We start from the raw sequence: 46,676 nt of genomic DNA on the forward strand, positions 1-46,676 counted from the left end.
GCGGGGATGGGGAGGCTGTGTGGTCCCCGCGGTGGTCGCGTGGCGTTTCTTGGGTCCTGGAGATGATCGTTGGGTGCGGTTAGGGAGTGGCGGTTCGGGTTAGAACCCGAATCGCCACTCACGACCACCGCGGACCCCGAGCCGCCGAACCGCTGCCGCAAGTCACACTTCAGCGGCTTCCCCGAAGCGTTCTTGGTGAGGCTGCTCAGCTCCGCGTCCGCGAGACCGGGGTGATTCGCGAGTCCCACCCAGACGGTCGGCGGGAAGAACAGGGAAGTGACGCCCTGGCGGGGGATTCGGGCGAAGGTGTCGCCGAGATCGGAAGACGCGACGAGGTGATTCGTCGCGCCGACGGCGAGGCCCGGCATGAGGAACACGTGCAGCTGCGCCAAGTGGTACAGCGACGGCACGTGCAGTGGCACGTCGCGGTCGCTCAAGTCGAGCGCGGCGATGCAGAAGGAGTGCTCGTGCACCAGCGCGCGGTGGGTGAGCATCCCGCCCTTCGGTCGGGAGGTCGTCCCGGAGGTGTAGAGCAACTGCACGAGATCTTCGTCGGCGACCCCGGATTCCTCATGCGGGACAACGGTTTCGTCGAATACCCAAGCGGATGCGTCCAGTGTGGACACATACTCGGTTCCGACCTGCTCCGCCAGCGCCGGATCGACGAAGGCGACGGCGGGATCGGACTGGGTGCACAGATATTCGAGTTCCGCGCCGCGCGCTGCGCTCCAGGACGCGGCCGACGGTGCTGGGGTAACCGGGAACGGTCATCGCGGCGGTCTCCTTCGTCCGGGCGTGGCATTCCCAGACTACTTTCCAGGCGGTCGCCGGTAACCTCGTCCGCATGGCCAATCCCACCGGAGAGCAGTTCGAGATCACCCGCGGCAACGCCCGCGCCGTCGTCACCGAGATCGGTGCCGGGTTGCGCGCGTTCGAGGTCGGCGGGGTGCCGTACGTCGAGGCGTTCGCCGAGGACGAGAAGCCGCCGAAGGGCGCCGGACAGGTGCTGTTGCCCTGGCCGAACCGCACCAAGGGTGGCCAGTGGGTCCACCAGGGCGAGAAGCAGCAGCTGGCGATCACCGAAGCGGCGCGCGGCAACGCGATCCACGGCCTGACCCGGCATGAGGAGTGGGAGCTGCTCGAACACGCTGAATCGTCGATCACCCTGGCCATCGACGTCCCGGCGCAGGAGGGCTGGCCGGTGCCGCTGCGCGCGACGATCACCTACGAGATCTCGCCGCGCGAACTGGTCGTGACGCACGAGATCCGCAACGAGGGCGAAAGCCCGATCGGCGTCGGGCTCGGCACGCACCCCTACTTCCGCATCGGCGACGTGCCCACCGACGAGCTGACCCTGACGCTGCCCGCGAGCCGTGTCCGGCCGTACCTCGGCGACGAGCAGATGCCGTACGCCGACGAGCAGGACGTCGAGGGCACCGAGTACGACTTCCGGTCCGGCAAGGTGCTCGCCGGTGTCGACCTGGACACGGCGTTCGGCGGGCTGAGCGTCGCCGACGACGGCAACCACCACCACGTCCTCTCGCACGGAGACCAGGAACTGCTGGTCTGGACCGGGCCGGACTTCCACTGGGCGCAGGTGTTCACGCCGGACGACCTGGTCGGCCGCGGCCGCGCGGTGGCGATCGAGCCGATGACCTGCCCCGCCGACGCGCTCAACACCGGCACCGACCTGATCGAGCTGGAGCCCGCCACGTCGTGGAGCGGCAGCTGGGGAATCCGGGTCCGCTGATGACCTCGCCGCCGCTCCGGCTGGGGCCCGTGGACGCGGGTGAAGTGCTCACATTGCAGCGCGCGGCCTACGTGCCGGAGGCGAGGGCACACGGCAGCCTGGACCTCCCGCCGCTGCTGGAGACCTTCGAGCAGACCAAGGAGGCTCTGGGCGATCCCGCGTGTTTCGCCTGGGGCATCAGGGAAGCCGGACGGCTGGTGGCGAGCGTCCGGATCGTCCTGGACGGCGAAGCCGGTCTCGTCGGCAGGCTCATCGTGGCTCCGGACAGGCAGGGACACGGGCTCGGCGGCTCGTTGCTGCTCGCCGCCGAAGCGGCCACGCCGCCGACGGTGACCGTGTTCCGCCTGTTCACCGGGGACCGGAGCGTCGGCCCGCTGCGGATGTACGCGAAGCTCGGCTACGTCGAGACGCACCGGACACCCGAGGCGCACTACGAGCTGGTCCACTTTGAAAAGCCCCGCGTGCACGCGGCGGGGCCAGTTCGTTAGCGTGTCAAAGTATGTCGAACAAAGCACTGGTCAAGGCCATCGTCGGTGGTTACGTCGTCCCCGTCGACGGTGAACCGATAGACGGCGGCACGGTCCTCATCGAGAACGGGAAGATCGCCGCGGTCGGCACCGACGCCGACGTCGACGTCCCCGACGACGCCGAATTGATCGACGCCGCGGGCGCCTGGGTACTGCCCGGCTTCATCGACGCGCACGCCCACCTCGGCGTCCACGAGGACGGCGAAGGCTGGTCGGGCAACGACACCAACGAGATGACCGACCCCAACGGCGCTCGGTTCCGGGCGATCGACGGGATCGACCCGTACGAGCCCGGCTTCGACGACGCGCTCGCGGGCGGGGTCACCAGTGTCGTCATCAAGCCCGGCTCCGGGAACCCCATCGGTGGGCAGACGATCGGCCTCAAGACCTGGGGCCGGACCGTGCTCGACATGATCTTCGCCGAGGAAGTCAGCGTGAAGAGCGCGCTCGGCGAGAACCCGAAGCGGGTCTACGGCGAGAAGAAGCAGACGCCGTCTACCAGGCTCGGCGTCGCGTCGACCATCCGCGACGCGTTCACCGCCGCGCGCAACTACGCCGCCCAGCGCGACCACGCCGCCGGTGAGGGCAAGCCGTTCGACGTCGACCTGACCAAGGAGACCTTGACCAAGGTGCTCGACGGCGAGCTGTTCTGGGACCAGCACGTCCACCGCGCCGACGACATGGTCACCGCGATCCGGCTGGCCGACGAGTTCGGGTACAAACTGGTGATCAACCACGGCACCGAAGGGCACCTGATCGCGGATCTGCTCGCCGAACGGGACGTGCCGGTGATCCTCGGCCCGCTGTTCACCACCAAGTCCAAAGTGGAACTGCGCAACCGCACCCTGCGCGCGCCCGGCATCCTCGCCAGGGCGGGTGTCCGCATCGCGATCACCACGGACCACCCGGTCGTGCCGATCAACTTCCTGGTGTACCAGGCGGCGCTGTCGGTGAAGGACGGGCTGGACCCGGAGACCGCGCTGAAGGCGCTGACCGTGAACCCGGCCGCGATGCTGAACCTCGACGACCAGGTCGGCTCGCTGAAGCCGGGCCTCGATGCCGACGTGGTTATCTGGTCGGGAGATCCGCTGGACGTGATGAACCGCGCCATGCGGGTGTTCGTGCGTGGGCGCGATGTCTACCACTTCGACGAGGCGACCGGGGTGGGTGTCACCGAGGAGCGCCGGTACCGGGAAGGCTGATTTCGGGTCTTGCCAGGGATAAGCCACCTGTGCTGTCATGTGTTACACACGGGGGAGGATGTGTAACACATGAAGCGCTGGGTTCTTGTCCTGGTGATCGGTATCGGTTTCCTGGTCGTCACCTTGCTGTTCTCGCGCGAGGATCCGAACCTGATCAAATGCGGCGGCAGGATCATGTCGCCCGGTGACGTCTGCGAGACCACCAAGAACGGTCGCACCACCGGCGAGGACACCTACGCCGAGATGAAGGCCGCCGCGGAGTCTCGTGCCGAGACCTTCCGCAAGCACGGGCTCTGGATGGCCGGGGTCGGGGTCGCGCTGACCGGCTTGGGCGCGACGATGGTGATCCGCGCGAAACGGCGCAAGGCGCGTGCCGGTGTGACAGCACCGCAAGGTGCCCAGCCCCAGCCCCAGCCGCAATGGCAGGGGCAGGGGCAGTGGCAAGGTCGGCCTCAGCCCGGATTTCCGCCGCAGCAAGGAAATCCGCAGCCGTATGCGAACCAGACGGCCCAGCAGTACCCGCCACAGCAGCCCATTCAGCCCGGTCCGCCGGCACAGGCCGTTCAGCAGTATCCGCCGCAGGGCGGCTGGCCTCAGCAACCAGCGCAACAGCAACCACCGCAGCAATTCGGCCCGACAGGACACTGAGCGCGTCACCTGGGCGTCTGGCCTCGTGAGTGGTAATGACGGTTCTAACCGTCATTACCACTCACGAGGCCGTCAGCTCTTGCGTAGCTCGCGGGCGATCACCATGCGCTGGATCTGATTCGTGCCCTCGAAAATCTGTGGCACCTTCGCTTCCCGCATGTACCGCTCCACCGGGAAGTCCTTGGTGTAGCCCGCGCCGCCGAGTACCTGCACCGCGTCGGTGGTCACCTTCATCGCGCCGTCGGTCGCGACGAGCTTCGCGATCGACGCCTGGCGCTGGAACGGCAGTCCGCGGTCGCGGCGGCGCGCGGCGTCGAGGTACATCGCGCGCGACGTCTCGACGGTCGCGGCCATGTCGGCCAGCAGGAACTCCAGTCCCTGGAACTCGATGATCGGCCGCCCGAACTGGGTGCGGCCCTTCGCGTATTCGAGTGCCTCGTCCAGCGCGGCCTGCGCGAGCCCGACGGCGCACGCGGCGATGCCCAGCCGTCCGGAGCTGAGCGACGAGAGCGCGATCTTCAGGCCCTGGCCTTCTTCGCCGATCCGCCGTTCGACGTCGACGGTGGCGTCTTCGAACAGCAGCTGCGCGGTGGTCGACCCGGTGAGGCCCATTTTCCGCTCGGGCGGCGCGGCCGAGAGGCCGGTCGTCGACGCGTCGACGAGCAGGCATGAGATGCCCTGTCCGCCGTCGTCGCTCGTGCGCACCATGGTCGTGTAGAAGTCGGCCTCGCCCGCGTGGGTGATCCACGCCTTCGTGCCGTTCACGACGTACTGGTCGCCGTCGAGCCGCGCGCGGGTCGAGAGGGCGGCCGCGTCGGAGCCGGCGTGGGTTTCCGACAGCGCGTACGCGCCCAGGAGGTCACCCTCCAGCATGTCGGGCAGCCAGCGGTCGCGCTGCGCGTCGGTGCCGTGGTGTGCCAGCGCGAAGCAGGACATCGTGTGCACGGAAAGCCCGACACCGACCGACATCCACGCGGCCGCGATCTCCTCGAGCACCTGCAGGTAGACCTCGTACGGCAGGTCGCCGCCGCCCCAGCGCTCCGAGTACGGCAGGCCGAGCAGTCCGGCCTGTCCGAGCAGCCGGAACTGCTCGCGCGGGAACTGCGCGGTCTCCTCGTACTTGCTCGCGAGCGGCGCCAGTTCCTCCCGTGAGATCTCCTTGGCCAGGTCGACCAGATCCTGGGCCTCGGTGCTGGGCAGCAAACGGTCCGCCGGCATGGCTCCTCCGAGCTGAGCTGTACTCGAAACAGTACTGTGGGCTGATTCAGAGTACAGTAGAAGCCGCTGGGAGTACACCGTCCGCGTAAGGGATAGTGATCAGATGACCCCGCGCCGCCAGCCGACCGCGCGCCAGCGAGCACTGCTCGCGGAACTGGAGACGATCTTCCTCGCCGAGGGGTTCTCCCAGTTCACACTGGACGACCTCGCCGCCAGGCTGCGTTGTTCGAAGTCGACCCTCTACGCGCTCGCCCCCAGCAAGGAGCAGCTCGCGGTCAAGGTCGTCGGCCACTTCTTCAAGGGTGCCGCCGAACTGCTGGAGGAGCGGATCGCCGGTATCGACGACGCCCGCAAGATCCTCGGGGAGTACCTCGCGGGCATCTCCGAATACCTCAATCGCGCCTCGGCCGCCTTCATGACCGACATCGCGGAATTCGCGCCGGCGCGCGACGCGTATCAGCTCAACAGCCGCGCCGCGGCCCAGCGAATCCGGGCGTTCATCGATCGCGGCGTCACCGACGGTGTTTTTCGTGAGGTGCACGCGCGGTTGATCGCGGAAATGGCGGGATTGATCATCGAGGGAATCCAGACCGGGGTGGTCGGCCAGCGTGCCGGAGTGACCGACGCGGAAGCCTTCACCGCTTTGTCGGAACTCCTCCTCGGCGGCCTGGCGCCGAAAATGTCCTGAAATGACAATTCTGGTGGAATGAGTACCGCCTCGGCTAGCATCGCGCCCGTGATCGTCGTAGGTGGAGAGGCGCTGGTCGACCTCGTTCCCGGTGAACCGTTGGATTCCACTGTGGACGGTGGGCTGCGCGCGCTGCTGCCGCGGATGGGCGGTGGTCCGTACAACGTCGCGCTCGCCGCCGGGAGGCTCGGGGTACCGACTGGCTTCTTCTCACGGGTGTCGAACGACCGGTTCGGCGTCGCGCTGGTGGACCGGTTGCGCGCCTCCGGCGTCGACACCGCCTTGCTGCAGCGGGGAAACGAGCCGACGACGCTCGCCGTGGTCGCGCTCGACGAAAAGGGTTCCGCGCGGTACACCTTCTACACCGAGGGGACCGCGGACAGACTGGTCGGCGATCCCGGCCCGCTGCCGGAGAATGTGACGGCGCTCTCGCTCGGCACCCTGGGCATGGTCTTGGAACCGGGGGCGAGCACGTACGAAACGGTGTTGCGCCGTGAATCCGCGCGCGGCGTCCTGACCGTCCTCGACCCGAACATCCGTGAGGCGTTGATCACGGATCCGGCGGCGTACCGGGCGCGGTTCGAGTCCTGGCTGCCGCATATCCGGTTGCTCAAGATCTCCGACGATGACACGGAATGGCTCGCCGAGGGCGCCGATCCCGTCGACGCGGCAAAGGTCTGGACCTCTTGCGGGGTCGATGCCGTGGTGCTCACCCGGGGCGCGGAGGGGTTGTCCGTCATCACACAGGCGGGCGAAATCGCGCGAGTCCCGTCACGCCGAGTCGCCGTCGTGGACACGATCGGTGCGGGCGACACCGTGCAAGGCGCCTTGCTGGCATGGCTGTACTCGAATGAGGTGCGCGACCTGTCCACAGTCGACGCCGACGGCTGGCGTTCGGCGCTCGGATTCGCGGCCAAAGCGGCGTCGATCACGGTCTCGCGGAGTGGAGCGGAACCGCCGACGGCCGGAGATATGGCATCCGCCGTGTGAACCTGGTCCCAAACGGCCTGTTGTGAGCAACTCACCCGCTGCGCGCTGACCCCATTCTCGACTAGCGTAGAGGGGAATTCATACCCCAGCGGGGCGGTGTGCAGCGAGGCCGTGGGTCACGCGCGTGAAAGAGGGCGTACCTGTGGAACCTACAGGCGCCGCCGGCCCGTGCTGAACGTGAGAGGGACTTACATGTCCGACGCGACGACGGCTGCGGGGCAGTCCGGCGAAACCGCGACGCTGCGCCTGCCCAATGGCGAGCACGAGTTCAAGGTGATCCACCCGGTCGAGGGTGCGCCTGGGATCGAGCTGGGGAAGCTGCTGGCGACGACCGGGTACATCACCCACGACCCGGGGTTCGTGAACACCGGCGCCGCGTCCTCGGCGATCACCTACATCGACGGTGACGCCGGCATCCTGCGCTACCGCGGGTACCCGATCGAGCAGCTGGCCGAGAAGTCGACCTTCATCGAGGTCTCCTACCTGCTCATCTACGGCGAGCTGCCCACCGAGACGCAGCTGGCCGAGTTCACCGGGAAGATCCAGCGCCACACCCTGCTGCACGAAGACCTCAAGGCCTTCTTCAGCGGCTTCCCGCGCGACGCGCACCCGATGCCGGTGCTCTCGAGCGCGGTATCGGCGTTGTCGACCTTCTACCAGGACTCGCTCAACCCGTTCGACGAAGCGAACGTCGAGCTGTCCACCATCCGCCTGCTGGCCAAGGTCCCGACCCTGGCCGCGTACGCGTACAAGAAGTCCGTCGGGCAGCCGCTGCTGTACCCGGACAACTCGCTCGGCCTGGTCGAGAACTTCCTGCGGATGACCTTCGGCTTCCCGGCCGAGCCCTACGAGGTCGACCCGGACGTCGCCAAGGCGCTCGACCTGCTGTTCATCCTGCACGCCGATCACGAGCAGAACTGCTCGACCTCGACCGTGCGCCTCGTCGGCTCCTCCGAGGCGAACCTGTTCGCCTCCATCTCGGCCGGCATCAACGCGCTCTTCGGCCCGCTGCACGGTGGCGCCAACAGCGCGGTCCTGGACATGCTCGAGGGCATCCAGGCCGAGGGCGGCGACGTCGCGAACTTCGTCACCCGCGTGAAGAACAAGGAAAAGGGTGTCCGCCTGATGGGCTTCGGGCACCGGGTCTACAAGAACTACGACCCGCGCGCGAAGATCATCAAGAACACCGCGGACGACATCCTCTCCAAGCTCAAGGGCGGCGACCAGCTGCTCGACATCGCGAAGAAGCTGGAAGAGACCGCGCTCTCGGACGACTACTTCATCGAGCGGAAGCTGTACCCGAACGTCGACTTCTACACCGGTCTGATCTACCGGGCGCTCGGCTTCCCGACGAAGTATTTCACCGTGCTGTTCGCGCTCGGCCGCCTGCCGGGCTGGATCGCGCACTGGCGCGAGATGATCCAGGACCCGGCCACCAAGATCGGCCGCCCCCGGCAGATCTACACCGGCTACGCGTCGCGGGACTACGCGCCCATCTCGGAGCGCTGATTCCGCCTCTCGCAAGCGCCATGAAAGGTCCTTTCCTTGCAAAATTTGCGAGGAAAGGACCTTTCATGGCATCCGGAGGTGCGAGGACCGCAACCCGCGCCTAGGGTTTCCGGGGTGACCAGAGAAGCTCCCGTAGTGCTGTGGTTCCGCCGCGACCTCCGCCTCGGTGACCACGCGGCCCTGCTGGAAGCCTCGGAGCACAGCAAGCACGTCCTCGCGCTGTACGTCCTCGACGACGCGCTCCTCAAACCCTCCGGCGCCCCGCGCGTCGCGTTCCTGCACGGGTGCCTCAAAGCGCTCGACGACCAGCTCGGGGGACGGCTCATGCTCGTCAAGGGCGATCCGGTCAAGGAGGTCGTCAAGGCCGCGCGCGAGGTCGGCGCCTCCGCCGTGCACGTCAGCGCGGACACCGGACCGTACGGCCGTCGCCGGGACGCCGAAGTCGCGAAGGCGTTGGCAGAGCACGACATCGCGTGGACCGAGACGGGATCCTCCTACGCCATCACGCCCGGCCGGATCGTCAAACCCGACGGTGACCCCTATCGCGTGTTCACCCCGTTCTACCGGGCCTGGACGCGCCACGGCTGGCCACGGGCCGCGGACACCGGGAAGTCCATAGTGGACTGGGTGGAGCCGCCGCGGTCGGTGAGGCTCCCGAAATCGCCGTCCCTGACGGGGATGGAGTTGCCGGAGCCAGGCGAGGAGGCGGCGCTGGAGCGCTGGCACGAGTTCCTGGACGACGGCATCGAAACCTACGACGAGGACCGCGACCGCCCGGATCGTCCCGGCACGACAAGGCTTTCGCCGTACCTGCGCTGGGGATGCGTCCACCCGCGCACCCTGCTCGCCGACATCGCGGGGAACGAGGGAACCGGGGCGAAGTCGCTGCGCGGCGAGTTCGCCTGGCGCGAGTTCCACGCCGACGTACTGTGGCACCGCCCCGAAACCGCGCGGAAGAACTACGACTCCCGCTTCGACGCCATCGAATACGAGAACGACGACGACGCCTTCGAGCGGTGGTGCGCGGGGCGAACCGGGTTCCCGATCGTGGACGCCGGGATGCGGCAACTGCTCGCCGAGGGCTGGATGCACAACCGGGTCCGGATGATCGTGGCGAGTTTCCTGGTCAAGGACCTGCATCTGCCGTGGTGGCTCGGCGCCCGGCACTTCATGAAGCACTTGGTCGACGGCGATCTCGCGTCGAACCAGCTGAACTGGCAGTGGGTCGCCGGGAGCGGCACCGACGCGGCGCCGTACTTCCGGGTCTTCAACCCGACCACGCAGGGGGAGAAGTTCGACCCCTCCGGCGCTTACGTCCGCCGCTACGTCCCCGAACTGCGCTCCCTGCAAGGAAAAGCCGTGCACAAGCCGCAGGGCGTCCCGGACTATCCCGCGCCCATGGTCGACCACGCCCACGAACGTCAGGTCGCCCTGGAGCGCTACGGCGCCATCAAAGGTACGTGAAGGGCCCCCTTCCTGTACCTAGGCGCCGGAGGTTCGTGCGTCCAGCGGGAACCTGGATCAAATCCCGCACTCACGTGCTCTGAGCCGTATCTCACGTGCTCAAAGGCGGATCTCGCGTGTGTGGAGACCGCACACGCGAGATCCGCCTCCAAGCACGCGAGTCACGTCTCTGAGCACGCGAGTTCGGAGAACAGGGTCACCGCGCTTGCGCACGTACTTACGACACGAACTTCAGACGCACGACACTAGGCAAAAGGAAGGGGGCCTTCATGTACTTGAGTCAGCCCTTCAGGGCCTCGGTCAGCTTGATCCGGCTGCCGACCCGCAGGACGCTGTTCTGGTAGATCCGCGCACCCAGCCAGGTGAACAGGGCGATGGCGCCCACGGTCAGCCCCAGCGACAGCGCGACTTCCCACCCCTCGACGGTCCCGGCCGCGATCCGGGCGGGCATCAGCACCGGGGAAAGCAGTGGCACCAGGGAAAGGATCTTCGTCCCTGTCCCGTCCGGCGCCTGCGCCAGCAGGTTGAACCCGACGATGAAGCCGAGGATCAGCACGATGTTGACCGGGCCGATGACCGACTGCGTGTCCTCCTGGCGGGAGACCAGCGAACCCATCGCGCCGTACACCGTGGCGTACAGGAGGAATCCGAGCAGATACCAGACCACGCCCCACAGCAGTGCGCCCGTCGCCACGCCGGACAGCGTCAGGACGTTGGTCGCCGACGCGACGATCAACCCGGCGCCGCCGATGATCACCAGCTGGGCCAGTCCGACCAGGCCGAGCCCGATCACCTTGCCCAGCAACAGATGCCACGGCCGGACGGTGGACAGCAGGATCTCCACGACCCGGCTGGACTTCTCCTCGACCACACCCTGCGCGACCAGCGTCCCGTAGGTCACGATGCTCATGTACAGCAGCACGGCCACGATCAGCCCGATCACCATCCGCTGCGATCTCTCGGGGTCCGGCGGTTTGATCGAGTCGACCTCGACCTGGGTCTCGTGGACCGTTTGCATCACCTCCTCCGGCGTCCGCAGAGCCTCGGAAAGGATGCCGTTCAGTACTTCCTGCTGGGACACGCCGTTCAGCAGGGCACGCAGCTTGGTGTCCAATTCGGACTTGACGAGCACCTTGAGTTCGGTGGCGTTGCCCGAAAGCAGCGCGTCGAGGTCGCCGTTCTCGACCTGCGACCGGCCCTGCGCCGGATCGGCGACGGTGACGGTCTCGATCTTCTCTCTGAGTGCCGCCCCCGCGGTCTGGAGCTGTTGCGCGATCCCGGCGGTCTGGCCGGTGAGCCCGATCTTGCTCTTGTCCTCGTTGCTGATCAGCGTGGACTGCAGCAGGACGTAACCCATCAGCATGACCAGCAGCACGGCGGTGCCGATCACGAAGGACCTGGTACGCAGGCGGGTGTTCAGCTCACGTTTGGCGATGAGCCAGACAGCGCGCCACGAAGAGACGGTGTTCATGCGGAAACTCCCTGTGCCGCGGGCTTCTCGGCGACGGCGTCGCGGAACAGCTCGGTCAGCGAACGCCTGCGTTTGCTGAACTCGGTGACCGGGCCGGTCGCCAGTGCCGCGGCGAGCACGGCCTGGTCGTCGGCGTGGTCTTCGAGTTCGAGGACCGCCGTCGGCCCGTTCTGCTCGACGAGCCGGACACCGGGGACGGCCGACGCCCAGCCGGGTGCCGCGTTCGGCGCGGTGACGACGAGGCCGTTGCCCGCGCCGGCGGTCAGGTCCGCGACGGTGCCGGAAGCGACCATCCGTCCACTTCGGATGATGCCGACCCGGTCGCACAGCCGCTCGACCAGATCCAGCTGGTGACTGGAGAACACCACCGGCACGCCGGTCGCGGCCTTCTCCCGCAACACCCCGCTCATCACGTCCACGGCCAGCGGGTCGAGTCCGGAGAACGGCTCGTCGAGCACCAGCACCCTCGGGTCGTGCACGAGCGCGGCCGCCAGCTGCACGCGTTGCTGGTTGCCGAGGCTCAGTTTCTGGACCTCGTCCTTGCGGCGTTCGCCGAGACCGAGCCGGGAGATCCAGTTTTCCGCGCTGCGGTGGGCGTCGTTGGCCGACATCCCGTGCAGTTCCGCGAGATATACCAGCTGTTCCAGCACCTTCATCTTCGGGTACAGCCCGCGTTCTTCCGGCATGTACCCGATATGGGTGCGGGTCTCGTGCGTGATCGGCGTGCCACCGAACCGCACCTGCCCGGAATCGGCGGCCAGCACCCCCAGCACGATTCGCATCGTGGTGGTCTTGCCCGCCCCGTTGCTGCCGACGAACCCGAACAGTTCGCCGGGCTGGACCTCGAAGCTCACCTGATCCAGCGCGGCCTTCGCGCCGTAGTTCTTGGAGATCCGGTCGATCTCCAGTTTCCCCTCGCTCATTTCCACTTCCCCTCCTCGAAATACCGCACCAGCGCCGTGAAACCCCGATGGACGCCGGAGATCGTGCGGTTTCGCTGGATCACTCCATCCAGCTTGACGTTGCTCACCACCGAAGTGGCCCGGTACACCAGGACGGCCCGTCCCACGCCGGTGGCGATCCCGCCGGCCAGCAGCGCGACGGCGACCACCCCGATGGACACCTTGTAACGCTTCTTGTCCCCGGTCATCCCGGAGCCACCCCCTCGTCGAAGTCTTCGAACTCGGTGAAATCGTCTGGGTCGTCATCCGGCAGCGTCCAGCCAAGGATCGTCGCCGCGGACGTGGTCCCGGTGACCAGCAGGGCGGTCAGCATGATCGCGATGCGGAAGCCGGCGTCCTCGGTCTTGGAGATCAAGATCGCGTAGACCATCCCGACCATCATCAACGCGACGAGCACCTGGTAGCTCACGTAGGTGACCCCGTGGCGCATCTCGCGTTCCCGCTCATCGAGCCGCAGTGAGAAACCGCCGCTCATCTTCCCGGTGAGGATGCGCAGCAGGTAGTGGGCGACACCGGCGATCAGCGCGCCGCCGAACCAGAAGCCGAGGAAGAAGCCGCCTTGCTCGGTGACGAAGAACGTCGCGCCGGTGATCAGCATCAGATCGCCGAGGACCACCAGCGCGCTCAACGTCCGCCGCCGCTTGCGCGTGCGCCAGTTGGGCAGCCTCCGGGCACGTTTGCGTTCCACTTCCTCGAAGCGCTCCAGCTGGCGTTCCCAGTACGCCGCCAGCCTGCCTTTCTGCTCGCTCATGTTCCCCCCTCCCGGTAGACCTGAGTGGATAGTGGCGTGAACGGTTCGCGGCTGAACACGGCCTCGACCGGGAGGTCGAAGACCGCGCAGATGCGGAACGCCAGGTCCAGGCTCGGGTAGTGATCTCCCCGTTCGAGCGCGCCGATGGTCTGCGGGTTGACTTCGACCGCCGCCGCGAGGGTGGCCCTGCTCAACCCGCGCTCCGCCCGGAGTACCGGGAGCCGGTTGTAGATCGGCAGCTCTTTGCCGCGCCTGACCGGACTCATAGAACATACTGTTGCAAAAACCCAACGACCCGTCAAGCTGAGGGCATGACTAGCCGCATTTAGAGGACTAAACGCGGGTCAGGAAAGCCCGGCGAGCGACTTGTCGACGAGTTCCCGGACGAGCGGCCGGACGGCGTCGGCGTCGGCGGTGATCAGGCCGAGCCGGGTGCGGCGCTCCAGGACGTCCTCGGCGTCGAGCGCGCCCTCGTGCCGAACGGCCCAGACGACCTCGGCCGCGCTGATCTCGGTACCGCCGAACAGGGGCAGGCCGAGTTCCGGGTCGACTTCGCCCAGCGCAGCGATCCGGGGCGCTTCGGTGCCGTACTTCGCGACCAGCCGGGCAGGCGCATCCACAGTGGACAAACGGGTGCGTGGGGCCGCGCCGAGCAGGGGAAGCCGGGACGTGGTCGACGGTCCGGCATGGAGCCCGGACCGCTTCAAAGCGGCGTCGACGGCGTCCTCGGCCATCTTCCGGTACGTCGTCAGCTTGCCGCCGACGACGGTGAGCACGCCGTCGGCTCCGGTAACCACCGCGTGTTTGCGCGAGAGATCCGCACTGCGCCCACCGTCGCCTTCGACCAGCGGTCGCAGCCCGGCGAAGGAGCCGTCGACGTCGTCGCGGGTCAGCGGGCGGGTGAACGCCGTCGACGCCACTTCGAGCAGGAAGTCCACATCGGACTCCGGCACCGAGGGTATGCGCGGGATCGGGCCGTCGATCGGTTCGTCGGTGACGCCGACGAAGACGCGCCCGTCCGGTTGCGGCAGCAGGAAGACGAACCGGTTGTTCTCGCCGGGGACGGGCACGTTGACCGATGTCGCGCCGATCCGAGCGGCTCCCGAAGCCAGAATGAGGTGTGAACCACGAGACGGCCGCAGCCGCACCGACTCCGCCAGTTCGCCCGCCCAGACACCGGTCGCGTTGATCACCTGACCGGCGTGGATCTCCACTTCTCCGCCGGTGAGCCGGTCACGGGCCAGCACCGAATCAGCGTCGAGCCGGAGCGCCTCGAGCCTGGTCAGGATTTTCGCGCCGCGTGACGCCGCCGTGCGGGCCAAGCTCACCACGAGCCGGGCATCGTCGGTCAGCGCGCCGTCGTAGGCGAGCAGCGCGCCGCGCAGGCCCTGGGGTGACAGACCGGGGGCGAGTGCCAGCGCCTCCGCGGCCGGAATCGACCTCGGCCGGGGCAGCACGGACGCGGGGGTTCCGGCCGCGCGGCGGAGACCGTCACCGGCGACCAGGCCGGTCATGATGAACGCCTGCTGGCCGCGGGAGGTCTTGCGGTACATGGGGAACAGCTGCGGAATCGCCCTGGTGAGATGCGGCGCCGTGCGGGTCATCAGTATCCCGCGTTCGACGGCGCTTTCGTGCGCCAGCGCCAGGTCGCCCTTGGCGAGGTAGCGAAGCCCGCCGTGGACCAGCTTGCTCGACCAGCGCGACGTGCCGTAAGCCAGGTCGTACGCCTCGACGAGGGCCACCGAAAGCCCGCGCGCGGCCGCGTCCAGCGCGATTCCCGCGCCGGTGACGCCGCCGCCGATCACCGCGAGGTCGACCCGCTCACCACCGGCCAGTGCCGCGAGTTCCCGCTCGCGGCGGCGGGCGTTGAGCGAGCCCGGGGTCACGGCCGCAGCGCCGCGTCGAGCACCTGGGCGAACTCCGTCATCAGGTCGTTCTCGTTGACGTCCGCGGTCGCGGGGCGCAGCGAGAAGGCGAAGGACTGGATGAGCAGCAACAGGGTGCGCGCCTGCGCGGGCAGGTCGCCCTTGCGGATCGAGCCGTCCTCGTGGCCGGACTTGAGCAGATGCAGGATCACGCCCTCGGCGAAGCGCTGGGTCTTGCCGAGCCGCTCGACGATGTAGGGCAGGACGAGTTCGGGGTCGAGGTCCAGCAGCGTGCGGAACAGCGGGTCGCCCGACAGCGCGGCGACGGCGGCCGCCGAACTGTGCACCAGCCGTTCGCGGAAATTGGCCGGTTCGGCGCCCGGTTCGGCGGCGCCCTGCAGCAGACCGCCGAACTCCCGGGTCATGAGGGTGGCGAGCACGCTGCGCACGTCCGGGAACCGGCGGTAGACGGTCATCCGGCTGACCTTCGCGGTCCGCGCGATCTCGGCGAGCGTGGTCCGCCTCACACCGACGGCGAGCACGCACTTCTTCGCCGCGTCGAGCAGAACGTCGTCGGACACGCGTGTCGAGGCCTGGCGGGATCGGGTGTCCGCCAGCGCCGAAACGCCTGTTTCCGCAGGTGAGTGACGTTTTACGTCCATATGTAACACTGTAGTCGTGACGGAGCCTATTGACCACCGGTTAAGACGAGCGTGGACACCCGAGGCCGGTGACGCGGCCCACCTTCCGGCGAAGGCGCTCCGATGGCTCGTCCAGCGTATCGGCCCGCTGGGCTCGGCGGCGCCGTTCGCGGGGATTTCAGCCCTGTCCGTGCCGGATTCGGCGCTGGGCGAACAGCCGAAAAAGGACATCGAGGACGTCGTCGGCACCGAGCACGTGCTGCTGGCGCCGGGGGAACGGCTCGCGCGGGCGAGCGGCTTGTCCTATCTGGATCTGGTGCGGCGGCGAGGATTCGGTGATTTTCCGGTGCCGGACGCGGTCGTCCTGCCGGGAGATCCCGCCGAAGTCCAGTCGATACTGGAAATCTGCGCACGGCACGACGTCGGTGTCGTCCCCTTCGGCGGCGGGACCTCGGTGGTCGGCGGGGTTTCGGCACTGCGCGGGGACAAGAGCGCGGTGCTCGCGCTCGACCTCACCAGGCTCGACGAACTGGTCTCCGTCGACCCGGTTTCGCGGATCGCGGTCCTGCGGGCGGGTGTCACCGGCCCGGCGGCCGATCGGCTGCTCGCCGCGTACGGATTCACCCTCGGGCACGTGCCCCAGTCCTACGAACGCGCCACCATCGGCGGGTTCGCCGCGACCCGGTCCGCCGGGCAGGCGTCGTCGGGATACGGCCGGTTCGAGGACATGGTCGCGGGTGTCCGGCTCGCCACCCCGCGTGGCGAATGGAAACTCGGTGTCGCGCCGGCGTCGGCGGCCGGACCCGACCTGCGGCAGCTCGCGGTCGGCAGCGAAGGCGCGCTCGGCGTGATCACCGAGGTCGCCCTCCGCGTCCGCCCGGTGCCGGAAGTGCGCCGCTACGAGGGTTATGTCCTCGACGGCTGGGAGAACGGCACCGCCGCGGTACGCGAACTCGCCCAGCGGCACGCGCTGGCAGACGTCACCCGGCTGTCCGATGTGGACGAAAGCGAGGTATCGCTTGCCCTCAACGACGGCTGGAAGACCAAGGCGCTGCGCCGGTATCTCCGTCTGCGAGGGGTTTCAAATCCGTGCCTGCTGATCGTCGGCTGGGAAGGCGCGTCGAAACGCGAGGTCGCCCGGCGGCGTCAGGACACCATTCGGGTGCTGGAGCCGTTCGGCGCCGTCCGCATCGGCGCGACGCTCGGCGAATCCTGGCGCCGTGGCCGGTTCTCCGGTCCCCGGCAACGGGATGCCTTGCTGGACAACGGCGTCTGCGTGGAAACCCTGGAGACGGCCGGGTACTGGGCCGAACTGAGCGACCTGCGTGACGCCGTGCGCGCCGCGCTCACCGCCACACTCGGCCGGGCGATCATCATGTGCCACATCTCCCACGCCTACGAAACGGGCGCATCGCTGTATTTCACCGTGCTCACCGCCCGCGACGAGGCCGACCCGATCAGGCAGTGGCGGCGCGCCAAGGCGGCGGCGTCGGAGGCGATCACCGGGATCGGCACCATCTCGCATCATCACGCCGTCGGTGTCGACCACGCGCCCTATCTGGCGGCGGAAATCGGCGAGATCGGGGTCGAGGTGCTGCGAGCGGCGAAGAAGGCTGTCGACCCCTCCGGGATCCTCAATCCCGGGAAGCTTCTTTGACCAGCGTTCCGGCGTCCACCAGCGTGCAGTCCAGGCCGTGCGTCCGGGCGGGGATCCCCTGCAGCGCCGCGGCCCGGCGTTGTTCGAGGTCGGCGACGCGGATGTGCCTGCCGTCCACGAGGATCGGCAGGCGGATGTCCGCGGCGCCGACGTAGGCCACCACGTCGTCGAGCACGGTGCCGTCGTCGAGGGTGATGGCGGGCGCGGTGAGCCGCACCAGGTCGTAGCGCCGGCCGGTGCCCTCGCATCGGTCGAGGACCGCGAGCTGATCGGGCGTCGCGAACCACACGGAGTGCTCCTCGACGACGCCCGGTGCCGCGGCGAGGGTCGCCGGACGCTGCCCGTCACGGAACCGCAGCCCGGACGCCCAGACCGCGGCGAGGTCGCTGCAGCGCGCGTGGCAGACGACGACAGGGCCGGGCAGGCCCATGTTCTCCCGCAGCCAGGTGATCTTGGCCGGACACGCGTTCGAGCCGTAGGCGAGCACGGCTTGACGTTCGCGCCAGCCCTCCGGCGCGGTGTCGAGGCTGTGCCCCGCGCCGTCGAAGTGGACGAACGAATGCCCTGGCCGCGCTCCCGGGTACGGGTCGGCGGGGAAATCGGCGTCGGTGAAGAGTTTCACCACGTCACCACGCTGCGGAGGACGTCCCCGTGGTGCATGCGTTCGAAGGCCTTCTCGACGCCGTCGAGCGGGATCCGCTCGGTGACGAACTTGTCGAGCGGAAGCCTGCCCTGGAGGTAGAGGTCGATCAGCATCGGGAAATCGCGTGAGGGCAGGCAATCGCCGTACCACGACGATTTGAGCGAGCCGCCGCGCGAGAAGAAGTCGATCAGCGGCAGATCCAGGCGCATGTCCGGGGTCGGGACACCGACGAGCACGACGGTGCCCGCCAGATCGCGGCCGTAGAAGGCCTGCCGCCAGGTCTCCGGCCTGCCGACCGCGTCGATCACGACGTCCGCGCCGAAGCCGTCAGTGAAGCCCTGGAGCGCTTCGACGACCTGGTCTTCGTCGAGCCCCTTGCTGTTCAACGTGTGCGTGGCACCGAACTCCTTGGCCCAGGCCAGTTTCCGGTCGTCGGTGTCGACGGCGACGATGGTCTTCGCACCGGCCAGGTTCGCCCCGGCGATGGCCGCGTCGCCGACGCCGCCGCAGCCGATGACCGCGACGGAATCGCCGCGGCCCACCGCGCCGGTGTTCAGTGCCGCGCCGAGACCGGCCATCACCCCGCAGCCGAGCAGTCCGGCGACGGCGGGTTCGGCGGCGGGGTCGACCTTCGTGCATTGTCCACTGTGGACAAGTGTTTTCTCGAGGAAGGCACCGACACCGAGCGCGGGCGACAGGGCTGTGCCGTCGGCCAGCGTCATCGGCCGGGCGGCGTTGAACGTCGAGAAGCAGTACCAGGGCCTGCCCCGGCGGCAGGCCCGGCAGGTGCCGCAGACCGCGCGCCAGTTCAGGATCACGTAGTCACCGGGTTCGAGGTCCTGGACGCCCTCGCCGACCCGTTCCACGAAACCCGCGGCCTCGTGGCCGAGCAGGAACGGGAATCCGTCGTTGATCCCGCCCTCGCGATAGTGCAGGTCGGTATGACAGACACCGCACGCCTTGACCGAGACGACGGCCTCGCCGGGCCCGGGATCGGGCACGAGCACGGACTCCAGCGAGACCGGTTCACCCTTGGCGCGGGAAACGACGCCCTGGACCTCGTACGGCATGCCCACCTCCGAGTAGTCGACTTCGAAGCTTGCCACGTGACAGGCCCCGGTCGCGACATCCGCTCGGGTGGGGAACGATTCAGTGCGGCGTGATGATGTAAGCGACCCCGCCCGGCCCGCCGGAGACGCCGCCATTCGTGTTGTATCGCTTGGTACGCTGCCAGATCGTCTCGAACTGGTGTCGCTTGTAGACATGCCGGACCCGGTCGTTGCTGCTCGCGGCCGGATCGTTCGCGATCACGTCGCCGTCCTTCGTGAAGCCGACGACGACCATGATGTGCCCGGCGGTGCCGTAGCCCGCGCCGTCGAGTTCCTCGGCCTTGAACGACTGCGACGTGATCACCGGAATGCCGCGCGCGATGTAGTTTTCGAGTTCGGTCAAGGAGTGCAAACGGGTGATGTGCCCACGCAGTCCGAGTGAAGCGGCGTACGCGGTGTTGAACGGCCAGTTGCCGGTTCCGTCGTAGGCGTAATCGAAGGTGTAGCGGGCCGCGTACGCGACGGTGGGATCGACGTAACCCTCCGGGATCCACGCCATGTCCTCGCGCTTGGGCCGTTTGCCCCAGTACTCGGCGACCATTTCGGTGGACGTCGGGCTGCACCAGTTCTCCCCGCCGCCGCCGTATTCGGGGAAGTGTCCTTTGTGGAGGTTCTGGGCATACGCGGGCACCTTGAGCTCGATCCCGGTGGCGCGGCCCGGCTTCGTCGCCTCGACCTCGAAGCGGTCCGGGACCAGCGACGTCATCGCGCCCACCGAGGTCACCGACGGTGTGGCGCGTGACCCGGCCTCGCGGTACAGGCTGATCCGCAGCCGGTACGACCGGAGCGCGACGCCCGCCTTCATGACCAGCGTGTCCACGTCGACCGCCGCGTTGGCGTCGCTCTGGCCGTCGACACTGGTGCGCTTGATGTCGGTGTCGCCGCTCGCCCAACGGCCCATGACGTACCAGGTGGTCTCGGCGCCCGTCGCGGTGCGGCCCTTCGCCTCGATCTTGAGCCAGGTCTTGGCCGGTGTCTTCGCGTTCCACGAGGCGACCAGCTGCGAGGCGTCGAAGCCCTGCACGTGGCTCCTCGACGTCCATTGGCCGTACTCATAGGTCTTCGTGGTGCCGAGCTCGGGTTCGGTGTGCTCGATGGTGCCGATCGGGCGGCCGATGCGCAGCGCGCCGTGTTCGAGGTCGAGTCCTTCCAGTCTGCCGTCACGGAATCCTTGGTGACCGGACCATTCGTGGTAGTCGATCGACTCGTCGTCGTCCGGGCGGCCAGGGCCCGCGTCCGCCGTCTGCGCCGTCACCACGGTCATCGTCGCGATCGTCAGCAGTGTGAGCAGCCCTCGTACGCGCATCCCGGCTCCATCCTCGTGTCCACCCAGTAGGCAAGGGATTTTCGCCGGTCGCGCGAAGTATGTAAACACTCGTCCACCAGACGTCGGCATTTCGTCCTCTGAATGCGGTACTTGCGTGTGCAACTACCGCGTTCAGAGGACGAAATGCGTGGACGGCGAGGGTCAGGCGAGCGGGTTCGGCAGCAGGAGTTCCGTGTTCTGGTCCTGAACCGTGCCCACCGCGCCCAGTGAAGCGTGGATGTCGTTGTACGAGAACTCCCGGTACAACGACGCAAGCGCTTGCGTCGAAGTGTCGGAGTACTCTGCCTCATACGGCGCTTCGGCCTCGATCAAGGTGGTGAACAGCGACAACGTGCCGTCGGCGTTGTCGGCGACCTCGATGATCCGCGCGTGCTGCGGGAAGTCGATATGCGACGCGGTGTTGATCTCCCAGAAGCCCTGCTTCGGCGTCTTGCCGGGGTGCGGGGTAATCTTGTTGTGGTGCGTGTGCCCGTTGACCCACGCCAGCACGTTCGGGAACCGGTTCAGCAGCGAGACGAACGTGTCGCCGTTGAGCCGCGGCTCCAGCGGATGCCGCGCGTCCGGCAGCACGTTGCCCATCGTGTCGCTGGTGTGGTGGCTGAACAGGATGAACAGCTCGTCCGTGACGTTCTGCGTGACCTTGCGTCCGAAGAAGTCGTAGTACGTCGAGCTGTTGCGCTTGAGCGTGTTCTCCACCCAGGTGAACTGCCCGAGTCCGATGGACCCGTCGGCCAGCCCGGCCATCGTGGTGGTGTCGAGGCTGATGCCGACGACACCCGGCGCGATGCGGAAGGTGTAGTACACGTTCCGGCCGTCCGCGTTGTTGTCGCTGAACCCGTGACCCACCGGACCGGGGCCGGTGTTGGCGGTGTCGAGGTGGTGTCGCACGAACTCCGCGGTGCTGAACGGCCGCCGCCGCTCGTCCGGGGTGATCTCGCGGATCGTGCCCGAACCACCGAACAGCTCGGTGATCGGAACGCCGGAGCCGGAGTTGATCGCGTTGGCGAGTTTTCGCGACGTCGTTTCGTCCTTGCCGATCACCTTGAAGCGGCCGGTGTACCAGGCGTCCATCCCCGGCAGATCCGGCAGCGAGCCGACGATACTGTCGTCGTGGTTGCCGAAGGTGCAGAACCACGGGACGTCGAGACCGGGTGAGGTGAAGGTGTTCGACGCCGCGCCGAGCAGGCCGGGCAGCTGCGGGAAGCCTTTCTTCGTGTAGTCGTCGTCCAGTGCCTTGCCGGGGTTCCAGTAGTGCGCGGACCCGGACGTCTGGACGCCTTCGTGCCGGTCCGGGTCGCCCGAGGTCGGGTTCACCGTGCCGCCGTTGAGGACCTTGAGGAACCATTCGAGCTCGATCAGTTCGTGGTTGTCGGTGTTGTCACCGGTGGTCACCATGAAGTCGATCGGCTTGCCGGTGAACGGGCCCGCCTTCAGGCTGTTCACCCGTTCGACGAGCGCCGTCGTCGCGGCCGGGCCCAGCGTCTCCTGCGGCCGGTGCGCCGAACCGATGAACGGGTGCAGGTACTCGAACCGCGCCGGGCTCTCGGCGTCGGTGAAGTGCAGGTCGGTGAACTGCGCGAACGAGGCCACCGCACGGCGGCGGTCGTCGCGGCCGGACTTCGGGGCGACGAGATCGCCGCGGACCACGAGCGGCCAGCCGGGGCCCGCGGTCAGCCGGGTGTAGCCGGGGCCGCTTTTCACCGGTGCCGCGGCGGATTCGAGAGTGGTGCCCGCGGTGCGCACCGCGCGGCCGGTGGTGAGCGCCAAGGCCCGGTCGAGCGCGTTGGCGGTCGGCGTGCACAGCAGGAGGCCGACGCCGGCGGCGCCCGCCGCGGTGAAGGTGCGCCTGGAGATGTCGGACATGGCGGTGCCCCCAGTCGTCGAGGGTGGATGTCGTGGACGGACGATGCCGGAAGACGTTAGCCGTGGGGTGAACGCCAGAAAAGGGTAATGCGAAAATTTGTCACATTCGGCCGAATACCAAAGCATCCCCGGCCGGGCTCGTTACGCTGGTCGCTTGGCGAGTGAGGAGGTGGCCCGGTGGGAGCTTCGGCCTGGTCGGTCCGTGGCCGGTTCGACGGCGACCCGGAAGCGGCGCTGGACGCGATGAAGGCACGCGTCTTCGAGGAGGGTGACTACCTCTGGGAAGACGACGAACTCGGCCGCCCGGATTCGCTCGAAGAGCTGTACGAGGTCGAGAGCGTCCAGGAGGCCGGGACCCATTCCGTGCTCGACGTCCACGAGTTCATCAGCGCCACGGGTGAAGACGACTTCGGCACGATCCGGCCCTTGACCGACGCCGAACTTCTCGTCGCCTTCGGTACCGAGGAGCCGTCCGTCGCCACCTTCGACGAACTCGACAAGGCGGGACGACTGCCCTACGAACGCCGTCCGCGCTGGAGTGCCAACTGCGCGCTGCTCTACGAGAACGACGTCGCCGTCGAGCTGGCGATTTGGGGAGTTTCCGGAGACTGAAGGGTGCGGGTGTAACGCGTTTCGTCCTCTGAATGCGGTAGTTGCACGCGCAAGTACCGCAATCAGAGGACGAAACGCGGGATGTGGGTTCACTGCCGACGCTGGAGCCGGGCCTCCAGGCCGTCGAGGATCACCTCGACGCCGAGTTCGAACAGGTCCTCGCTGCTCTGCCTCGCGAAAGCCGGACCAAGCCTGCTCACGTAGGGGTAGGCGGCGAGCCGTTCGAGGAAGCCTTCGTCGGGCCTCCGGGCGGGGAAGGTCTCCACCGAGGCCAGCACGTGTGCCGTGAGCAGTCGCGAAATCCCCGCCGTGTCCTCCTCGGAGAAGCCGGCCTCCAGCAGGATGCGCGCGGTGGTTTCGAGGTGGCCCAGCCGATGCGGCCCGGTCGGCGGCCGTTCCCGCAGCAGCGTGGCGGCGTCGCGGTGGCTCAGCAGCAGGGCGCGGAACTGGCGGAGCCCGCTCGCGAGCTGTTCGCGCCATGGCAGCGTCCGGTCGATCTCGAAGGCGTCGGCGCAGATCGCTTCGGCGACGAGGTCCAGCAGCTCGGCCTTGTCCTTCACGTGCCAGTACAGCGTCGGTGAGCTGACGCCGAGTTTCGCGGCGAGCCTCCGGGTGCTCAAGTCCGCGAGACCGGCTTCGTCGAGCAGCTCGACGGCGGCTTCGGTGATCTTGCTCTTTTCCAGCGAGTCTTTACGTGCCACCCACCGACTCTATCAGTGATAGATTTGTCTCTATCACTGATAGAGATTGGGGGAAGTGATGCGCTGGACACCGAAAATTCGCCTGGTCACCGTGCTTTTGTCGATCGTGTTCGTGGTCGGGACGGCGCTACAGAATTACGTCGTCATCGATCTGGACCTGATTGAGCGGAGCATGCGGCTCAAGGGCGCGCCGACCGAGGACGCGCCCACCTATCTGAGCGCGTTGCGGCTGGTGGGCAACGTCTTCATCGTCGGCAACGTGCTCGGTCTGCTCGTCTGGTTCCGCCGCCGGTGGCTGTTCTGGCCGGTGCTCGCGATCAACGTCGGCCAGGCGTGCGGCGTGTTCGTCGTACCGTTCGAGGTGCACCGCGCGGCGATCGAGGAGTACGGCTGGCCGGGTGTCCTGCCGTCCGTGGTCACCGACGGGGGAGCGGTGCTGCTGTCGATCGTGTTGATCGTCGCCTACGTCCGATCGCGGTGGTTCACGCGGACAGGCGACCCAGTTCGGCTTTGACGGCCTCGACCGCAGCCTTCGTCTCGGCCACCGGATCGGCACCGTCGCGGGCGATCCGGCCCAGCGCCTCGACGAGCGCGGTGTTCGCCGCCGGTGTCCACAGTGGACCGGCGGCGCGGCCGTGCTCCCTGGCCAGCCGGGTGGCGTCGTTCGCTGAGACGAGTTTGTCGAGGACGCTGAGTCGTGCGGGCAGGTGGAAGCCGAACTTCGTGGCGAACTCCTGCTGGAAGTCGGTCCGTTCCAGCCACAGCCACTTGACGAAGTCCTTGGCGGCGTTGGGGTTCAGGCTCTTCGAGTGCACCATCGCGCTCATGCCGCTGACCGGGACCGAAGCCGCGCCCGCCGCGTCGAGCCGGGGGAAGGCCATAACGCCGACGTCATCCTTCATGGTGTCCTGGATCTTCGGCAGGTTCGCCAGCCAGGTCCATTGCATCGCGGCGAGGCCGTCGATGAACGGGATCGGATCCGCCCAGTCCGCCGGGGCGCCCAGCAGCAGCGAACCGTTGAGGTCGCGCAGTTTCCCGAACACGGTCGCGGCGCGCGGATCGTCGAAGCCGACGGACTTGCCGTCCTTGACGAAGTCGAGGCCCGCGGCCCACAGCAACGGTCCGGCGAGCGCCGCCGCGCCCGCGTCGTTGCCGGCGAACAGGCCTTTGACGCCGTCCTTGGACAGTTTCCGCGCCGCGTCGACGAGTTCGTCGAGCGTCTGCGGCGGCTGCACCCCGGCTTCCTGCAGGAAACTCTTGCGGTAGAAGAGAACCTGGGTGTCGAGTGCCTGCGGGATTCCGTACGTCCTGCCGTCCACGGTCTGTGCCGCGAGCACCGAAGGATTGAAATCGCCGCGCACGGGCGCGAGAACGTCGTCAAGCGGGACGAGGAGATTCTGCCGGACGCGGTCGAGGGTGACCTGGCCTTCGAAGATGTCCGGAACCGGGCCGGCCTGCAGTGCCGCGGCCAGTTTCGTTTCGTAGTCGTCGGGATTCCACTGCACCGCCACCTTGGACTTCTGGTACGCGGCCGCGTACCGCGTGACGGCTTCCTGGACCCCGAGTTCGGGATAGGGGTGGTACCACTGCGAAAGGTTCACCGGCTTCGGCTTCGGCCGGGTCGCGGCGGCGGAGAAGGCCGTCGAGGGTGGCGGCTTTCCCGATTGGACGGTGTTGGACCCGCAGGCGGAGAGCGCGGTGGCCCCCGCCAACGCCAGGAACGCGCGCCTGCTTGTCTTACGCACCAAATGAAACCCTTCGCCAGAGCCGTGAAGCGCATCTTGCGGACAGCGTCCCTCAAGATGCGCTTCACGGAAGGGCAGGCGCGCGGGAGGTTAACCCGTTAGAGCTGACTGATGTCGAGCTTTCCTTCGGAGTGGAAGGCCCGCAGCCGCTTCTTGTCGAACTTGCCGACGCTGGTCTTGGGGACTTCGTCCACAAAGGTCCAATTCTCCGGAAGCTGCCACTTCGCGACCTTGTCTGCCAGGAAGGCGCGCAATTCCTCGGCCGTGACGCTCTGGCCTTCCTTCACCACGACGGCGACCAGCGGGCGCTCGTCCCACTTCTCGTCGGGGATGCCGACGACGGCCGCTTCGGCGACCGCCGGATGCGCCATCACCTGGTTCTCCAGGTCCACCGACGAGATCCATTCGCCGCCGGACTTGATGACGTCCTTCGCGCGGTCGGTGAGCGTGAGGTAGCCGTCCGGACTGATCTTGCCGACGTCGCCGGTGCGCAGCCAGCCGTCGTGGAACTTCTCCGGGTCGGGCTCCTCGTCGCTCGTGCCGCTGTAGTACGACGCCGCGATCCAGGGCCCCTGTACTTCGAGTTCGCCGACGCTTTCGTTGTCCCACGGCAGTTCTTCGCCGTTGTCGCCGATCAGCCTGGCGCTGACGGACGCCGGGAACCGGCCCTGCGTGTAGCGGTACTCCCAGGCCTTCTCGCCGGTCGCGGCCGCCGGGGGACGCGCGACGCTGCCCAGCGGCGACGTCTCGGTCATGCCCCAGGCGTGCAGGATCGGCACGTTGTAGCGGTCTTCGAACGCGTGCATCAGCGACGGCGGTGCGGCCGAACCGCCGACCACGACCTCGCGCAGATGCGAGATGTCCTGAGGGTTCGCGTCGAGGTGCGAGAGCAGGCCCTGCCAGATGGTGGGGACGGCACCGGCGAAGGTCGGCTTCTCCGCGTCGAGCATCTGCGCGATGGGGGCGGGCTGGAGGAACCTGTCCGGCATCAGCAGCGAAGCGCCGACCATCATCGCCGCGTACGGCATTCCCCACGCCATCGCGTGGAACATCGGGACGATCGCGAGGGCCTTGTCGTGCTGGGCCAGCCGCATGCTGTCGGACATGGTGACCTGCATCGAGTGCAGCCAGATCGACCGGTGTGAGTACGCGACGCCCTTCGGGTCACCCGTGGTGCCCGAGGTGTAACACATCGCGGCGGCCGACCGCTCGTCCACGTCGGGCCAGTCGAAGGTGTCGGGCTGGCCCGCCAGCAGCTCGCTGTAGGAGTGCACCTGGACGCCTTCGGGCGCCGGGAGGCTGGAGGGGTCGCCGTTGGCCACGATGACGTGACGCACCGTCTTCAGCTCGGGCAGCTGCTTGGCCAGCAGCGGGACCAGCGTGCCGTCGACGATGACGACCTGGTCCTCCGCGTGGTTGGCGACGAAGACCAGCTGCTCGGGGAACAGCCGGATGTTCAGCGTGTGCAGCACCGCGCCCATGGCGGGAATGGCCAGGTAGGCGGCCATGTGCTCGGCGTTGTTCCACATGAAGGTGCCGACCCGCTGGTCACCGGTGATGCCCAGGCTCCGGAGGGCGTTGGCGAGCCGCGCGGCGTGCTTGCCGAGTTCACCGTAGGTCTCGCGACGGGCTTCTGAACCGGTCCAGGTGATCACCTCGCTCTCGGAGTGCACCGTCGTGCCGTGGCGGAGCAGCCTCGCCAACGACAGCTGTCCGTCCTGCATCGTGCTCAACATCGTGTACTCCCGTGGTGCTCGTTCTCCGGTGAACTGGGGTTGCGCCGACTCTAATCCGGGTGGGGTGAACTGGTCAGTAACGTCGCAGGCAACCGTTCGGTCACAGTGTCGCGCTAACGGGTGGCCGCCGGTTCGGGTCAAGATCGTCAATAATTCGTCTTTTTCTTACCGTCAAACGAAAAATGACCAACAGTGCGAAGTGTCGGTATCGCTCATAAGGGTGATGAACGCCATCGAATCGACCCCTGAATGGCGCGTTTCCGCAGGCTGGGGCGGGTTGCCCAGGGCGTGGTCGAGGGGTAATAAGTGCGTGTCGGTTTCACTGCCACGGAACAGGTGGCGTTTACTGGGGCCGTGGTACAGAGACGGCTGGCCAGCGCTTGCGGCTGCAAGCACGGGTAAATGGCCGTCGGCCGCGAAAGCGGAGACCTGAGATGAAAGGACTACTACGTTGGCTCTGCCCACGTTGACTCCGGAGCAGCGCGCCGATGCCCTCGCCAAGGCGGCTGAGGCTCGCAAGGCGCGCTCCGAGCTGCTTGCGTCGATCAAGTCCGGCAAGGAGAGCATCGACAAGGTGCTCAAGCAGGCCAAGGAGAACAAGACCATCGGCAAGACGAAGGTCACGCAGCTGCTGAAGGCCGTGCCCGGTCTGGGCGCGGTCAAGGTCGCCGCCCTGCTGGAGCAGGCCGGAATCGACCCGGACCGGCGCGCCGCCGGCCTGGGTGAGCGGCAGCGTGAGGCCCTCCTCGAGGCGCTGAAGTAACGCTTCCACCCAGGTCACGGGCTGTCCAGGGGAAGGTGTCGCCCGAGAGGCTGTTGCCCGGGCAACACTTTCCCCTGGTCTCAGCCCGAGCCTGGGAGGCTGGTGGGGTGACGACCAGTACCGCACCGGTGACCCCGGCAGACCTGGCCGCCCGCTACGAGCGGGGCGACTTCCTCCTGGCCACGGCGCGGCACGCGCTCCTCGCGACCGGTGCCGCGGCCACCGCGACCGAAACCGATCCGGCGCGGTTGTCCCGGGTGCTGCCCGGACTGTTCGCCGACTCGGGTGCCCCGATCGCGGTCGGCGTGCTGCCCTTCGACACCAGTGAGGGCACGTCCACGCCGGGGCATCTGGTCCTGCCGCGCGCGGTCCATCGCGCGTCGTCCGACCAGGCCGCCGTACCGCCTCGTACGGCGCTTCCGCAGCCGGTGAAGGTCACTCCGGTGCCTGAACCGGAGGCGCATCTGGCCGCCGTCCGCGCGGCCGTCTCGGCGCTGAGCGAACGCGACCTGCGCAAGGTCGTGCTGGCCCGTGCGCTCGATCTCGATTTCGCCGGAGCCGTTCCGGTCGCCGACGTCGTCCGGAACCTGGCGAACGGCAATCCCCGGCACACCACGTACGCCGTGCAGTTGCCCGGCGGGCGCACGCTCGTCGGCGCCACCCCCGAACTCCTGGTGTCCCGCACCGGCGGCTCCGTCCTGTCGCGTCCGCATGCCGGGTCGATGCCCCGGTCGGCGGACCCGGCGATCGACAAGGCCAAGGGTGAGGCGCTCCTGGCGTCCGCAAAAGACCACCTCGAACACGCCGTGGTGGTGGAATCCGTCGTCGAGATCCTGCGGCCGTTCTGCCGCACGCTCGACGTCCGCGGCCCGGAGCTGGTCTCGACCCCGGCGATCTGGCATCTCTCGACGACCGTCACCGGTGAGCTGATCGACGAGGACGTCACCGCCTTGGACCTCGCCGCCGCGCTGCACCCGACGCCCGCCGTCTGCGGCACCCCGACCGACGCGGCCCGCTCGCTGGTCGGCGAGCTCGAGCCGTTCGATCGCGCGTACTACGCGGGCGCCGTCGGCTGGGTCGACGCGGCCGGGGACGGCGAATGGGCCGTCGGGATCCGGTGCGCGGAGATCGCCGACACCTCCATGCGGCTGTACGCCGGCGGTGGCATCGTGCCCGCTTCCGACCCCAGGACCGAGCTGGACGAGACGTCGGCGAAGTTCCGCACCCTGCTGGCCGCGATGGGCCTGGAGGTCTGACCCTCCGGCGTTTAGTCCTCTCAATGCGGTAGTTGCACGCGCAAGTACCGCATTGAGAGGACGAAATGCGGGAGTCAGAGGGGCGCGAAGTCCTCGCTCACGGAGATCTCGTCGGAGGTCAGGAGCGCGACGGCGGCCCGGTAGCCCTCGGCCGCCTTCAGGTCCACGAGCCGCGTCCGCGCCGGGTCGAGGGCCGAGTCGCCCGAGGAGACCAGCCGCGCCTCCTCGTCGTGCCCGGAGAACGTGATGCTCTGCAGCGGGATCTTCAGGCCCTTACCGGTGGCCTTTATGACGGCTTCCTTGCGCGTCCAGTAGGTGAAGAACGCCGTCGTCCGCTGCTCGGGGAGCAGACCGGACACCGCCGCCCGCTCGGCCGGGCTCAGCGCGTACTCGATGAGCGAATCGTCGGCCCGCCTGGTCGCGGTCTCGACGTCGAGGCCGACCGGGGTGCCCGCGGTGGCCGCGACGCCGATGAGGTCGCCGGAATGCGAGATCGACAGCATCAGCGGCGCGCCGGGCACCCTGGGGCGGCCGTGCGGTTTGCCGCAGTCGTCACAGGTCGCGTCGAAGCTCACGTCCTCGACGGCCAGACCGAGCCGCTCGGCGGTGATGGTTTTGGCCAGTACACGGCCGGTCAGGAACCGGCGTTTGTCGATGTCCTGGCGATAGTTGTCGTACCGGCCCTGTTCGAGCCGGTCGAGCAGCTTCAGGAACCGGGGTTCAGGGGGCAGGGGCGCCGACCAGCGGACCGCACATTCGATCACGTCTTCTTTTTACCCGATCCCACATCGGCCTCACTCGAATCCTCGTCGAGGAGCGTCGCTTCGTCGAACGGCGACTGGCCGTTCAGGGTCCGGTCCAGCTGCTCGCGGTCGATCTCCTTGGTCCAGGTGCCGATGAGCACGGTCGCGACGGCGTTGCCCGCGAAGTTCGTCAGTGCGCGGGCCTCGGACATGAACCGGTCGATGCCGACGATGAACCCGACGCCGTCGACCAGTTCCGGCCGGTGCGAGGACAACCCGCCCGCCAGCGTCGCGAGCCCGGCGCCGGTGACCCCGGCCGCGCCCTTCGACGCGATGATCATGAACACCAGCAGGGAGATCTGCTCGCCGATGGTCAGCGGTTTGTCGAGCGCGTCGGCGATGAAGATGGACGCCATCGTCAGGTAGATCGCGGTGCCGTCGAGGTTGAACGAGTACCCGGTCGGCACGGTGATGCCGACGACCGGTTTGGAGACGCCGGCGTGTTCCATTTTCGCGATCAGTCGCGGCAGCGCCGATTCCGACGACGACGTCGACAGGATCAGCAGGAACTCGCGGCCGAGGTACTTCAGCAGCTTGAAGATGTTGACCCTGGCCAGCAGGCCGACGAGCAGCCCGAGCACCACGAACACGAACAGCGCGCAGGTGAGGTAGAAGCCGAGCATGATCACCGCGAGGCTCTGCAGTGCTTTCCAGCCGGTCTCGCCGACGACGGCGGCGATCGCGCCGAACGCGCCGATCGGGGCCGCCCACATGATCATCGCGAGGATCCGGAACACGAGCCGCTGGATGTGCTCGATGCCGCGGCGGATCGGCTCGCCCTTCGTGCCCAGTTTCTGCAATGCGAACCCGGCGAGCAGCGCGACCAGCAGCGTCTGCAGCACCTCGCCCTCGGTGAAGGCCGAAACCAGCGTCTTGGGGATGATGCCGAGCAGGAAGTCGACCGTGCCCTCGCTCTTGGCGATCTGACCTTGACCCTTTTCGGCGATCTCCGGGGTCAGGTGCAGTCCGGCGCCGGGCTGCAGCAGATTGCCGACGACCAGGCCGATGACCAGCGCGACCGTCGACATGACCAGGAAGTAGCCGAGCGCGAGCCCGCCGACGCGGCCGACCTTCGCGGCCTTCGCCACCGAGCCGACGCCGAGCGCGATCGTGCAGAAGATGATCGGCGAGATCATCATCTTGATGAGGTTCACGAAGCCGGTGCCCAGCGGCTTCAGTTCCTTGCCGACCTGCGGGAACAGGATGCCGACCGCGATGCCGAGCAGTACGGCGGCGATCACGGCGAGATAGAGGTAATGCGTCCGGTCCCGCTTCGTCGCGGGTTCCTGCGTGCTCATGGGTGCCCTTCGACGAGGTGAGAACAGGTTGCGAAAACTTATGACAGGACCTCGTGTTCGACAACCGAAGCGGTACTCTGGGACTAAGCAAGCGCTTAGTAATGCCGAGGAGGAACAGGCCGACCATGGATTTCTCTCTGAGCGTCGAAGAACGCGAGGTGCGTGACTGGGTACGCACGTTCGTCCAGCGCGAGCTGATGCCGCGTGAGCAGGAGGTGCTGCGCCGCGAACGCGCCGGTCAGCCCGGCCTCACCTCCGACGAACTTCGCGAGCTGCAGCTGAAGGCCAAGGAGTCCGGGTTCTGGGGCGTGCAGACGCCCGAGGAGTACGGCGGCATGGGCCTGTCCGCGGTGATGACCGCGTTGCTGGAGGCCGAACTCGGCCGCACGTTCGTCCCGTTCCGCTTCGGCGGCACGGCGGACAACATCCTGTACTACGCCAACGACGAGCAGAAGGAGCGCTACCTGCTCCCGACGATCTCGGGCGAGCGCAAATCGTGCTTCGCGATCACCGAACCCGGCGCGGGCTCGGACGCGAAGGCCATCCGGACCTCCGCCCGCAAGGACGGCACCGACTGGGTCATCAACGGCGAGAAGACCTTCATCACCGGCGGTAACGAGGCCGACTTCGTGATGGTCTTCGCGATCACCGACCCGGAGAAGGGCGCGAACGGCGGCGTCACCTGCTTCCTCGTCGACCGCGACGCGGGCTGGAAGTCCGAGTACATCGACACCATGGGCGAATGGGGCCCGGCGTCACTGGTCTTCGAGGACGTCCGCGTGCCGGAGACACAGATCCTCGGTGAACTCGGCCACGGTTTCGACCTGGCCATGCAGTGGATCGGCGCCGGCCGCTACCTGCTGCCCGCCCGCGCCATCGGCTCGTGCGAGCGGCTGATCTCGATGGCCATCGAGCACGCCAACACGCGGGAGACGTTCGGGCAGAAGATCGCCGAGCGCCAGGCGATCCAGTGGATGATCGCGGACTCCGGCGTCGAGCTGGAGGCGCTGCGCTGGCTGGTGCTGCACGCCGCCTGGCAGGTCGACCAGAAGCTGGATTCCCGGCACGCTCAGTCGATGGCGAAGCTCTACGGCGGGGTGAAGGCGAACGAGATCGTCGACCGCGTCCTGCAGATCCACGGCGGAATGGGCTACACGCGGGAACTGCCGGTCGAGCGGTGGTACCGCGAACTGCGGCTGCTGCGGATCTACGAGGGCACCGACGAGATCCAACGCCGGACCATCGCGCGCAACCTGCTGAAGGGGCACGTCAAGGTCGGCGGCACCCTCGGCTGAGACGGGTACAGACTGGTCGTGAGTGGCGATTCGGGTTAGAACCCGAATCGCCACTCACGACCCACGCGGGCGCCCGCCAAGTGCGATGAAGGGGCCTTTCATAGCAAATTCGCTAGGAAAGGCCCCTTCATCGCGTGGGCCTCTAGTCGTCTTCCTCTTCGTCGTCGTCCTTCTGGTTCCGCATCGCGATGGGGACCCCGGCCAGGTCCTCTTCGTTGCAGAGAAGTTTCACGTCGTAATACGGCGAACCCTGACGGTCGTCGTAGTCGAGATGGACGGCCAGTACATCGACCGGTTCCCCGAGCCACTCCTGAGCCTGGCGTAGCCATGTCGCGCACCGTTCGAGCGCCGTGGGCAGGTCGTCGTCCCGGAATCCCACCGGGCGGTAGGGGACGTCCTGCACCTGATCACGGGGGTTCGAAGGCACCGGCAACGCCGGCGAGAGACCCGAGTCGTCCAGTTCGAGTTGGATCGTTTGCTCAGTCACCCTTCGAGCGTCCCCCAGACAAGCCGTCTGAGCAAGGCGTACCGGGTAGGAGTCGCCGTTAAACGGGCACTCGCCACACTCCTGAGACCACTTCACGGCAGTTTTGCAGGTGCACGGGCCCCAGCGGATCGGCGCAGCCCAGCGCCCGCAGCGCCAGTTCCGCGTAGTGCGCGGCCAGCTGATCCAGGCTGAGCGGCCCCTGCGGCGAATACCAGCGCGCGACCCCGCTGCACATCTCCACCAGTGCGAGCCGGGTCACCGAAGGCTGATCGGTGTGGAAGACGCCTGCCGCGACACCGTCTTCGATGGCGTCCGCCCACAGCCGTTCGTAGGCGTCGCGCAGCCCCACCACTTCGGCCCTGGCGCCGGGGGTGAGCGCGTGGACCTCGTTGTCCACCACGCGGGTGTCATCCGGCTGGATGGCGTGCGCGAGGACGTGCAGCGCGACCAGGGAGCCGAGCCGCGACACGGGATCGGCCAGTCCGGCGGTCGCCTGCTCCGCCGCGTCGAGCAGCCGCCGCAGCGACTCGTTCATGATGGCCACCAGCAGATCCTCTTTGGTGCCCATGTAGTGGTAGAGGCTGGCCGACGACAGCTCGGCCTCCTGGGCGAGGTCCCGGATGCCGGTCCCGTGGAAACCCTTGGTGGCGAACAGTTTCACCGCCGCCTGGCGGACCCTTTCGCGGGTGCTCACCGCCATGAGCCGGTGGTCCGGTCCCAGGATCCGGCCCGCGGGTCGGCCACCTTCTTCAGCTCGCCCTTGGCGACCCGTTCCGACGGGGTCATCGGCAGTTCCTTGGGGAACGCCCAGAAGCGGGGCACCTTGAAGTAGGCCAGTTTCGCCGAGCAGAACTCCGCCAGTTCGGCCGGTGCGCACTCGTGCCCCTCGTTCTCGTCAAGGACGATGTACGCCTTGACCTCCTCGCCGCGGATCTCGTCCGGTACCGCGACGACGGCGGCGAGCTTGACCGCCGGATGCAGCTGCAGGGCCCGTTCGACCTCGTCGGCGGAGATGTTCTCGCCGCTGCGCCGGATCATGTCCTTGGTGCGGCCCACGTAGTACACGCGGCCCTCGACGTCCATTGTGGCCAGGTCGCCGGTGTGGAACCAGCCGCCTTCGAACGCGCGTGCGGTGGCCTGGGCATCGTCGTGGTAGCCGTGCATCAGGCCGACCCCTCGGATCAGGAGCTCACCGGTTTCCCCTCGTGGCAGGGGTTTGCCGTCCGCGTCGGCGATCATCACCTCGCGGGTGGGCGCGGGCCTGCCCAGGCAGCCGGTGCCGATCGTCTCCTCGTGATCCGCCGGGTACATCCGGATGTCGCCGCCGGTTTCGGTCATGCCGAAGGCCTCGTACCATGGCGTGTTCCAGCGGGCTTCGAGCGCGGCGTGCAGATCGCGCGGGATGGCCGACGCGCAGATCGCGCGGACCCGGTGCGCGGTGTCCAGTTCGCTCTCCGGCTGCCGCAGCAGAAGCGTGGGCATCAGGCCGAGGCAGTAGAACCAGGTGACGCCGTGTTCGCGGACCTTCTCCCAGAACGTGGACGGGTGGAAGCGGTCGAGCACCACGAGTGTCGCGCCGCCCGCGAGCCCCAGCGCGACGTTCCACTGTGGATCGATGTAGTGGAACGGTTGCGCGGTCAGGATGACGTCGTCCGCGCCGACCGTGGGGAAGTCCGTCGCCAGGCTGATGGACAGGGTCGTCCAGTACCGGTTCGGCAGTACGCAACCCTTGGGGGCGCCCGTGGTGCCCGAGGTGTACTGGATGTTGACCGGGCGCTCGCCTTCGCTCACGAAGTCCGGGGTGGCCCCGGAACCAGTCAGTTCGCCGGGGGTGAGCACCCGCTCCAGCGAGCTCTCCGGCGCGATCTTCTCGAGCAGCTCCAGGAACTCTTCGGCGGCGACGGCGAATCTGGCGCCGGAATGCCGGAGCACGTGGGCGCCGTCGAATTCGCGGTAACCGGTGTTGACCGGGACGAGGATGCCGCCGATCTTGGCCAGCGCCAGCCACAGCAGCGGGAACTCCGGCTGGTTCCGCAGCATCACGGCGACCCGGTCGCCCGGCTCGACGCCGAGGTCCAGCAGCGCGCGGGCGAACTCCGTGCTGCGCCTGTCGACGTCGGCGAAGGTGAAGCGTTCACCGGTCGCGTCGAAGATCCACGCCGTCTTGTCCGGCCACAATGCCGCGGCACGGGTGGTCAGGCCGAGAAGGGTGTCGATCCCGGCGAGCGAGGTCATGTGCGGCTCCGGAAGGCCTCGGCCGAGGAGAGGACGGCGGCGGAGTGTTCGGTGATCAGCGCGTGGCTGACTTCCAGTTCGAGTGCGGCGTCGAGCGAGCTGTCTATGCCGGAATCGAGGGCCCGTTTGGCCATGGTGGCCGCGGCGGGCGGATGGGCGGCGATCCGGCCCGCCCAGTCGAGCGCGGTGTCCATCAGGTCGTCGGCGGGCAGGGCGGCGTTGACGAGGCCGAGTTCGTGCGCCTTGGCGCCGCTCACCCGGTCACCCAGCAGCAGGAGTTCCTTGGCCTTCAACGGGCCGACCAGCAGCGGCAGCAACCGCGACGCCGCGCCGGTGACGCTCAGGCCCAGGGAGACTTCGGGGAAGGCGAACACCGCGTCGTCGGCGGCGAGGATCAGGTCGCAGCCCATCGCGAACTCGGCGCCCGCGCCGATCGCGTAGCCGTGGACCGCGGCGATGACGGGCTGACGAAGCCCGCGAAGGCGGCGGGTTACGTCCTGTAGCCGGTCGAGCCGCGGGCGTGAATCACCTTCGGGGGTGGGCTCTTTGAGGTCATGCCCCGCGCAGAAAGCTCGTCCGCGCCCGGCGAGCACCACCGCCCGCGCGTCGGAGTGGGCGACCGCGTCGAGCGCCTCCAGCAGGTCGTCGACCAGTTCGGCGACCACCGCGTTGAGCCGTTCGGGGCGGTTCAGCCAAATGACCGCGATGCCATCGTCGAGTGCGTAGTCCACGGTGCTCATGGAGCCGAGCCTAGACGACCGATCGATCGATCGATAGGGTCGGATTCATGCGGGTCGACACGGTCTACGAGAACGCCCGGTTCCTCACCGGAACAGGGGAATCCGTATCGCTAGCGGTGCTGAACGGGCATATCGTCGCATTGGATGACGATGCCGCCGCGCTTTCCGCAAAGCGTCGCGTCGATCTTGGCGGCTCCGTCGTCGTCCCCGGCTTCCATGACGCGCACAACCACATGGCCTGGTTCGGGATGGCGCTCGACGACGTCCCGCTTTCGGATTGCCGCAGCGTGGACGAGGTGTACGACGCCGTCGCGCGACGCGCCGCCGACACGCCGCCGGGCGGCTGGATCATCGGCAGCGGCTACGACCAGAACAAGCTCGTGGGTGGCCATCCGACGAGGCAAGGACTCGACCGCGCGGCCCCGGGGCACCTCGTGCGGCTCAAGCACACGTCCGGGCATATGACCGTGGTCAACTCGGCGGTACTGGAGCGGCTGGATCTGGCGAATGTGCCGGTGGGCGGTGACGTCGTCCGCGACGAGGACGGCTCGCCGACCGGTTTGCTGCGGGAGCAGGCCCAGTTGTTGCTGCGGCCGCTGACCTATCCGACGCCGGTGGAGACCGTCGCGCGCGGCCTGGACCGGGCGAGCGAGCGGTACCTGGCCGAGGGGATCACGAGCGTCCAGGAGGCCGGGATCGGCGGAGGTCTCGTGGGGGAGACCCCGGCCGAACTCGCCGCCTACCAGCTCGCCCGCGATCGCGGGGTGCTGCGGGTGCGGAGCACGGTGATGGTCGCGGCGAGTGTGCTGCACGATCTCGACGCGGGGGCGGGCTTCGGTCTCGACCTGGGGATGCGCACCGGTTTCGGTGACGAATGGCTGCGGATCGGGGCGATGAAGCTGTTCGCCGACGGTTCGCTGATCGGCCGCACCTGCGCGATGCACGAGCCGTTCGCCGGTGAGCCGGACAACGTCGGCTACTTCCAGGTGCCCGAGGACGAGATCGCGCGGACCATCGGCGCCGCGCACCGGGCAGGCTGGCAGATCGCGACACACGCCATCGGCGACCGTGCGATCACCGTCGTGCTCGACGCCTACGAGGCCGCGCTCAAGGCGGACCCGCGGCCCGATCACCGGCATCGCATCGAGCATTGCGCGGTGCTGCGGCCCGAGGAGCTGAAGCGGCTGGCCGCACTGCGGCTGATCGCCTCACCGCAGGGCCGGTTCGTCAACGAGATCGGCGACGGGATGCGGGCCGCGCTCGGCCCCGAACGCGAGCCGTGGTGCTACCGGCTCAAGAGCCTGCTCGACGCCGGATGTGTGCTCCCCGCCAGCTCGGACCGCCCGGTCGTGGAAGGCGCGCCGCTGCTCGCGCTCGCCGACATGGTGCGGCGGAAGACGGCGTCCGGTGTGGTGTTGGGTCCCGATGAGCGGCTCACGGCCGCCGAAGCCTTGCGCGCGTACACCTACGGCTCGGCGTACGCCGCTTTCGCCGAGAAGGACCTGGGCACGCTGGAGCCGGGCAAGCTCGCGGACTTCGCCGTGCTCTCGGCCGATCCGACCGACGAGTCCACTTTGGATTCGATCCACGTCGTCGCCACCGCCGTCGGCGGCGACATCGTCTACGAACGGAGCTGAAACGGATGCCGGTACGGGACGCCGTCGCGGACGACATCGAGGAGATCTGCGCGCTCATCGAGGAGCACGCGGTCTACGAAGACAAACACGATTTGAAGCTCGACCGCCAGGAGCTGGCCGGGTTCCTCTTCGGGCCCGATCCGAAGGCATGGGTGCTGCTCGCCACCCCACCGGACGAGCCCGGCAAGATCGCGGGCTTCGCCTTCTGCAGCTGGAACTTCTCCACCTGGGAGGCCAAACCGGGGATCTGGCTCGACGACCTGTTCGTCCGTCCGGAGCACCGCCGCTTCGGCCTCGGGCGGGAGCTGCTCGACGAGCTGGCCGCCCGGACGCCGGGCCGGGTCGAATGGGACATGCAGGAGGGCAACGAGAAGGGCGAGGCGTTCTACGCCCAGCTCGGCGCGGAGCAGGTCCCGGGCTGGATCCGATACCGCTGGCGGCCGCACGCGGGGTGAGCCGCCGGTGCGCGGCAAGCCGTAAACTCGCACCCATGGGTGAAGGGGCAAGCCGCAGGTCGTCGTCCGTCGAGGACTACGTCCGGGTGATCTACGGGCTGGTGGAACGCGGTGAGGCCGTCACCAACACGTCGCTGGCCGGACGGCTGGAGGTCAGCCCGTCGTCCGCGTCCGGCATGGTCACCAAGCTGTCCCAGCTGGGGCTGGTCGCGCACGTCCCGTACCGCGGGATCGAACTCACCACCGAAGGCAGGCTGCTCGCCCGCTCGGTGCTCCGCCGCCATCGGCTGATCGAGACCTACCTGGTCTCCGAACTCGGCTACACCTGGGACGAGGTGCACGCCGAGGCCGACGCGCTCGAACACGCGGTGTCGGACAGGCTCGTCGAGCGGATCGCGGCGAAGCTCGGCAACCCGGTACGCGACCCGCACGGCGACCCGATCCCCGCCCCCGACGGCAGCGTCGAGGAGCTGCCGATGCGCATCCTCGACGACCTCCCGCCCGGCGCGGTCGGCGAGATCGTCCGCGTCTGGGACACCGATCCGGAACTCCTGCGCTACCTCACCGAGCACGCCATCGCCCTCGGCGAGCGGATCGAGGTCGTCGAGCGCCAGCCCTTCGGCGGCCCGATGGTGGTCAAGGTCGGCTCACCGCCGGACGCGGCGACGCACGCCATCGGCAAGGAGATCGCGCAGGCGCTGTCGGTCGAGCTGCGCTGAATCGCGCCCGGTGTCCACTGTGGACGCGTTTCGGCCGGGTCGCGTGGTGGGAATTTTCCCTACGTCCCTGCATAATTCGCGCCCGCGGCACATCACCCGCCTGCGAAGCCGATAGGTGATCTAAGACCCTTCCGATCATGTGTTCACGCGCCTAGGCTGCGCTATTCCGGGTGGCTAGCGAGCGTACGAAGGCGATGACAATGACCGGTCAGCGGACACACACCATCGACCGGGGGGTGGCGGAAGGACGTGAACTCAGGCGGCTGCTGGAGAACGGGCCGTTCGCGGACGCCCTCAGAGCGGCGATCAGGGCGAGGGGTCTCGGTCTCGACCGGATCCGGTACCGGCTGCGCGGGCGGGGGTGCTCGGTCAGTCTCGCGACATTGAGTCACTGGCAGTCCGGGCGTTGCCGCCCCGAACGGCCGGAATCCCTGCTGGTGCTCAAGAATCTCGAGGATGTCCTCGGGGTGCCGTCGGACTCCCTGTCCCGGCTTTTGGGACCACCGCGGCCATCGCGCTCACCGCGTGGGCGCGCGGCCCGGTGTACGGTGCCCGGCGAGAGCCTGGTGATGCAGCGAGGCCGGGAGACGTAGACGTGGAGGAGAGCCGGTGCGGGCGGTCGTCTTCGAAGAGTTCGGGGTGCTGCCCGAGGTACGCGAGGTGCCGGATCCGTCCGTGCCCCCCGGCGGGGTGGTGATCGCCCTCGACGCGACCGGGGTGTGCCGCAGTGACTGGCACTCCTGGCAGGGTCACGACGCGTCGGTGAAGCTGCCGCACGTCGCGGGGCACGAACTCGCCGGCCGGATCGCGTCGATCGGTGAGGGCGTCCGCGGCTGGTCGGCCGGGGACCGCGTGACCGCGCCGTTCGTCTGCGCGTGCGGCACCTGCGCCCAGTGCGCGGCCGGAGACCAGCAGATCTGCGACCGCGAGTTCCAGCCGGGCGCGACCCACTGGGGCTCGTTCGCCGAGTACGTCGCCATCGAGAACGCCGAGGTCAACCTCGTGGCGCTGCCGGATTCGCTGTCCGCCGCCGAAGCGGCCGCGCTGGGCTGCCGGTTCGGGACGGCGTTCCGCGCGGTGCTGCGCCAGGGCGGCGTCCGGCCGGGCCAGTGGGTCGCGGTCTACGGCTGCGGCGGGGTCGGCGTCTCGGCGATCCTGCTCGCCGTCGCGGCCGGTGCTTCGGTGGTCGCCGTCGACCCGTCACCGCAGGCCAGAGCGTTGGCGTCGCGGATGGGCGCGGCCGTGACCGTGGACGCGTCCAAGTTCGAAGGCCACGAAGCCGTCGCCGCGCACGTCCGCGACCTGACCGGCGGCGGTGCGCATGTCTCGCTCGACTGCCTCGGCTCGCCGACCACCTGCGCGGCGTCGATCGGCAGCCTGCGGAAACGCGGAAGGCACGTCCAGGCCGGGCTGATGCCGCCCGCGCAGGGTGTCGCGCCGATCCCGATGCACCGGGTGATCGGCGGGGAGCTGGAAATCGTCGGCATCCACGGGCTGCAAGCGCACGAATACCCCGAGATGCTGCGGGTGGTGGCGACCGCCGGGATCGATCTCGCCGGGATGATCGGCAAGCGGGTCGGCCTCGACGACGTCCCCGCGGTGCTGGCGGCGATGAACGATCCCGTCCCCGCTCAGGCCGGGGTGACCGTGGTCGAATTCGGTGATTCGCTGTGACCGGGTGAACGCGGTGTGGTCAACCGGCCGATCGGCGTAGTCCGAAAAGGTGGCTTCTCTCGGCCGAATGTGGCAGCTTTCCCGCTGTGACAGTCACGGACACTTCGTCTCGGCCGCGCTTCTTCGGGCGGATACTGAGGTGGTTCGCCGCGGCCGGGGTCATGGTCCGGGGCCACCGGATCATCGGCGCGCGGCCTCGTTCCGGCGTTTGACACACTCGGTGTGTGGACGCGCTGATCCCTCGCCCGCGTGCCGAAGTCGCACCCGGTGCCGTGCATATCCCCGACTGGCTCGATCTCGACGCGCAACGCCGGTTGATCGAGGCCTGTCGCGGCTGGCGTGGTTACCGGCAGACGCGGCTGCCGAACGGCGGCGTGATGTCCGTGCGGACGGTCTGTCTCGGCTGGCACTGGCACCCGTACCGGTATTCGAAGGTGACCGACGACGGCTCCCCGGTCCTTCCGTTTCCTTCGTGGTTGGGCGATCTCGGCAGGCGTGCTGTCTTCGACGCCCACGGGGTGTCGTCGTACGAGCCGGACATCGCACTGGTGAACTTCTACGACTCCGCCGCGAAGATGGGGATGCATCAGGACAAGGACGAGGCGTCGCTGGAGCCCGTCGTGTCGCTGAGCCTGGGGGACGCTTGCGTCTTCCGGTTCGGGAACACGTCCGATCGCGGGCGGCCCTACACCGACGTCGAGCTGCGGTCGGGGGACCTGTTCGTGTTCGGCGGCGAGTCGAGACTGGCCTTCCACGGGGTGCCGAAAGTGCTGCCGGGGACCGCTGATCCGGAACTGGGGCTGGTGGGGCGGTTGAACCTCACTTTGCGGGTTTCGGGCCTCGTGAGTGGTAATGACGGTTAGAACCGTCATTACCACTCACGAGCCGAAAGCGGATCCGCTGCCCCGGGCGCACCTGCGCGGCCACCTCCAGGTCCGCCTCCTCGACCACCGCGATCACGGGATAGCCCCCGGTCACCGGGTGGTCGGCCAGGAACAGGATCGGCTGCCCTGAAGGAGGAACCTGCAACGCGCCGGGCACGGCGGCCTCGGGCGGCAGCTCGCCACCACGCGCCCGCGAAAGCCCGGGGCCTTCCAGGCGTACGCCCACGCGATCGACGTCAGCGGTGGCCACGAAGGCGGAAGTGATCAAAGTGGACAGTGCGCCGGGTACGAACCAGGACACCCGGGGCCCGACGGTCACCCGCAGCACCGGCTCCTCCGCCAACGGAGCGCGGGGCGCGAGGTCGACCCCGGGATGAGGCGAAACCCGCTGCCCCACCGGCAAGGTCATCCCGGCGGACAGCGCGGGCGGGCCCAGTTTGCCGAGGGTGTCGGTCGCCCGGGAACCCAGCACCGGAGCGACGTCGACACCACCCCGCACGGCGACATAGCAACGCAAACCCCGGGAGGCCATGCCGAGGGCGAGTTCGTCGCCGGAGCCGACCGGGATCGGTGAGTTCGGGCCGAAAGCCCGCCCGCCGACGGTGATCGAGCAGGGCGCGCCGGTGACGGCGACGGTCGTGGGCGCGGAGAAACGCAGCACGAGGCCGCCTAGAACGCACTCCAGAGCCGCGTTGTCTTCGGGGTTTCCGACCAGCCTGTTGGCCAGCCGCAGCGAGCCCCGGTCGGCCGCACCGGACCGGCCGACGCCGATCGCGGCCAGCCCCGGCCGCCCGAGGTCCTGAACGGTGGCGAAGATACCGGGGCGGACGACTTCGAGCTTCGCGGTCATGAAGTGAACCGGATCCGCGTGCCCGGCGCCAGCAGGTTCGGCGGCTCCCGCTCGACGTCCCACACCGGCAGGGTGGTCCGCCCGATCAGCCGCCATCCGCCGGGCGAGGCGTGCGGGTATACCGCCGTGTACTCGCCCGCGATCGCGACCGATCCGGCGGGCACCCTGGTGCGCGGGCTCGACCGGCGCGGCAGGTGCAGCGCGGGATCGAGTCCGGTCAGGTAGGCGAAACCCGGCGCGAAGCCACAGAACGCCGAGACATAGGTGCCGTCTTCGTGCCGCCGGACGACGGCTTCGGCCGACATGCCCGCGGCTGCCGCCACCTCGGCCAGGTCCGGACCGTCGTAGCGCACGGGCACGACGATCTCCGCGGTCTCGCGAGGCGATACGTCCACAGTGGACCGATCCAGGATGGCGCCGGCGAGGCGGTCGTGGTGTGTCCGGCCAGGGTCGAACCGGACCAGGAGCGTCCGCGCGGCCGGGACCAGTTCCACGACGCCGTCCGGCGGATCCTGCTCCAGTGACGCGTGCAGCCCGAGCACCTCCGACGGATCGTCGAAGTCGACCATGGCCGCACGCGCCCCGTAGGGCAGCACTCGCATCACGCGGCCTCGAGGAATGGTCCGATGTGGACGCCGGACGCGCTCAGTCCCGCGCGGATCCGTCGCGCCAGCTCGACGGCGCCGGGCGTGTCACCGTGCACACACAGGGAATGTGGCTGGAGCGTCAGCTCGCTTCCGTCGTCGGCGATGACCTTGCCGGTGGTCGCCATCGCGACCGCCCGCGTCGTCACCTCGTCGGCGTCGTGGAGGACGGCACCCGGCAGTTTCCTCGACACCAGAAGGCCTTCCGATGTGTACGCGCGGTCCGCGAAGGCCTCGGCGTACGCGGGAAATCCGGCTTTTTCGGCCTGCTTGGCCATTTCCGAGTCCGGCGGGCACAGCAGCGCGAGCGCGGGGAAGAACCGGCGGATGCCTTCGACCACCGCGGCCGCCTGCTCCGGATCCACGGAAGCGGTGTTGTACAACGCCCCGTGCGGTTTGACGTACCGCACCCGCGTCCCCGCCGCCCGCGCGAACCCCTCGAGCGCGCCGATCTGGTAGAGCACGTCGTCGGTCAGGTCGGCGGGGGCGACATCCATCGCCCGTCGCCCGAACCCGGCCAGATCGCGGTAGGCGACGTGGGCGCCGATGACGACGCCGCGTTCCGCCGCGCGTTCGCAGACGCGCCGCATCACCGAGGGGTCACCGGCGTGGAAGCCGCACGCGACGTTCGCGCTGGTGACGATGTCGAGCATGGCGTCGTCGTCGCCCATCTTCCAGGCGCCGAAACCCTCGCCCAGGTCACTGTTGAGGTCGATACGGCTGAAGTCCATCAGGCCACCCTGAACTCACTGTCGAGTTTGTCGGTCACGAACATGTAGCCCGGCGCGTGCGTGATCGCGAACGGCGGCCGTGAGGCCATCAGCGCGGCCTGCGGGGTCACGCCGCACGCCCAGAACACCGGCACGTCACCGGGTTCCGCCTCGACCGGATCGCCGAAATCGGGTCGGCCGAGGTCGGCGATACCGAGCGCGCCGGGGTCACCGGCGTGCACGGGCGCGCCGTGCACGGAAGGCATCGTGCGGGTGATCCGCACGGCGTCGTCGACGCGGTCTTCGGGGATCTGCCGCATCGAGACCACCATCGGACCATGCAGGCGCCCGGCAGGGACGCACTCGCGGTTCGTTACGTACATCGCGACGTTACGGCCCTGGTCGACGTGCCGCAGCGGAATTCCCGCCGCGGCCAGCGCCGATTCGAAGGTGAAACTGCAGCCGATCGAGAACGCGACCATGTCACTGCGCCACAGCCCGCTCGCGTCCGGGACCTCGCCGGACAGCGCGCCGTTCTGCCACACGCGGTAACGCGGCAGGTCGGTGCGCAGATCCGCGCCGGGTGCCAGCCGCGTCGACGGGTCGCCGGGATCGCTGACATCGAGCACCGGGCAGGGTTGTGGATTCCGCTGGCAGAACAACAGGACGTCGTAGGCCCAGTCCTCGGGGACGGCGATCAGGTTGGTCTGGGTGAACCCGTTCGCCCAGCCGGTGGTCGGGCGGGCGGTACCCGCGCGGAACAGGGCGCGGACCTCGCCGGGTGTCATCGTCGCCGGTTCGTCGAAGGTGGTCATCGCGGTGCCTCCTCTTCCGATTGTCGTCACAGAAGTTCGCGGCCGCGAGTCTCGGGCAGGCCGAGCAGTGCCAGTACGGCGATGCCGTAGCCGACCGCGCCGAACACCATCGCGCCGCCGGCGCCGAGGAAACCGACCACGGCCGGGAAGGTCGCGCCGATGGCCCGGCCGAGGTTGTAGGTGAAGCCCTGCCCGGTCCCGCGCAGTGCCGACGGGTACAGCTCGGCGAGGAAGGCGCCGAACCCGCTGAAGATCGCGGACATCGAGAACCCGAGCGGGAAGCCGAGGAACAGCACGAGGGTGTTCGCGCCCGCCGGGATCTGCGTGTAGGCGATGATGAGACCCGCGGAAAGTACGGAGAACAGCAGGAAGGTCTTCTTGCGCCCCAGGAGATCCGTGAGATATCCGCCGGTGACGTAGCCGATGAACGCGCCGGAGATGAGGAACGCGAGATAACCGCCGGTGCCGATGACGGTCAGGCCACGGGTGGTCTTCAGGTAGCTCGGGAGCCAGGTCGCGAGCGTGTAGTACCCACCCTGGACGCCGGTGGCGAGGAGTGCGGCGAAGAACGTCGTGCGCAGCAGGTCCGGCTTGAAGATGCCCGCAAGCGAGCCGCGGTCCTTCTTGGTGGCCCTGGCGGCTTCCGCGACGGGGGCGTCCTGGACGTTGCGGCGGACCCACAGCACCAGCAGCGCGGGGATGACGCCGGTCCAGAACATGACGCGCCACGCGATGTCCGGGCTGAACAGGCTGAAGACGACGGTGTAGACGACCACCGAGAGCGCCCAGCCGACCGCCCACGCACTCTGTACGAAGGCGACCGTGCGGCCGCGATACTTCGCCTGCGAATACTCCGCCACCAGCGCGGCACCGGCCGCCCATTCGCCGCCGAAACCGAGTCCCTGCAGGGCACGGAAGATCAGGAGCGTCTCGAAGTTCGGCGCGAACCCGCAGAGCACGGTGAAGATCGTGTACATCGCGATGGTGATTTGGAGGGTGCGGACGCGGCCGATGCGGTCGGCCAGGATGCCCGCGCCGATGCCGCCGATCGCCGAGACCACCAGCGTCGTCGTGCCGAGCAGACCGGCCTCGCCCCCGGAGAGGCCGTAGTAAGCGGTGATGGCGGCCAGACCCAGCGGAAGTGTCTGGTAGTCGAACGAGTCGAGCCCGTACCCGCCGAACGCGCCTACGAAGGCCCGGCGGCCTCGCGAACCGAGCGTGCGGAACCAGGCGAAGGGGCGTGTGTCTCCGGTAGTGGCTGTCGCGTCCATCGGCACCTCCAGTGGATGAAGCTCATCGTGGCACGGGTCACATGGATAGCCACTGTAGGTATTGTTCAACAATTCCACAAGAGGATCCTTGGCTCGCCCTCTTGTGTGTAGGTAGGATCCGGTCCCGTGACGATCGCGGAGGGTGGTCCTGCGTCGGTGGAAGGACTCGAAGCGGATCGCGGCATGATCAGCCGCACCAGCACCGCCGAGCGGGTCGCGGGCGTCCTGCGCACGCGGATCGCGGAAGGGTTCTTCCTGCCGGGGGTGCGGCTGTCGGAGCACGACATCGGCTCGGCGCTCGGCGTCTCGCGGAACACGCTGCGTGAGGCGTTCCGGCTGCTCACGCACGAGCGGCTCTTGACCCATGAACTCAACCGCGGCGTTTTCGTGCGGGTGCTGTCCGTCGAAGACGTCGTCGACCTCTACAAGGTGCGCAAGGTCGTCGAGTGCTCCGCAGTCCGGGCGGTGACGGAGAAGCCGCCGACGTTCGCGAAGCTCGCGCGCATGGTCGAGGACGGCAGGCTCGCCGAGCGGAGCGAGCGCTGGCAGGACCTCGGCACCGCGAACATCCGCTTCCACTCGGCGATCGCGGAACTCGGTGGCAGCGAACGGATCGACGAGCTGATGCGCGGCATCTTCGCCGAGCTGCGGCTGGTGTTCCACATGATGGCCGACCCGCGGCGCTTCCACGAGCCGTACCTCAAGCGCAACGCGGAGATCCTCGAACGGATCGAGGCTGGCGACGGCCTCGGTGCCGAAGCGCTCCTCGCGCAGTACCTCACCGACGCCGAAAACCAGCTCGTCGAGGCCTACGCGGAACGCGCCTGACCGCGTCTATAGAGGGGTGAGGCAAACGTGTCGTGGTGGAGTGGGCGGGGCCGGCAGTGGCTGGGCCGTGAAGGACTCCTTGAGGGCAGCGGCGCGTGAGGGCCCCCTTCCCTCGGCTCAGCCGAGGAAACTCGACTTCACACCTTCACGCAGACAACGCCGCAGGGCGTGGGTCCAGTGGGTCGTGGGGGGGGGGTGGGGTTGTTCCCGTCTCCGGGCTCTCCACCCATCCC

Annotated in this window: 48 protein-coding genes; 21 read left to right on the forward strand and 27 right to left on the reverse strand. The window is 68.3% G+C overall.

The genetic code is table 11. The features are described 5' to 3' along the window. Positions 1-698, reverse strand: a 698-nt coding sequence (locus tag ACZ54P_RS24940; protein ID WP_465464065.1) for an AMP-binding protein, incomplete at its 3' end; no start/stop codon positions are given. 146 nt (positions 699-844) lie between these two features. Here ACZ54P_RS24940 and ACZ54P_RS24945 point away from each other — a divergent pair. The 4 genes from ACZ54P_RS24945 (at position 845) to ACZ54P_RS24960 (ending at position 4,127) form a co-directional block, all read left to right on the forward strand. Then, positions 845-1,750, forward strand: coding sequence for an aldose 1-epimerase family protein (locus tag ACZ54P_RS24945; protein ID WP_465463967.1), 906 nt, complete (start codon positions 845-847; stop codon positions 1,748-1,750). Continuing rightward, the gene (locus ACZ54P_RS24950) at positions 1,750-2,238 is read left to right on the forward strand and encodes a GNAT family N-acetyltransferase (protein ID WP_465464066.1); all 489 of its coding nucleotides are present in this window, start codon (positions 1,750-1,752) and stop codon (positions 2,236-2,238) included. The genes ACZ54P_RS24945 and ACZ54P_RS24950 overlap by 1 nt, the downstream gene beginning before the upstream one ends. An 11-nt stretch (positions 2,239-2,249) precedes the next feature. Then, positions 2,250-3,479 (forward strand): amidohydrolase, encoded by a 1,230-nt coding sequence (locus ACZ54P_RS24955; protein WP_465463968.1) that lies wholly within the window; start codon positions 2,250-2,252, stop codon positions 3,477-3,479. 69 nt (positions 3,480-3,548) lie between these two features. Continuing rightward, on the forward strand, positions 3,549-4,127 hold the full coding sequence (locus ACZ54P_RS24960) for a hypothetical protein (protein ID WP_465463969.1): 579 nt from the start codon (positions 3,549-3,551) through the stop codon (positions 4,125-4,127). A gap of 72 nt (positions 4,128-4,199) precedes the next feature. On the opposite strand, the gene ACZ54P_RS24965 is transcribed toward ACZ54P_RS24960, so the two are convergent. Beyond that, positions 4,200-5,345: an acyl-CoA dehydrogenase family protein gene (locus ACZ54P_RS24965; RefSeq protein ID WP_465463970.1), complete on the reverse strand. Its 1,146-nt coding sequence runs from the start codon at positions 5,343-5,345 to the stop codon at positions 4,200-4,202. Between the two features lie 103 nt (positions 5,346-5,448). On the opposite strand from ACZ54P_RS24965, the gene ACZ54P_RS24970 reads away from it, so the two are divergent. From ACZ54P_RS24970 to ACZ54P_RS24985, 4 genes are all read left to right on the forward strand, one after another. After that, complete coding sequence (locus ACZ54P_RS24970) at positions 5,449-6,033, forward strand: TetR/AcrR family transcriptional regulator (RefSeq protein WP_465463971.1); 585 nt, start codon at positions 5,449-5,451, stop codon at positions 6,031-6,033. A gap of 48 nt (positions 6,034-6,081) precedes the next feature. Beyond that, positions 6,082-7,023: a carbohydrate kinase family protein gene (locus tag ACZ54P_RS24975; RefSeq protein WP_465463972.1), complete on the forward strand. Its 942-nt coding sequence runs from the start codon at positions 6,082-6,084 to the stop codon at positions 7,021-7,023. 192 nt (positions 7,024-7,215) lie between these two features. Then, positions 7,216-8,532, forward strand: a complete 1,317-nt coding sequence (locus tag ACZ54P_RS24980) for a citrate synthase (protein ID WP_061984677.1) — start codon at positions 7,216-7,218, stop codon at positions 8,530-8,532. A 114-nt stretch (positions 8,533-8,646) separates the two neighbouring features. Then, positions 8,647-9,996: a cryptochrome/photolyase family protein gene (locus tag ACZ54P_RS24985; protein ID WP_465463973.1), complete on the forward strand. Its 1,350-nt coding sequence runs from the start codon at positions 8,647-8,649 to the stop codon at positions 9,994-9,996. Between the two features lie 280 nt (positions 9,997-10,276). Here the strand turns inward: ACZ54P_RS24985 and ACZ54P_RS24990 are convergent, their stop codons facing one another. The 7 genes from ACZ54P_RS24990 to ACZ54P_RS25020 form a co-directional block, all read right to left on the reverse strand. Continuing rightward, positions 10,277-11,467, reverse strand: a complete 1,191-nt coding sequence (locus tag ACZ54P_RS24990) for an ABC transporter permease (RefSeq protein ID WP_465463974.1) — start codon at positions 11,465-11,467, stop codon at positions 10,277-10,279. Next, positions 11,464-12,390 (reverse strand): ABC transporter ATP-binding protein, encoded by a 927-nt coding sequence (locus ACZ54P_RS24995; RefSeq protein ID WP_465463975.1) that lies wholly within the window; start codon positions 12,388-12,390, stop codon positions 11,464-11,466. Before ACZ54P_RS24995 ends, ACZ54P_RS24990 begins: the two co-directional genes overlap by 4 nt. Further along, positions 12,387-12,617 carry a hypothetical protein gene (locus tag ACZ54P_RS25000; RefSeq protein ID WP_465463976.1) on the reverse strand — a complete coding sequence of 77 codons (231 nt, stop codon included), beginning with the start codon at positions 12,615-12,617 and terminating at the stop codon, positions 12,387-12,389. Before ACZ54P_RS25000 ends, ACZ54P_RS24995 begins: the two co-directional genes overlap by 4 nt. Beyond that, complete coding sequence (locus ACZ54P_RS25005) at positions 12,614-13,180, reverse strand: hypothetical protein (RefSeq protein WP_465463977.1); 567 nt, start codon at positions 13,178-13,180, stop codon at positions 12,614-12,616. The genes ACZ54P_RS25000 and ACZ54P_RS25005 overlap by 4 nt, the downstream gene beginning before the upstream one ends. Next, on the reverse strand, positions 13,177-13,446 hold the full coding sequence (locus tag ACZ54P_RS25010; RefSeq protein WP_465463978.1) for a helix-turn-helix transcriptional regulator: 270 nt from the start codon (positions 13,444-13,446) through the stop codon (positions 13,177-13,179). Before ACZ54P_RS25010 ends, ACZ54P_RS25005 begins: the two co-directional genes overlap by 4 nt. Positions 13,447-13,524: 78 nt before the next feature. Next, on the reverse strand, positions 13,525-15,066 hold the full coding sequence (locus ACZ54P_RS25015; RefSeq protein WP_465463979.1) for a glycerol-3-phosphate dehydrogenase/oxidase: 1,542 nt from the start codon (positions 15,064-15,066) through the stop codon (positions 13,525-13,527). Then, complete coding sequence (locus tag ACZ54P_RS25020; protein WP_465464067.1) at positions 15,063-15,626, reverse strand: TetR/AcrR family transcriptional regulator; 564 nt, start codon at positions 15,624-15,626, stop codon at positions 15,063-15,065. The genes ACZ54P_RS25015 and ACZ54P_RS25020 overlap by 4 nt, the downstream gene beginning before the upstream one ends. 97 nt (positions 15,627-15,723) lie before the next feature. Here ACZ54P_RS25020 and ACZ54P_RS25025 point away from each other — a divergent pair, with 97 nt between their 5' ends. Beyond that, on the forward strand, positions 15,724-17,343 hold the full coding sequence (locus ACZ54P_RS25025; protein WP_465463980.1) for an FAD-binding oxidoreductase: 1,620 nt from the start codon (positions 15,724-15,726) through the stop codon (positions 17,341-17,343). On the opposite strand, the gene ACZ54P_RS25030 is transcribed toward ACZ54P_RS25025, so the two are convergent. The 4 genes from ACZ54P_RS25030 to ACZ54P_RS25045 all read right to left on the reverse strand — a co-directional run bounded on the left by ACZ54P_RS25030 (position 17,321) and on the right by ACZ54P_RS25045 (position 22,285). Then, positions 17,321-17,968 carry a gamma-glutamylcyclotransferase family protein gene (locus tag ACZ54P_RS25030; RefSeq protein WP_465463981.1) on the reverse strand — a complete coding sequence of 216 codons (648 nt, stop codon included), beginning with the start codon at positions 17,966-17,968 and terminating at the stop codon, positions 17,321-17,323. The genes ACZ54P_RS25025 and ACZ54P_RS25030 overlap by 23 nt on opposite strands. Further along, positions 17,962-19,056 carry an S-(hydroxymethyl)mycothiol dehydrogenase gene (locus tag ACZ54P_RS25035; RefSeq protein ID WP_465464068.1) on the reverse strand — a complete coding sequence of 365 codons (1,095 nt, stop codon included), beginning with the start codon at positions 19,054-19,056 and terminating at the stop codon, positions 17,962-17,964. Before ACZ54P_RS25035 ends, ACZ54P_RS25030 begins: the two co-directional genes overlap by 7 nt. Before the next feature lie 79 nt (positions 19,057-19,135). Continuing rightward, complete coding sequence (locus ACZ54P_RS25040) at positions 19,136-20,401, reverse strand: C39 family peptidase (RefSeq protein ID WP_465463982.1); 1,266 nt, start codon at positions 20,399-20,401, stop codon at positions 19,136-19,138. A gap of 162 nt (positions 20,402-20,563) precedes the next feature. After that, complete coding sequence (locus ACZ54P_RS25045; RefSeq protein WP_465463983.1) at positions 20,564-22,285, reverse strand: TIGR03767 family metallophosphoesterase; 1,722 nt, start codon at positions 22,283-22,285, stop codon at positions 20,564-20,566. A gap of 177 nt (positions 22,286-22,462) precedes the next feature. Between ACZ54P_RS25045 and ACZ54P_RS25050 the strand changes: the two genes are divergently transcribed. Then, complete coding sequence (locus ACZ54P_RS25050) at positions 22,463-22,897, forward strand: hypothetical protein (protein ID WP_465463984.1); 435 nt, start codon at positions 22,463-22,465, stop codon at positions 22,895-22,897. 89 nt (positions 22,898-22,986) lie between these two features. Here the strand turns inward: ACZ54P_RS25050 and ACZ54P_RS25055 are convergent, their stop codons facing one another. Then, positions 22,987-23,598, reverse strand: a complete 612-nt coding sequence (locus ACZ54P_RS25055; protein ID WP_465463985.1) for a TetR/AcrR family transcriptional regulator C-terminal domain-containing protein — start codon at positions 23,596-23,598, stop codon at positions 22,987-22,989. A gap of 91 nt (positions 23,599-23,689) precedes the next feature. Here ACZ54P_RS25055 and ACZ54P_RS25060 point away from each other — a divergent pair, with 91 nt between their 5' ends. Then, entirely contained in the window at positions 23,690-24,112 is a 423-nt protein-coding gene (locus ACZ54P_RS25060; RefSeq protein WP_465463986.1) for a hypothetical protein, read from the forward strand. Here ACZ54P_RS25060 and ACZ54P_RS25065 read toward each other — a convergent pair. Next, a complete protein-coding gene (locus tag ACZ54P_RS25065; protein ID WP_465463987.1) occupies positions 24,081-25,343 on the reverse strand; it encodes an ABC transporter substrate-binding protein in 1,263 nt (420 codons plus the stop codon). The genes ACZ54P_RS25060 and ACZ54P_RS25065 overlap by 32 nt on opposite strands. Before the next feature lie 98 nt (positions 25,344-25,441). Then, entirely contained in the window at positions 25,442-27,079 is a 1,638-nt protein-coding gene (locus tag ACZ54P_RS25070; protein ID WP_465463988.1) for a long-chain fatty acid--CoA ligase, read from the reverse strand. Positions 27,080-27,530: 451 nt separating this feature from the next. Between ACZ54P_RS25070 and mihF the strand changes: the two genes are divergently transcribed. Further along, the gene (mihF, locus tag ACZ54P_RS25075) at positions 27,531-27,842 is read left to right on the forward strand and encodes an integration host factor, actinobacterial type (protein WP_005155963.1); all 312 of its coding nucleotides are present in this window, start codon (positions 27,531-27,533) and stop codon (positions 27,840-27,842) included. A gap of 107 nt (positions 27,843-27,949) precedes the next feature. Then, entirely contained in the window at positions 27,950-29,098 is a 1,149-nt protein-coding gene (locus tag ACZ54P_RS25080) for an isochorismate synthase (protein WP_465463989.1), read from the forward strand. Between the two features lie 74 nt (positions 29,099-29,172). Here ACZ54P_RS25080 and ACZ54P_RS25085 read toward each other — a convergent pair whose 3' ends face one another. Next, positions 29,173-29,862: a 4'-phosphopantetheinyl transferase family protein gene (locus tag ACZ54P_RS25085; protein ID WP_465463990.1), complete on the reverse strand. Its 690-nt coding sequence runs from the start codon at positions 29,860-29,862 to the stop codon at positions 29,173-29,175. Continuing rightward, a complete protein-coding gene (locus ACZ54P_RS25090) occupies positions 29,859-31,199 on the reverse strand; it encodes a cation:dicarboxylate symporter family transporter (protein WP_465463991.1) in 1,341 nt (446 codons plus the stop codon). The genes ACZ54P_RS25085 and ACZ54P_RS25090 overlap by 4 nt, the downstream gene beginning before the upstream one ends. Positions 31,200-31,324: 125 nt before the next feature. Here ACZ54P_RS25090 and ACZ54P_RS25095 point away from each other — a divergent pair, with 125 nt between their 5' ends. Further along, the gene (locus ACZ54P_RS25095) at positions 31,325-32,494 is read left to right on the forward strand and encodes an acyl-CoA dehydrogenase family protein (protein ID WP_465463992.1); all 1,170 of its coding nucleotides are present in this window, start codon (positions 31,325-31,327) and stop codon (positions 32,492-32,494) included. A gap of 142 nt (positions 32,495-32,636) precedes the next feature. Here ACZ54P_RS25095 and ACZ54P_RS25100 read toward each other — a convergent pair whose 3' ends face one another. Genes ACZ54P_RS25100 through ACZ54P_RS25115 form a run of 4 tightly spaced genes read right to left on the reverse strand, consistent with a single transcriptional unit; the run spans position 32,637 to position 35,956 of the window. Continuing rightward, positions 32,637-32,981, reverse strand: a complete 345-nt coding sequence (locus ACZ54P_RS25100) for a hypothetical protein (protein WP_465463993.1) — start codon at positions 32,979-32,981, stop codon at positions 32,637-32,639. 58 nt (positions 32,982-33,039) lie between these two features. Continuing rightward, positions 33,040-33,681 (reverse strand): TetR/AcrR family transcriptional regulator, encoded by a 642-nt coding sequence (locus ACZ54P_RS25105; RefSeq protein WP_465463994.1) that lies wholly within the window; start codon positions 33,679-33,681, stop codon positions 33,040-33,042. Continuing rightward, positions 33,672-35,216 (reverse strand): AMP-binding protein, encoded by a 1,545-nt coding sequence (locus tag ACZ54P_RS25110; RefSeq protein ID WP_465463995.1) that lies wholly within the window; start codon positions 35,214-35,216, stop codon positions 33,672-33,674. Before ACZ54P_RS25110 ends, ACZ54P_RS25105 begins: the two co-directional genes overlap by 10 nt. Next, positions 35,213-35,956, reverse strand: coding sequence for an enoyl-CoA hydratase/isomerase family protein (locus ACZ54P_RS25115; protein ID WP_465463996.1), 744 nt, complete (start codon positions 35,954-35,956; stop codon positions 35,213-35,215). The genes ACZ54P_RS25110 and ACZ54P_RS25115 overlap by 4 nt, the downstream gene beginning before the upstream one ends. A 47-nt stretch (positions 35,957-36,003) precedes the next feature. Between ACZ54P_RS25115 and ACZ54P_RS25120 the strand changes: the two genes are divergently transcribed. The 6 genes from ACZ54P_RS25120 (at position 36,004) to ACZ54P_RS25145 (ending at position 41,304) form a co-directional block, all read left to right on the forward strand. Further along, positions 36,004-37,593: an amidohydrolase gene (locus ACZ54P_RS25120; RefSeq protein ID WP_465463997.1), complete on the forward strand. Its 1,590-nt coding sequence runs from the start codon at positions 36,004-36,006 to the stop codon at positions 37,591-37,593. 5 nt (positions 37,594-37,598) lie between these two features. Next, positions 37,599-38,048 (forward strand): GNAT family N-acetyltransferase, encoded by a 450-nt coding sequence (locus tag ACZ54P_RS25125; protein WP_465463998.1) that lies wholly within the window; start codon positions 37,599-37,601, stop codon positions 38,046-38,048. A gap of 35 nt (positions 38,049-38,083) precedes the next feature. Beyond that, positions 38,084-38,767 carry a metal-dependent transcriptional regulator gene (locus ACZ54P_RS25130; RefSeq protein WP_465463999.1) on the forward strand — a complete coding sequence of 228 codons (684 nt, stop codon included), beginning with the start codon at positions 38,084-38,086 and terminating at the stop codon, positions 38,765-38,767. A 200-nt stretch (positions 38,768-38,967) separates the two neighbouring features. Next, positions 38,968-39,360, forward strand: coding sequence for a transcriptional regulator (locus tag ACZ54P_RS25135; RefSeq protein WP_465464000.1), 393 nt, complete (start codon positions 38,968-38,970; stop codon positions 39,358-39,360). A gap of 16 nt (positions 39,361-39,376) precedes the next feature. Beyond that, on the forward strand, positions 39,377-40,441 hold the full coding sequence (locus ACZ54P_RS25140; protein ID WP_465464001.1) for a zinc-binding dehydrogenase: 1,065 nt from the start codon (positions 39,377-39,379) through the stop codon (positions 40,439-40,441). Between the two features lie 224 nt (positions 40,442-40,665). Beyond that, entirely contained in the window at positions 40,666-41,304 is a 639-nt protein-coding gene (locus ACZ54P_RS25145; RefSeq protein ID WP_465464002.1) for an alpha-ketoglutarate-dependent dioxygenase AlkB family protein, read from the forward strand. On the opposite strand, the gene ACZ54P_RS25150 is transcribed toward ACZ54P_RS25145, so the two are convergent. Genes ACZ54P_RS25150 through ACZ54P_RS25170 form a run of 5 tightly spaced genes read right to left on the reverse strand, consistent with a single transcriptional unit; the run spans position 41,261 to position 45,615 of the window. Then, positions 41,261-42,175 carry a 5-oxoprolinase subunit C family protein gene (locus ACZ54P_RS25150; protein WP_465464003.1) on the reverse strand — a complete coding sequence of 305 codons (915 nt, stop codon included), beginning with the start codon at positions 42,173-42,175 and terminating at the stop codon, positions 41,261-41,263. The genes ACZ54P_RS25145 and ACZ54P_RS25150 overlap by 44 nt on opposite strands. Then, the gene (locus tag ACZ54P_RS25155; protein ID WP_465464004.1) at positions 42,172-42,777 is read right to left on the reverse strand and encodes a 5-oxoprolinase subunit B family protein; all 606 of its coding nucleotides are present in this window, start codon (positions 42,775-42,777) and stop codon (positions 42,172-42,174) included. Before ACZ54P_RS25155 ends, ACZ54P_RS25150 begins: the two co-directional genes overlap by 4 nt. Beyond that, the gene (locus ACZ54P_RS25160; RefSeq protein ID WP_465464005.1) at positions 42,777-43,550 is read right to left on the reverse strand and encodes a LamB/YcsF family protein; all 774 of its coding nucleotides are present in this window, start codon (positions 43,548-43,550) and stop codon (positions 42,777-42,779) included. Before ACZ54P_RS25160 ends, ACZ54P_RS25155 begins: the two co-directional genes overlap by 1 nt. Continuing rightward, positions 43,550-44,344, reverse strand: coding sequence for a putative hydro-lyase (locus ACZ54P_RS25165; RefSeq protein WP_465464006.1), 795 nt, complete (start codon positions 44,342-44,344; stop codon positions 43,550-43,552). The genes ACZ54P_RS25160 and ACZ54P_RS25165 overlap by 1 nt, the downstream gene beginning before the upstream one ends. Before the next feature lie 26 nt (positions 44,345-44,370). After that, positions 44,371-45,615, reverse strand: a complete 1,245-nt coding sequence (locus tag ACZ54P_RS25170) for an MFS transporter (RefSeq protein WP_465464007.1) — start codon at positions 45,613-45,615, stop codon at positions 44,371-44,373. 183 nt (positions 45,616-45,798) lie between these two features. On the opposite strand from ACZ54P_RS25170, the gene ACZ54P_RS25175 reads away from it, so the two are divergent. Continuing rightward, positions 45,799-46,443, forward strand: coding sequence for a GntR family transcriptional regulator (locus tag ACZ54P_RS25175; RefSeq protein WP_465464069.1), 645 nt, complete (start codon positions 45,799-45,801; stop codon positions 46,441-46,443). Positions 46,444-46,676: the final 233 nt, after the last annotated feature.

Source organism: Amycolatopsis sp. NPDC034160 (genome assembly GCF_055575355.1).

What these genes read in the sequence shown, in the direction of transcription:
- ACZ54P_RS24945 (WP_465463967.1), top strand. Translation starts at nt 845, where the DNA reads ATGGCCAATCCCACCGGAGAGCAGTTCGAGATCACCCGCGGCAACGCC.
- ACZ54P_RS24950 (WP_465464066.1), top strand. Translation starts at nt 1,750, where the DNA reads ATGACCTCGCCGCCGCTCCGGCTGGGGCCCGTGGACGCGGGTGAAGTG.
- ACZ54P_RS24955 (WP_465463968.1), top strand. Translation starts at nt 2,250, where the DNA reads ATGTCGAACAAAGCACTGGTCAAGGCCATCGTCGGTGGTTACGTCGTC.
- ACZ54P_RS24960 (WP_465463969.1), top strand. Translation starts at nt 3,549, where the DNA reads ATGAAGCGCTGGGTTCTTGTCCTGGTGATCGGTATCGGTTTCCTGGTC.
- ACZ54P_RS24965 (WP_465463970.1), bottom strand. Translation starts at nt 5,345, where the DNA reads ATGCCGGCGGACCGTTTGCTGCCCAGCACCGAGGCCCAGGATCTGGTC.
- ACZ54P_RS24970 (WP_465463971.1), top strand. Translation starts at nt 5,449, where the DNA reads ATGACCCCGCGCCGCCAGCCGACCGCGCGCCAGCGAGCACTGCTCGCG.
- ACZ54P_RS24980 (WP_061984677.1), top strand. Translation starts at nt 7,216, where the DNA reads ATGTCCGACGCGACGACGGCTGCGGGGCAGTCCGGCGAAACCGCGACG.
- ACZ54P_RS24990 (WP_465463974.1), bottom strand. Translation starts at nt 11,467, where the DNA reads ATGAACACCGTCTCTTCGTGGCGCGCTGTCTGGCTCATCGCCAAACGT.
- ACZ54P_RS24995 (WP_465463975.1), bottom strand. Translation starts at nt 12,390, where the DNA reads ATGAGCGAGGGGAAACTGGAGATCGACCGGATCTCCAAGAACTACGGC.
- ACZ54P_RS25000 (WP_465463976.1), bottom strand. Translation starts at nt 12,617, where the DNA reads ATGACCGGGGACAAGAAGCGTTACAAGGTGTCCATCGGGGTGGTCGCC.
- ACZ54P_RS25005 (WP_465463977.1), bottom strand. Translation starts at nt 13,180, where the DNA reads ATGAGCGAGCAGAAAGGCAGGCTGGCGGCGTACTGGGAACGCCAGCTG.
- ACZ54P_RS25010 (WP_465463978.1), bottom strand. Translation starts at nt 13,446, where the DNA reads ATGAGTCCGGTCAGGCGCGGCAAAGAGCTGCCGATCTACAACCGGCTC.
- ACZ54P_RS25035 (WP_465464068.1), bottom strand. Translation starts at nt 19,056, where the DNA reads ATGCCGTACGAGGTCCAGGGCGTCGTTTCCCGCGCCAAGGGTGAACCG.
- ACZ54P_RS25040 (WP_465463982.1), bottom strand. Translation starts at nt 20,401, where the DNA reads ATGCGCGTACGAGGGCTGCTCACACTGCTGACGATCGCGACGATGACC.
- ACZ54P_RS25045 (WP_465463983.1), bottom strand. Translation starts at nt 22,285, where the DNA reads ATGTCCGACATCTCCAGGCGCACCTTCACCGCGGCGGGCGCCGCCGGC.
- ACZ54P_RS25070 (WP_465463988.1), bottom strand. Translation starts at nt 27,079, where the DNA reads ATGTTGAGCACGATGCAGGACGGACAGCTGTCGTTGGCGAGGCTGCTC.
- ACZ54P_RS25090 (WP_465463991.1), bottom strand. Translation starts at nt 31,199, where the DNA reads ATGAGCACGCAGGAACCCGCGACGAAGCGGGACCGGACGCATTACCTC.
- ACZ54P_RS25095 (WP_465463992.1), top strand. Translation starts at nt 31,325, where the DNA reads ATGGATTTCTCTCTGAGCGTCGAAGAACGCGAGGTGCGTGACTGGGTA.
- ACZ54P_RS25105 (WP_465463994.1), bottom strand. Translation starts at nt 33,681, where the DNA reads ATGGCGGTGAGCACCCGCGAAAGGGTCCGCCAGGCGGCGGTGAAACTG.
- ACZ54P_RS25110 (WP_465463995.1), bottom strand. Translation starts at nt 35,216, where the DNA reads ATGACCTCGCTCGCCGGGATCGACACCCTTCTCGGCCTGACCACCCGT.
- ACZ54P_RS25115 (WP_465463996.1), bottom strand. Translation starts at nt 35,956, where the DNA reads ATGAGCACCGTGGACTACGCACTCGACGATGGCATCGCGGTCATTTGG.
- ACZ54P_RS25120 (WP_465463997.1), top strand. Translation starts at nt 36,004, where the DNA reads ATGCGGGTCGACACGGTCTACGAGAACGCCCGGTTCCTCACCGGAACA.
- ACZ54P_RS25125 (WP_465463998.1), top strand. Translation starts at nt 37,599, where the DNA reads ATGCCGGTACGGGACGCCGTCGCGGACGACATCGAGGAGATCTGCGCG.
- ACZ54P_RS25130 (WP_465463999.1), top strand. Translation starts at nt 38,084, where the DNA reads ATGGGTGAAGGGGCAAGCCGCAGGTCGTCGTCCGTCGAGGACTACGTC.
- ACZ54P_RS25135 (WP_465464000.1), top strand. Translation starts at nt 38,968, where the DNA reads ATGACCGGTCAGCGGACACACACCATCGACCGGGGGGTGGCGGAAGGA.
- ACZ54P_RS25150 (WP_465464003.1), bottom strand. Translation starts at nt 42,175, where the DNA reads ATGACCGCGAAGCTCGAAGTCGTCCGCCCCGGTATCTTCGCCACCGTT.
- ACZ54P_RS25155 (WP_465464004.1), bottom strand. Translation starts at nt 42,777, where the DNA reads ATGCGAGTGCTGCCCTACGGGGCGCGTGCGGCCATGGTCGACTTCGAC.
- ACZ54P_RS25160 (WP_465464005.1), bottom strand. Translation starts at nt 43,550, where the DNA reads ATGGACTTCAGCCGTATCGACCTCAACAGTGACCTGGGCGAGGGTTTC.
- ACZ54P_RS25165 (WP_465464006.1), bottom strand. Translation starts at nt 44,344, where the DNA reads ATGACCACCTTCGACGAACCGGCGACGATGACACCCGGCGAGGTCCGC.
- ACZ54P_RS25170 (WP_465464007.1), bottom strand. Translation starts at nt 45,615, where the DNA reads ATGGACGCGACAGCCACTACCGGAGACACACGCCCCTTCGCCTGGTTC.
- ACZ54P_RS25175 (WP_465464069.1), top strand. Translation starts at nt 45,799, where the DNA reads ATGATCAGCCGCACCAGCACCGCCGAGCGGGTCGCGGGCGTCCTGCGC.